Consider the following 57,671-nt stretch of genomic DNA (forward strand, 5'->3'; position numbering starts at 1 on the left):
ATGGACCGTCTCCCTTGGAGAAGATGGCTATGGCCTTTTTTAGAATATCACGCTCTAACTCCGCATCTTTAAGTCGCTTACGCAAAACCCTCAGTTCCTGTTCCTCGGGGCTTATCTTAGGATTGTCCGGGAGAACCTTATTACCATTGTAACGTGGGTTCCTGCGCCATTTACTAAGTAAACTGGGATCAATATCCAATTCGCCTGCAACTTCTGCTACTGAACCTTTAACAACGCTCAAATCGACCGCCATTATCTTAAATGAATCATCAAATTTTCTATGCATCTCTACAAATTTATAATTACTTATTAAATCTGTCTCGCATTAAAGGTAGCAACTCCAAAAATATCACTTTTCAAAAAGGGGCTCAAACTAAGGTTGAACTAGCCTTAACACAGCCTAAGACTAAGGTTGAACTAGGAATGAACTACCAAACAACTAAGGTTGAACTAACAACGAGCCTAGAACGAACTAAGGATAAGACAAGAACAAGACAAGAAACCCCCAAGCGTGAGACAAGGATAAGACAAGAAAGTCGTAATTCTACTTCAAAAAATATACCCGAAAGGTACTGCAAAGGTACGGGAAAGGTACTGAATAGTGGGGGTAAAGGTACTGGAGAGGTACTAGAGAGCTACCAAAGAGGTACTAAGGAGGTACTAACTGGTAGTAGGTCGGTGGTAGGTTATGATAGGGATGGTGGTGAGTCGCAAGTAGCTAGTTCGACTGATGATACATCTGTTATCGTAGATGACCTCCGTATGAATCGATTGATTCTAAGGTCTTTTCGTGCGATCTGTGAAGATTTTAGGGTCAAAGTGGAGTCTATGGTCGTCGGTGATAAAATAAAGCAGCAGAGAGGCTTAAAATGTGTTCTTTCTTTTTCCTTGATGAAAAAGGAAACAAAAAATCAAGGCGTTGAATGCTCGCCTAAGTTTCGAACCAGCCGTCTAAATCTCAAAACCGGAACGAAGTGGAGCTCAGCGCAGCTAAACTCGCTACACTCGAACAGTTTGAGATTTTATACGCCTCCTGATCCGAAATTCTTAACGGCTGCGCATCCAAAGGCCATGTCTACGCTTATTAGCTTGTTGCCTAAAGCATATAGCTTACAGCTTATAACTTTATTGTGTGTGTTGTTTAGTTTTCCCGACTTGCTGGGGGCTCGAGCTTTCGCTCAAACCCCGCATCGGGACAAGCGCCATGTGTTTACACAGGCGGTCGCTCAGGAGCAGTCGGGGTCTGTACTTCAGGGGGAGGTACGCTCGGCTGCCGATGGGGCGATTATCGAAGGGGCGACGGTCACGAATGGTAAAAAGACAGTACGCACAGATGCGAAAGGCGTATTTAGTATCACTGTAGATAAATCACATGGATCGTTAGTAATTAAATATATAGGTTTTAAAGAGCAAACTGTTGCTTATGATAATAATACTGCTTTTTTAAAGATACAGCTGCAGGGTGGCAGCAAAGAAATAGACGAAGTCGAAGTGGTTTCGACAGGGTATCAGCACATCAGGCCGGAACGCTTTGTAGGCGCCGCCTCTAAATTGGATAGTACCACCTTTCACAATCAGGCAGGAAAGGGGATCATTGAAAGACTAAAGGCAAATTTGCCTGGAGTGCTATTTTATAAAGAGGGTTCCGAATTGCCCGAGGTCCGTGGGTTAAGTACACTTTATGCAATTTCAGGTAATGATGCTCATCTTCCTTTAATAGTTGTAGACAACTTTCCAATGGATCATCGCTTCGATATGAACAGCATCAACCCCAATGATGTATTAGATATCTCCGTTCTGAAAGATGCCGCTGCCGCTTCGATCTGGGGAGCACGCGCAGGCAACGGAGTCATCGTGATAACCACTAAAAAGGGGAAATATAATCAGAAGATCAATATTTCTGCAAGCTCGAACATAGGAATCATGGAAAAACCTGATCTATATGCCTATGATCGCATTGAAATTGCTGATTTTATTGATATCGAACGCTTTTTATTTGATAAAGCCTTCTATACAAGTACGCTTAATAATACAACGACACGGCCTGTTGTTTCGCCCGTTGTAGAAATACTGAATCGATTAAAGCTAAATCAGATTGATCAAGCCACAGCCGATGCGCAGATCGATGCCCTCAAAAAGAATGATATCCGCAGGGACCTAGATCGTTACGTTTACCAAAATGCGATACAGCAACAGCATCATGTAGGCATGAATGGTGGGACGGCGAATGCAAACTACGCTTTGTCGTTTGGTTACAATCAGAACAAGTCAAATATACAGCATAGCACCGCTAGCAAAGATTATACGTTAAAAGCAAACTATGGATTCAAACCGCTAAAGAATCTTGAGGTAACTACAGGGGTGTTCTTTACCAGTGCCAAGAGTCCTAGTGCTGCTTTACCGATCTTTTCGTCTATACCTTATGAAGCACTGGCGGATGCGAATGGCAATCCATTACCTACCAGTTACCAATACCGCGTTAGCTATTTGGACACAGCTGGTAATGGCAAGCTACTGGACTGGCAATACCGCCCTCTGCATGAAATACGATTGTCGGACAATAACAGTCAGACCAAGTCAATCAATCTAGATGTAGGTGCGCGCTATCGCATTATCGATGGTCTAACAGGTAGTGCTCGCTACAATTACCGCACCCAGAACAGCTTTCAAAAAGAGCATAATACGCTAGAATCGTACTATACGCGAAATATAATCAATCGGTTCACTGCGATTACCAATGGAGTTGCCAAGAGCGAAATACCTATGGGGGCAATTTTGAATCTCTATGATTACGAAACAAAAAGCACGCAAATACGCGGACAACTGGACTATGCCAAAAACTGGAATAGCCATAGCCTATCGGCCATGCTAGTGGCCGAGAAATCTGAATCTGTAAGCAGCAGATGGGTCAATACTTTTCTTGGTTATGATGATGAATACGAAACTTATAAGAAAGACTTGAACTATAACGTAGCCTATCCAATATTTCAGCGTATAGCAGGTACGACGGGGAAACTCCCAGAGAGTAACAGCGTCTCTTCGGGAAACATTAGTCGTTTTGTATCTTTTTTAGCCAATGCATCCTATACCTATAAGAATCTATATACCTTATACGGGAGTGCCCGTAGGGATGGCACTAATTTCTTTGGCGCCACCACCAATAATAAGTGGAAGCCGATGTGGTCCATAGGAGCGAACTGGAATATAGCCAATGAAGAGTTTTTTCAATCTTCTTGGATTAACTCCCTAAAAGCTAGAAGTTCTTTTGGTTATATGGGGAATACGGTGCCGATTATGGGATTAATGACTATTCTATATTTACAAAATCCAGATGAATTTACTGGCTTAATCAATGCTAATATACAGACTCCTCCAAATCCAACGCTACGCTGGGAGGAAATTAAAACCATTAATACGGGTATAGACTTTTCGCTGTTTCATAATCGCCTGTCCGGTAGTATTGATTACTTTCACAAAAAATCAACAGACCTCATTGCCAATATGCCGATTGACCCAACTACGGGGATAGAAAAACAACAAATTAATTCCGCTAGTTTAAAGACGAATGGGACCGAGTTCAAATTGAATAGTAGGAATATACAAGGCTCTATCCAATGGAATACAGGCTTTGGCTTCTCTTATGTGAAAACCGTTGTAACTAAGTTTTCCGATAATGGTTACCGAGCAAGCGACTTTATAATTGGAGGTATTAATCCTGCAGAAGGACAAATTGCTTATGGTCTCTCTAGTTATAAATGGGGCGGCTTGGATCCATTGAACGGCGCGCCCCGTGGGTATCTGAATGGAGAGCTGTCGAAAGATTATCTAGCTATTGGGAATGACTCTGTTCAAAATCAAATCTTTCACGGTTCGTCAAGACCTTTATTTTATGGCTTTATCAACAATAGTGTCAGTTGGAAAAATATTAGCCTTTCTGCCAATATAGCCTATCAATTGGATTATTATTTCAGAGCCTCGACCATCCAGTATAGCGCCTTGTTCGGCGTAAACCGTGTTGGGCATATCGATTACTATAAGCGTTGGCAAAAGCCTGGCGATGAGCTGAGCACCACCGTGCCTGCCATGATCTACCCGGGAGACGGCAGGAGCGATTCTTTCTATGCCAATTCCGAAATCAATGTACATCGTGCCGACCATATTCGCTTGCGTGATTTACGACTGCAATACGTCGTTAATAAAGAGACATTGCCTGACTTTCCCGTTCAATCGATCCAGCTATTTCTGAATGCGAGCAATTTAAATATCATCCTGTGGCGAGCTAATAAACAGGGACTAGATCCTGATCTATCTTATCCGTCACAGTACGCGTCATATCCTTCTTCCAGAATTTGGACTATGGGTTTTAATATTCAATTTTAATCAATACTAAAATGAAAAAATTAATTCTGATTAGGCTTAGCCTGTTCACACTATCTTTTAGTGTTCTTTCTTGTCAAGAATTTTTAGATGAGAAGCCCGAGAAATACTTAACGGTCCCGACTAGTTTAAAAGACTTACAAGCGATAATGAATCATCGTAATCTGTTTTTTCAAAACAGCAGTACGCCCGAAGTTTTGGCGGACAATTATTATCTTGAACAAAATGTTTGGCTCGCTACTACCGAAACTGGTGGAAAGTTCTTCTATACTTGGGAACCAAACGTTCAATCTGAAAGATCGTGGAATGGACTTTATAAAAACATGGTGTATTATCCAAATGTGGTATTGGATCAATTAAGCAATTTTAAAGAGTCTTCTGAAAACAAGCTGCTTTATAATACGATTAGGGGAGAAGCACTATTCTATAGAGCATTTGGCTTTTACCAATTGGCACAATTGTACTGCAAACCCTACTCGGAAACGGCTAAGACGGATTTAGGTATTCCTTTGCGGACTACGGCTGCTATTGAAACGCCCTCCGTACGCGCGACGGTTCAGGAGACCTACGACAAGATTATTGATGATTTAGTATTAGCATTGGATCTTTTGCCTCAGAAATCCGATTTTCCGACAAAACCCAATAAGGCAGCCGTATATGGCTTGCTTTCCCGCTGTTACCTTACGATGCGTGACTATGAAAATGCGGGGAGGTTTGCCAATTTATGCTTAGAATTGCATTCGGAATTGATTGATTATAATACGGTCAAAACTAATCCCACACCCTTTAAGCGTTTCAATAAAGAGACTATCTATTATAGCTATTGTTCCAATACGTTAACTGTTTTGCATAGTCCAAGAGCACGTATTGATACCTTACTCTACCAATCCTATTCCGATAAAGACCTGAGAAAAAAGCTGTTTTTTAAAGCAATGACGGGAGCTAATGTAGGAAATTTTGAGTTTAGCGGTTGTTATGACAGTGAATATTTTCCCAATGGTGTTTTTATTGGCATCACTACCGGGGAGATGTATTTAAATAGAGCGGAATGTTATGCGCGGGAGGGTAAAAAAGACTTAGCCTTAGCGGACTTGAATACATTGATGAAAAAACGGTGGGATAATACCGTCCCATATCCTACAATTAGTGCTGGCACTGCCGATGAAGCCTTAGAAAAGATCCTTATAGAACGCCGAAAGGAATTGGTCTATCGTGGAATTCGCTGGTCTGATCTTCGCCGGTTTAATCTGGAAGGACGTAATATCAATCTAGAACGCAATGTAAATGGTCAAAAGTATCTGTTAACTCCGGATGATCCAAGATGGGTATTACTTATTCCGGATGATGCCATAAATCGTTCGGAAATGCCGCAGAATCCAAGAGATCAATAATAATCTAAACTACTGATAAAATGAAATATATACTGATAACATTTCTACTAATTCTGTTATGTCGTCAAGTCGATGCACAATATCAAGCTTTGAAAATCGGCGACAAGGTACCTGATTTTGAATTTCAGATTAAAAACTATAAAGCGCCTACGGCCAGAATGTCGGATTTTAAAGGAAAGTTGGTCTTCTTTGACTTTTGGAGTACCTATTGTAGTTCCTGTATTGCTGGTTTTCCGAAGATGGAAAAACTGCAGCAAGAATTCGGGGATAAAATTATTGTCATACTTGTCAATATGCGGGAAACGCAGGAAGAAGTCAATAACAGGCTAAAAGCTCGGAAAAGTACAGCTCCTGAGCTAAGCCGTATGCCCTCTATTATAGACGAACAGGCATTTGCACAGCTGTTTCCTCACCGCTATGCTGGGAACTATGTATGGATAGGTCCGGACGGCAAACTACGATTAAATAGCTATATTCCTTATAATATTCATCCGAAAAAAATCAGGGAGGTACTAGCAGGGAAAGAAATTACTTTTTTAGCCCCAGGAGAGCAGTATGGTTTAACAGAGCGCGCCCCAAGCCTGTTAAACATCGTTAATGATTCCAATCCAAATAATTTAGACATCTATTCTTTACTATGTCCGGTCAACTTAGACTATTATCCTATGGGTGGACAAAAATTAAATCAAAGGGACACTATTTTAAACACAGTTCGAAATACATTTATAAATGGAGGAGTCGCCGAATTATATAATTACGCATTGCAAGGAAACTTAAACGACGATTGGAAATCAAATGTATATGGCCCTAATCCGAATGTTTATCATAATATAAATCGGTTTCGCTTTTTGGTTAAAGACACATCTAAATATGATAACAGGTTAATCTCTAAAGATAAACGAACGGATGAATATGTAACGCGTAGCTTATATTGTTATGAACAAGTGCTGCCACAAACGGTAACGACTGAGCAAGCCCTGGGTTATATGAAAGAAGACCTAGATCGCTATTTTGGTATTCGCTATGGAAGTAAGGTTACTATAGAAGAACGCGAAATACCTTGTTATTATTTGAAGAAAACAAATAATGCAGCAAAGCTTTCGGAAGATGAAATAAAGAAAAAGTTGAGAGATTTGAAATACAAGGAATTTACGAATACTTGGAGCTATAACAGTTTGATGAGTTCTTATTTTAGAGCAATAGGGGATTACCCTTATATCTTTCTTGATGCTGATACGCCGATCAAATTCAGCGCTCTAGTGCCAAGGGACGACGAATGGAAAAAAGAAAGCAACCTGGAAGACTTTCAGCAGGTTTTGGAATTAAATAATTTAAAACTTGTTAAAGGAACAAAGAAAATAAATATGATCGTGGTTCGAGACTAGAGGAATACATAAAATCCCTCTTTGAGTATTAATCCAAAGAGGGTTTTTTGTACAATGAGACGATCTTTTATTTATTACCTTTCAGCTCTAAATAATAGTGTTACTGTCTTGCCATTGGAAGCGGTAATCGGGTCATTATGGACACCAGTATTATTCCAATTGGCCAATACGACTTCGCCTAATGCTGTGGGTAAACTGGTAATTGGATCTATAAAAAGAGGCTTATCATTACCATCCAGTTCAAAGTCCCCTTCTTCAAAACATATTCCACATAATGTTGCTTCAACACTAGGACAAGTTATGCTTGGCATAGCCGCTGCGTAGTTTGCCGGAGTTGTCGCCTGAGCATCCGTCGGATTATCCGAATCCGTATACTCAAAACAGGTCTCCGCCAGATTGACTTCGCCTTTTTTCAATACGGTAAAAGAGCTTACTACTAAAGCTAAAAATACGACCGCTAAAGCTGTTCCTAAGCCTGCGAATCTGTTGGTGGATTTGGCTTCCACTTGTTCCATGTTTTGATCTTGCTTTTCCATGATCTTGTCTGTTAAATTGTTTAAAAAATTGATTGTTTTTTGGATTACATGTTGTTTTTTCATGACTTTATAATTTACTGTTATTACTTTTTATTGAAAGTTGATATCTAAACCGATGCAGATATATGCCTGCAATTGCTAAGGCAATCAGCAGGCCATTGAACCAAAGATGCTGACTAGCGGACAGCGTATTGATAAAGCCGCCGCAATTGCAATAGCTAGAATGTAGCACATACGTGATATAATATAATGCGATTGTAAACGCTATCATAAGAAGGAGCGAGGCATAGAGTCCTATCAACCGTGTCCTCCCAAATAGCAGTAATGTCGCAACTAGAATTTCAGAGCCTATAACTACAGCTGCAATAGGCTTTGCATAATCTTTGAAATACGGATGTCGTGCCATACTCTGAACGAACGTTGGAAAATCAACCGATTTTTCAAAAGCGGTATAGACAAACACAAATAAGAACAGGTATGCGATGCCAGTTGATAGCTGTGTTTTAGTCATATGTATCTGTCCTGTGTTCATGTTTTTTTGTTTTTAACTCTTGTAACCTTCTTAACTTTTACCCCATTCCAATTCCATGTCGAATTTTTATTTCAACTAATTAAAAATCAGATATTTATATTTGTTTATTTAACTTATATGTTTTACCTTAGTTTTACCGATTATAAATTCATTGTCCTTTATATATAACTATCTTAAGAAGCCGAAACGTAATGTCTGAAAATCAATATGTTTTATAACTGATTGGTTTTCAATTGAATAATTTTTGTTAAAGAACGAGTGAAAACCAACATTATCAAACTAAAAATGGAATTATGGACAAAGACATATTTAAACTATTGATAGACGATCCAGATGAAGGGATGAAACAGATTGAGGTGCTTTTCGGAAAGAAAATAATAAAGCGTGTTAGTCAATTCATAAAGGATAACGAATTCTTAAAAGATGTAATACAGAATGTGTATCTCGATATTTTTCTGTGCCGTGAAAAAATAGTAACGAACAATAATCCACTGGGCTACATATTAAAAATGGCTAGGAACCATGCGATTAAAGCGTTGAAAAAGGAGCATATTGGATCAAAAGCCCCGTTGAAGGAACTGAAATACCATACAGCAGAGAATGAAGCGGATAAAAGCCTGATGCTCAATGAGGCTTTGGAACAGGTGCTCCTTAAAGCGGAAGAATTGACGGAGAGGGAAAGAAACCTAATGCACTGTATTGTAAAGGAAGGCCTCAATAACAGGGAAATTGAAGAAAAACTAGGCTTGACGGCCCAAGATGTCAGAAATGTTAAATATATAGCTTTTAAGAAGCTGCGCCATCATTTTGATGTGTTATCAAAGGATTGAAGTTAGGAGAAAATTAGTAAAAAAGAATCATCATGGGACAAAATACGCTATATATTAAAGAGTTGATTAAAAAGGACTTGTTGGATAGGTTAACAGCAGATGAGCGCATCATATTGGACGCTATCCGTAGACAATATGACCAAGAGGAGTACGACGATATGGAGGTCGAAGTCCTCAGCGCATTAGAAGAGTCATTACCGCTTGGCCCACTGGATGATTGGCATCCCGACATGGATAAAATAATTAAACGGGGCAGGGCTATTGAACGAAGGACTAGAAATACACGCTGGACAAAATATACGGCTGCGGCTGTTGCGCTGCTAGTGCTGACCGCTACTGCACTGAATTGGCTAGAATGGACAGCATTAGATCTTGATTTTGAATGGAGAAATAGAAACTTATTACAGCAGGCAAGTAAAAAGGATATTCCCTTTGGGGAGTCTTCCTGTTTGTTGTACGCCGGTGATTCCACCTGGATTGAAATAAATCGTGAATCCAAAGGTAAAATAACTCAGGTCGGAAACCTCCTGATCAGCAGAGCCGAGGATGGGGTGCTGCATATCAGCCAAGCCGTGGCTGAGGCGCAGGAAGCTCCAAAAATAGCTCAGATATACCTCTATACGAAGCCGCGGCAGCAATGTGTAGTCCAGCTGCACAATGGCGCCCGTTTACGGATAAATGCCCAGACATACCTGGAGTATCCTATAATGCAATCAGCAGATACGGCGTCTATAAGAGTTACCGGCGAGGCTTATGTCGAAGTTTACAACAAAAGTAATAAAGAGATGCTCCATATCGGAATCAACAAAGGTAAGATATTAACCAAACAGGCATCCTTTTATATACGGTCTAATGCTGACGAATCTAAGATAATGTTGCGCAACGGTATAGCTACCCTTTACGCGGAGAATAAAAATAAAGGCCTTCGCCTTAGCCAACGTGGGGATTTTGGCGCAATAACTAAGCTTCTATCGGCCCAAGAAAGTACTTCGGTAGACACCCTACTACTGGCTCGCAATCAAGACATAGAACAGGCTAAACAATGGACACATAAAGTCCGAAAGTACGATGATATGCCATTGACGGCTTTCATGCATGAAATGAGTCGCTGGGAAGGCTTTACGATCAAAAACTGGGATTGTATACCTAAGGATAAGCCGATTACGATTGCTATCCCTTATACCGGTGGTATGGATCTGATATGGGCTGCAATCCGGGAGAGGGGAGTGCCACTGTACCAAAAGAATACGTTGATCAGCTTTTGTGCCGAAGATATAGATCAGGATACTAAACTGGCAATAGCACCCGACAATTAAAACCGAAGAAAGGAGTGTGATGTATGAAAGGATATAAACATTTTTTAGATAGCGTCTTCTATAATACAGATATCAATGAGCTGGTGGAGCGACATAAATGCAGGGCTACCGGAAAGGTAAGGTTTAACAGTAAATCCGAAGCTACCTTTTTTGTGCATTGGCTGAAATGGAAATACAAAAAATGGTTAAAAAAACGGGCTAGAAATAAAAGAAATAGTGGGGGAAAAACGTCCAGACCTCGGTATGTGTATCACTGCGAATTTTGTGATGGATACCATATTACCAAAGAGCACCCTTACAGTTACCACAAGAGAACAGAGAAATATCAAAAGAAGTATTTTGGTTAAAAATGTGTCTCAGCACAATATTATATAATAAGTAGCGTTATTATACCAAACAGCAATATTAAAAAGTAACTCCTCAAGTAGGAGATCGTATTATAAAATAAATGCTTGATTACAATATCCGAAAAGAAAAGTCGGACGACTGATTCGAAAAAAGAAACATAGACACGGAAAAAAAGGAAATTGTTGAAAAAGTTAGAAAGGGTTCGGATTTTTCTGAACCCTTTTGCTTTTACGTGCGTTTAAAACACAAATAAGGCCCGCAAGAGTGCGGGCCAAGCTCGAAATAAAAAATAGATTATTTGCTTTGAATAAACTCAATAGCCTTTTCAAGTACTTCGTCTTTACCCGCGCGAATCCCCAAAACGGTTGGTTTTACTTCAATATCTGGTACTATACCTATCCGTTGGGTAGCTTTGCCGTCTGGATAATAGATGCCAATACCAGAGATAGCTGTTTGTAGTCCGCCAGGAAGTGATAAAGAAGATACATTGCCATCGGCACCAGCAGTAGTACTACCAATTATGGTGGTATTCACGCCTGCACGGAAAGCCATAGCGGTATACTCCGATTGACTGATGCTTTGTTCATTGACAAGAACGACAACAGGACCGCTGTAATGTTCGTCCTTGTTGGTAATAGCCAAACTTTCACTTAATGTAAAATATCCGGGATTGCTAATGTCACCTATGGTAAACTTGACAAACGGACTGCTTCCCGAAACAAAAAAGGAACCTAAAGTAAAAGGAACAAAGGAGGATGGATAGTTTCTGATATCAATGATGATACCTTTTGAATTCTTAAACGCTTTCTTTAGTTGTGGTATATCTTCTTGCTTGATCGTCTTCAAGGTAATATATCCGATATTGTTATCCAGCATCGTATAGGAGGCTGGTGGCGTTATTTTCGGTGAAACGAATGCTTTCAACTCGTTTGGAGTATATAGCTGTAGGGTTTTGGTATGCTGTATATTGTCGATAGAGCTATATACGATAGTGATGGTTGGCTTGTCCGAACGTAGTAGATCGTTGGACATCGCATAGAGTTGTGTAGTGCGATTGGAAGCAGGGTAATAAGGTAGACGCTCCTCGATTATCCGATCGATTGGTACATCGTTGATACGGTGAATGATATCGCCTACAGCGAGTCCGCTTTGTTGCCTAAGCTCTTCATTGAGAAATTCGCTAATGACCAGTTGTTCGCCAATAAACTGGGTACGCATAATAGGTCCATGCATCCCTTTCCATACTTGAATCTTGTCTGCTGCCCCACGCAGGTTGGCATGGGTGTCGTGTACTTCGGCAATCAGTTTAAGTGTAACCTTTTCATACGCTAGTTCGTCGGAAGCTTGGATAAAAAGGGGGAGATATTCGGTTAGCACGGTACTCCAGTTCTTGTCTGTAACATACTTGTAAGGAAAGAAATAATTGATGATATTCCAATATCTATACAACGAGAGCAATCTAAATCCATCATCCGGATAAGACAGGGCGGAGTAAGCCTCTTCTTTTTTAAATATTGGATTTCCGATCCCTTTGGTCAAATCTATGTAATAGTGATCGCTTGTATTACGGTTGGTATAGACATGTTTTAAAACATTTTTTAACTTATCATCTTGTGCGTCGACCCAGGCCATGTCGGCTTTTAGATAGGGGTTGGACGGGGGGGACGGACAATCTTTGCAGTCTAGAATAGGGCCTAGTGATTGTATCCAACTGACGAGTAGATCATCGCGATCTTTAGCGTTATTTGCCTTTAGGTATTTGGGTAAGAAACGAAAAAGTTCGTAATCCCAATTGTAATTTCCTTTTGCGATTTGGGGATGATGGTATTTCAAAAAGCCCCACAAACGCGCTAGAAGGGACAGGTCGTCGATTTGTTTGGCAGATAGCTCCGCCAAGGATATACCCGAGCCTTTGTCAAACTCCCGGTCTAGATCGGCTTTTGGGACTATTTTTTCGACTTCCTTTAGGGTTTGAATATCGTTGCCATCTATCGTGACCACAAATTCGTCGAACCAGGCCTGGCCTTTTCCGGACAATATTCCGCCCACATAGATGGCGTCAGCGTCTCCTGGATAAGGGAGCGTGGTTTCGTACATCTTCCAGTCGGTAGTACCTTTAACTGGGCGCTGTTGCATATTGTCAAAGGCAAGAGATTTGTCCTTCTTGTCAATGCGCAATAGGAGTCCAGCGTGACCGTCGGTTACGTTTTCGGTTTTTATGTATCCCTGTAGTTTGATTGTTTTGCCCGTATAATTGGCCGGTACGCGATAGACTATACTACCGAAAGAACCTCCCGCTTCTGTAGCGGTTATTTTCGCTGCAGATTTGCTTGTATGACCTGGAGAAATAGAATTTAATGTGTAATTACCCCATTTGAACCAGCCGTCTGGTAAATCTTGCTTATCCTTGATCGTTTCAAATCCAAGATTGTATTTTTCAATTTGTTGTGCATGGGCAGATATTTCCACTGCTAGAACTAATAAAAAACCGAATAGTATTCTCATATGTTTAATAAATAAATTGGAGCATCACTAAGTTAGTTTATTATGACTTATTTTTAAGCTTAAAAACAAAACTGTTTTTTTTGGTCAAAAACATGATGAAAACCTAGTAACTTTTCCATAAAAGGGAATTGGATTTTTTAGATCAATGGAAAATTGAGGTATCATATCCATATAGCGTTATTGAAATCGTTGGAGAAGTTTGGGCTTGTTCAGTGCAAGTCCATTAATGAATGAGATTGGTTAGTTAAGAAAATAATATTTTAAAAAAATGACACTGAAAACGGTATATCTTTGAGGGGTATCAAGTTTTCAAATAGAGCAAAATGTAGGAAGTCTGTAAAATCTTTTGAATTAACTGAACCAGATAATTATGTTTGTATTTTGTAACGATTAGAAAGATATGTCGATCAGTGAAATAGCGAAGCATCTAAAGGTTTCAAAGTCTACGGTTTCCATGGTTATTAACGGTAAATCTGAGCAGGCGCGAATTAGCAAAACCTTGGCAAAGCGGATAATGGATTATGTGGAGGAAATAGGTTATAAGCCCAATGCATTGGCTAAGAGTCTGGCAACGGGTAAATCGCATACAATTGGCCTTATTGTGGAAAACATTGGAGATTCTTTCTTTGGTCCTATAGCACTGTATATCGAAGAATATTTAAGACCCTATGGGTATCATGTACTTTATAGTAGTACATTAGGCGACGCGGATATTGCACATACTATCCTAAATGCGATGGTTGACAAACAAGTTGAAGGCTTGATTGTATCGCCGACCATTGGGCAAGAGAAACAGGTGCAACAGGTTTTGGATAGTAAAATCCCACTGGTTATTTTTGATAGACGTATACCGAAAATTCAGACCAATTATGTAGGTACGGACAATTATACCGCAAGCAAAAAAGCTGTAGAACATCTATTCAATAATGGGTTTTCAACTATAGGTATGATCACGATTGACTCTAAGCAGCCACAGATGCTCGACCGCCTCCGTGGCTATAAAGAAATTGTGAGCTCCCGAAATGAAGATTGTATAGTTTTGGAATTACCCTACATTCTGTCCCGTAATGAAAGAGACGAGAGGATAAAGGAATTTCTAGGCCAGAATAGACAATTGGATGCGTTATATTTCAGTACTAACTATTTATGTGTATCAACACTTAAAGCTATAAAATCGCTAACTAGAAATAAAACGTACGGTATGTTGGCTTTTGATGATCACGAACTATTTGAATTATTGAATCCTACAATATCTTGCATCCGACAGCCTTTAGAAAATATCGCTCGACAGGTTGTGGCTACTTTAATAGCGCAAATTAACGATCCAGAAATGCCCTTTTCGGACCATGTAATCTCCTCAGATCTCGTCATCAGACAAAGCTCCCAATAAAAAAATTTGGAAATTGAATTTTTATAGTATACCTTTACCTTAGTTGCAAAACCGGTTTTGCAACTAAAATAGTAATAACCACTATAAATCCTTTATGTCAAATTCTAAATTTTTTATCCATTTGGGAACGATATGCAGCTATATTGTTTGTGCCGCGCTTAGCGCGCCTGTGTCCTATGCTAATACAGCAAGAGGCAAGGAGATAAAGGCAACCAAATATGTACAGCAACAGTACAGAGGACAGGTTACGGATTTCCAAGGGGCATTCCTGCAAGGAGCTTCTGTAAGAAATGTAAGTACCAATGCTGTCACCGTAACCGATGCAAATGGCCTATTTACCATTTCCGGCAAAATAGGCGATGTGATGGAAGTCTCCTATACCGGATATCAGCGGTATAGCACGACTCTTGCGACAAACACATCCCTGACTATCCGTATGCAATCCAGTACACAAGATGTGGAAGAGGTTATTGTAATGGGGTATAATACATTGCGAGCATCTAATATATCGGGCGCGGTTAGCAGGGTCGATATGTCAGTTGCTGAAAAGCGGAGGGTACAGGATGTCGGTCAATTGCTTCAAGGGCAGGCCGCAGGTATTAATGTAACTCAATCTACTGGCCAGCCTGGGGATGCTATCGATATTCGTGTGCGTGGAGTAGGGACAATCGGCAATAACTCACCATTGTTTGTTATAGACGGTATACCCACCACAAATTTTAGTTTTATTAATCCGGCAGATATCGAATCTATGTCTGTACTGAAAGATGCTTCCGCAGCGTCTATATACGGATCAAGGGCAGCAGCAGGAGTAATACTGATTACCACTAAAAAGGGGAAGAGCGGTAAAACTAGATTTGATGTTAATGCTTACACCGGTATTCAAAAGGTAACAAATCTGCCTAAAATGATGAATACAAGTCAGTATCTCAATACTTTGGAACAAGCCTGGAATAATACAAACTCAACTGGAACGAACCCTTACATTGCTCAGAAACAGCGTACAGATCTATCCGATACCGATTGGTTAGACGAATTATTTGAAAATGGTAAGACCAATAGTTTTCAGATATCTGCGTCGGGGGGATCAGAGAAAGTGACCTATATGTTATCTACTGGGTATTATGACCAAGACGGTATTGTAATCTTTGATAACGACAGTTATAAACGATTAGAGTTACGGTCGAATGTATCTGCTAAGCTAACAGATCGTATTGAGGTTAAAACGAATATTCTCTTAAATCATCAGAATAAAATGGTGGTCTCTTCAAGAGGAGATGCGCCTGGTATTATAAGACATGCGCTGTTGAGACCTCCTGTGCTTGGGGTTTTAAAAGCTCCTAATGATCCGACTGCGTCCGAGAACAATCCATATACCGACCTGCCTTTTTATACTGGACCTAAGAATTTCCAGTCTGGTCTTTATGAATGGAGCCAGAATCCCATTGCTGCTGCTTATTTTTCGAATAATAATCAAAAGCAGTTTAAGCTATTTGGAAATGCAGAGGTCGCTGTCGATGTTTTGAAAGACAAATCTTTACGTTTTAGGTCTACTTTGGGATTAGAGCTTAACTTTAACCATAACAAAGCGTTCATGGCAAATTATGGTGACGATGAGCGCGTGGATCCTACCGTGGATATTGGTACGGGACGAATCAATAGACCTAATGGACTCAATGAAGATCGCGGAGAGGACTATACACTGACTTGGAACAATGTGTTGAATTATGATAAGACAATCGGTGATCATCAGATTAATGCGTTGGCTGGTACGGAATTTATCAATAACCAGAGTAGCTCTATCAATGCATCTAGACGCCGGTTTGAATATACCTTAGATAGATTTCAATATATGGACCTAGGGGCAACTGCACAGGATTTGTGGAATGGGGGGTATGCGCAGGAATGGGCACTGTTTTCTTTGTTTGGCTCTGCGACTTATTCGTATAAAAATAGATACAGTGTGACCGGAAATCTGCGAGCAGATGCATCGTCGAGATTTGGGTCGGATAATAAATGGGGGTATTTTCCTTCGGTGGCCTTAGGATGGACATTAAGTAATGAGGATTTCTTTCCGAAAAATGATATCGTGAACTTTGTTAAACTAAGGGGAAGTACCGGAAAACTGGGTAATCAGAATATTACCAATTATGCATATTTGACACTTTTTAGTAGAGAAGGAAATATTACGAGATATGGTAATCCAAAACTAAAATGGGAAACAACGCTGCAGGATAATCTCGGGTTAGATATGCGCTTGTTTAGTAATAAGCTAGAGTTGAATGTAGATGTATTCCACAAGAAAACAAAGGATATCCTGTTAGCCGTGAGTCTACCAACGTTTATTGGAAATGTAGATGCTACTTATGTTAATGCAGGACAGGTGGATAATAAGGGATTTGAGCTAAATCTGAAGTATCGTGATCGATTTGCCGAAGATGGGAACTTTACCATAGGAGGGAATGTAACCAATATTAAAAATAAGGTGGTGGCGTTACACGAGAATGTACCACGTATCATCGGCGAAGTATCAAGAGCAGAAATAGGACAGCCATTGGATGTGTACTACGGTTATCAAATGGAGGGGATTTATCAAACCCAATCCGAAATACAACAACATTTACATGGTGTAAATACACCGGGAAGTAAACCTGGAGATATTCGATTTAAAGACTTGAACGGAGATGGAATTATTAATGATGCCGATCGGACGTTTATCGGAAATCCGATCCCAAAATGGAGTTACGGGTTCTTCGCAGGATTGGATTATAAAGGCTTCGACCTCAACGTGTTCTTTCAAGGTGTAAAAGGGGTAGATCGTTACAATGATGGTATGCGGATTATTAACTTTGATTCGAGGCCTTTTAACTATACCACGCGTATGTTGGATGCCTGGGATGGAGAAGGAACTAGTAATACGTTGCCGAGAGTTGCATTTGAAGATACCGGAATTAGTAAATTCTCGACACTGTACGTGGAGGACGCATCTTATCTAAGATTGAAAAACGTAGAGTTGGGCTATTCGTTTGGTAAATGCCTGAATAAATGGGGGCTTAATAATGCGCGGGTTTATGTGTCGGCTCAAAATCTGTATACATGGACTAACTATACAGGGTTGGATCCAGAGACGACAGATCTGATTGATAAAGGTACGTATCCGCAATCCAAATCTATTCTGTTTGGTCTTAACTTTAATTTCTAAGTCATGAAAACTTTAACTTTATATACAATAGGTGCAACACTGTTATTGACCGGCTGCACCAAATGGCTGGATAAAGAGCCAATAGGCATTTTAACCCAAGAGCAGGTTCAGGTCGATCCGACAGAAGGAACCGTGGTTACGGGGATAGACAACGCTTATAGACCTTTGTCATACACATTAAATCTATTTGGAAATTGGGATTGGACTGGGGGGCTGGTGATCCGTCCTGATTTTCTATTGGAGGATATAGCTGCAGGCGATGCGACAAAAAAATGGGCTCCTGATGGTGATCAGGCCTGGATGGATGATGTGGCTAATTATAACTTTACTGCCGAAAACGGTGCCTTTGCAGGAATCTGGAAATTTAACTACGAGGGGATTTCTCGATGCAATATGGCGATATTCCAGTTGACCGATCCCGAGACTCGGGCCAAAATTAATATGCAAGAAGATAAGCGTAAGCAGCTCTTGGCTGAAGCTTCTTTTTTACGTGCTTTCTTCTATTTTGATTTGGTCAAATATTTCGGCGATGTACCTATGGTATTAAAGCCACTTAAAGATTTTAATGAAGCTTACGAAGTAGCTGTGAAGGTGCCTAAGGCACAAGTGTACGACCAAGTAAAAAGTGATCTCCAAGAAGCAATAAATGGATTTCCAAACGCAAAATACAGCAACCAAAGTGAGAAGTGGCGTGCATCGAAAGGTGCTGCGATAGCTTTGCTAGCGAAGGTAGCGCTGTTTAACGATAATTGGAAAGAAGTGATCACACAAGTAAATAGTTTGGATCAATTAGGTTTTTATGGGCTCAACGATCAATATTTTGATGCATTTGATGATACAAAGGCATATACTGAAAAGGAAAATATTTTTATTTATGATCATGAGCCGGGTAAGCAACCGATTCGCGGAAATGGATTTACAGCACTGATGGGATGGGGATTTATGGCTCCCAGTACAAATTTCTTGACCGAATTCGAGACAGGTGACCCCCGTAAAGATCTTACAGTTAATACAACAGATCAAGCGATATATAAATTGTTGGGTGCACAAAATGGTAACTATAAAGGAAATGATAATTCGCCAGTAAACCGAATTTATATCCGATATGCAGATGTTTTACTCTGGAAGGCTGAAGCCTTGATTAAGGATAACCAAATACGGGAGGGAGTAATCTTAATTAACAAAATACGTCAACGGGCGAGAGGCTCAAATAGCATGGTGTTGCCGGATCGTGATATAAATATTACGGATGCTAATCTAGCCATGCAGTGGCTACAACATGAACGTAGGGTAGAGCTCGGCCTGGAAAGCCATCGACTTTCGGATCTAAGACGTTGGAAAATTGCTAAAACAACATTGACTGCAATGGGCAAGCCATTTTTGGATCGGCATATACTGTTCCCAATTCCACAAGCTGAAGTAGATAAAACTGTAGGTAAAATAGCACAAAACGAAGGGTACTAATTTATTATGAAGAAAAAATCAATTTTAATCCTAGCCGCTACGTTAACACTGGTAGCTTGTCGTGACACTAAACAAGTACAACAAAGTACATCGATTGATTGGACACTAGGTGGATTTCATAGGCCCGAAGGAGTAAATCCAATCATATCCCCAGATTCTAATACCACATTTGTGGATCCTATGTCGGGAAATAGGATTAGATGGGAAGAAAACGATACCTTTAATCCAGGGGCAATTGTGAAAGACGATACCTTATTTGTGTTGTATCGCGCTGAAGATAAATTTGGGATAGGGATTGGCTTTAGAACATCTCGGTTGGGACTGGCTAGTAGTACAGATGGTGTTCATTTTGAAAGGGCCAAAGAACCTGTTTTGTATCCGGCTGAAGATAGTCAAAAGAAATATGAATGGCCTGGTGGACTAGAAGATCCTCGGGTAGCGGTAACCGAAGATGGTACATTTGTGGTATTTTACACGCAGTGGAACCGAGATACCCCACGTCTAGGGGTGGCTACATCAAAGGACTTAAGAACCTGGGAAAAGCATGGGCCTATATTCGCAAAATCGAAATATACAAAATTGATGGAGACTTCGCATAAGTCGGCATCTATATTGACGACTTTGAAGGATGACCGATTGGTAATCACGAAATTGAATGGGAAGTATTGGATGTATTGGGGCGAACATGGCGTAAAAGGTGCTACATCCGACAATCTTATTGATTGGGAACCCGTATTGGATAGTAATGGTGAACTTGCCAAATTTATAGAGACCAGACCAGGATATTTTGATAGTGCGCTTACAGAATGTGGACCTCCAGCACTCTTGACAGATAAGGGTATTCTGCTAATTTATAACGGTAAGAATCATGATGATAAGGCAATAGCGGACAGTCGTTTCACATTGGGTACTTACAGTGGGGGCCAAGTCCTGTTTGATAAAACCGATCCTACCAAGGTCTTGAAAAGACTGGATACACCTTTTATAAGGCCTATGGAAGATTTTGAAAAAAGTGGTCAATATGTCGATGGTACAGTCTTTTTACAGGGTCTGACCTACTATAAATCAAAGTGGTACCTATACTATGGCTGTGCGGACTCGAAGGTCGGAGTAGCTGTATACGACCCGAAAAGGCCTAGTCCATTTGATCCTCTACCTTAACAGAAACTTGTCTTATGAAAACTGATTTAATACTGTGCATAGATATAGGAGGGACACATATTACAACAGCTGTAATAGAAAGAGGTACTCTCATTTTAATTGAAGGTTCATTAATCCATAAGTATGTGGACAGTCAGGCGAGCAGAGATCATATTCTATGGCAATGGAATGAAGCGATAGAGATGTCAATGGATTCAATTGAGCAGAAAATAACAACTATGTTGGTATCTATTCCTGGGCCATTTGACTATAAAAAGGGGATATGCTTAATGGATGGTATGCATAAATATCAGTCTTTAATGCATATGGATGTGCGCCATTATCTATCCACAAATTTTCATATCCCTAAAGATGATATTTTTTTCTTCAATGATGCGCATGCCTTTTTACTGGGGGAGGTGTATTATCATAAGTGGGTTGGTAATAGGGTAGTTGGGTTGACATTGGGGACTGGGTTGGGGTCGGCATGGTATGATGGTATGGTTCCAAAGGATTTGAATTATGGGTCGGCGAGTTTTAGAGACGGGATTACCGAGGATTACATCTCGACCCGAGGAATAATAGACTTTCTAGCAACAAGAACCGACCTGAAATTTAACAATGTCAAAGAATTGGTAGAAGCAAGAGGAGCCGATGATAGTCGGAAGATCGCTTTTTCTTTCTTGACAACAGCGTTGGTAGAGTTCATATGTTTGTATATCAAACCTCTAAATCCAGATGCCATTGTGATAGGAGGAAGTATTGCTAAAGCACATGCTTTTTTTATGGAGGACGTAAGGAGAGCGGATACAATCCCTATTGTAATTGCTTCAATGGACGAAATGAATCTGTTTTATGGAATGATTACAGCTTTAGATATTAAATAGTTTATAAATTAATTAGAATCGACATGAATAATGTTTGGAAATATGCGTTGATCGCGTCTTTGGGAGGCTTTCTTTTTGGCTTTGAGACTGCTGTCATATCTGGTGCGGAACAAATCATACAACGACTCTGGTCTTTGGATGCATTTTGGCACGGTCTCACTGTGTCTATCTCATTGATAGGTACAATTATAGGCGCTCTTATTGCTGGGCGTATCTCGGAACGGTACGGTCGTAAGCCTGTATTGATTGCAATTGCTCTTTTGTATTTGCTGTCGGCCATAGGATGTGCGGTCTCTCCTTATTGGAGTTTCTTTTTGTTATTCCGCTTATTGGGAGGGTTGGCAGTCGGGATAAGTTCGGTAGTAGGGCCTGTTTACATATCAGAAATAGCGCCATCGAAAGATCGCGGTAAACTAACAGGTCTCTTTCAGATTATGATTGTAAGCGGTATTTTTATCGCCTACCTGACTAATTTTTTGTTTACCGGAATCGGCGGAGATGCGTGGCGCTACATGCTAGGTATTATGGCTGTACCAGCCGTATTATTTTATTTGTTGTTAAAAGGTATTCCTGAAAGCCCAAGATGGCTTGGCTTACACAAAGGACCGCAAGCTGCAGCGGAGGTGTTCACGCTTTTAGGGCAGGAATCATTTACGTCAACGGACGAAAAGAAGGTAAATGTAAAGGTTAGCCTATTTCAATCTAAGTATGCTAAACCTATACTTTTTGCAGTAATGTTGGCATTTTTTAACCAAATGACAGGTATTAATGCTATACTTTATTATGCACCACGTATATTTGAAATGGCAGGTTTCGATGCACAGCTAAGCTATATGCAACCTATTTTTATTGGTGGAACGAACGTGCTGTTTACATTAATAGGAATGAGTATTATTGATCGCATAGGTCGAAAGAAATTATTATTGTCAGGTGCTATTGGGATGTTTGTTTTTCTACTATTGACAGCATACGGTTTGAAAGGAGATAATTCTACAATGTTGTTATATTACATACTTGGTTTTATCGCTTCCTTTGCACTATCACAAGGAGCGGTAATCTGGGTATTCTTAGCTGAAATATTTCCCAATGAGGTGCGTGCACAGGGATCTTCGCTCGGAAGTACAACACATTGGGTGTTTGCAGCAATAATTTCCTGGATATTTCCCGTTATTGTGGAGAGTGTGCCACAAGGAGGGTTTTATGTCTTTATGTTCTACGCTACAATGGTGGTGTTATCTTTTATTTTTATTCTGTTTATACCTGAGACAAAGGGTAAATCTCTTGAAGATATTAAAGATGTTGTCCATGGATAGTATCTAAGAAGTAGAAACTTAAAAGCCGTATTTCTAGAGGAATACGGCTTTTGTTAAATACTAAAAAGGCCCGCACTCCTGCGGGCCCTGAAACAAAAATTACCCAGTTCCTATGGGTAGGTCGTTACCACTTTGCTGACTTTCCATCCATCTACGGTCTGAACCATTGTGATGTAGTCTACACGGGTGAATTTTTCAAATTGCATAGTAGCCTTTGCTACAGAAGTAGTACCTGCTTGATCCAAGATCTCGTATGTGGTCTTACAGTTGTATTTTAATCCTTTGTTGGCTTTTAAGAAAGCAAGATATTCTGATCTGCTGGATACTTGTTCGCTTGTCGCGTTGCGGTATTCAAAATCTGAAGTAAACAAGTGTTTATTGAATTCGGTATTGCCTATGGTGATAGCCTCTACATAGGTAAGGGCAATTTTTGTAGCATTCACATCTTTTAATGGATTGGCTGTTTCTGCGGCCGATGCATTCAATCCGAATGCTAAAATGAATAGGGTTGCGATGGTTGCGATAATCTTGTTCATGGTGTTGAGGTGTTTTAGTTGTTGTTATTTTTTATTGTCTTTAATCCTTTTGTTAGTAAGACGCTGATTCTTTTCCTGAGGTTGCGTCTGTTCTTTGTTTTGTTGTTGATTCAAAAGTAGGGCACAATCCGCAGGTACGAAATGGGCTTTCGACCAAATGATTTTATTTTTCGGTGAAATGGGAGATTATTTCGGCGAAAACAGAAGGTAGGTTATACCGTTGATACAAGAACAGTTCTTGCATTTTATTTGTTCATTTACTAAGTTTGGCACTTGATATGCACGCTATACTAATCCAAAGCTTATTCTTAAACAAATGAAGCTTCCTGTTATCAAAGAAGAAAATCTAGGTCAACTCATAAAAGAGGGGAACGGATTAGCTTTTGATATGGCTTTTAGACAGTACCGTGAACTCCTCTTTAGGCATGCCTATGGGATATTAAGGGATATGGATGAAACCGAAGATGTGGTACAGGAAGTGTATACCGACCTTTGGGAAAAAAGGGATCTTATACCAGATGGTATCGAGATCTCAGGCTACCTTTACCGCATGACCCGAAATAGGGTACTTAATAAATTGAAGCACGATAAGGTTATTGTCAAATACCTAGAACATGCCATATACCAACAGAAGATTGAAACGCAGTTGTCGGATCAGTGGGTGCTGGAAAAGGAACTGGCAACTATTATAGAAGCGGAAATTAAAAAATTGCCGCAACGTATGCAGGAGATTTTTTTGTTGAGTAGAAAGGAAGGGCTTAGCCATAAAGAAATTGCATCTCTTTTGCAGATAACTGAAGGAACTTCCAAACTTCAAGTATCAAAGGCTTTGAAAATCCTTAAAAATAATGTGTTGATAGCCATAGCTTTATTGGTTTTAGGTTAGTTTTTTTTAAAATTATATATATCCTCCGGTCGTCGAAGTTGTCTTATCTCTAATTAAGCAATTTTATCATTGACCATGGTACCTGAAGAAGTACAGAAATTAATAGACAAGTATAATAATGGAAATATCTCTGAAGAGGAGCTTTCTGTATTATTCCACTGGTACAATCGCCGGGCGCAGGATCCTGTTTCGATAGACGAAACGGATATGCAATTGCGATTGGACCGTATAGGGCAGCATCTGCCTGATACAGGTGCGCAAAAAATCTCTTTCATCAAACCTTGGTATAAGTGGGCAGCAGCGGCAGTACTATTGGCCGGCATAGGTTTATCGGTATTCCGCCTTCAACAGCAGCAGGATCCTGTTGAAGAAGCTTTCGTTGTAAGGGCGGATACAACCGCATCAGCACAGTTCATAACGGCCGATAACAGGTCTATTTCGATTAATACTATCGCTGTGGGAGATACCTTGGCCACCGAAGGACTGTTGCTTTATAAAACAGCGGATGGCTATATCGCCTATGAGTATCGGGAGGGGCAGCAGGATCTGAATAAAATGCATACGGTACGTACACCAATTGGTACGGAAAGTAAAATATTACTGCCAGATGGTACTAGGGTGTGGTTGAATGCGGCTTCTGAACTGACATTTGCCAAACAGCTGGGGGAGACTAATAGGACAGTGTTTCTAAAAGGTGAGGCTTATTTTGAGGTTAATAAACAGCATGTAGATGCGCATCGTCTTGCAACTTTCCAAGTGCATTCTGAAAAGCAGGTGGTCGAGGTGTTGGGTACCAAGTTCCAGATAAAGAGTTATGCTGATGAGGCTGTGGTGAGCACGAGTCTATACGAAGGGTCTGTCAAATTGCAGACATTGGATGCCTCAAACCGCACCGATAAAACGGTACTTCTTAAACCGGGGCAACAGGGATTGTTCAATCGCGATGAAAATGTTTTGGATTTCAAGAATATCAGCGAAGCAGAGCCGCAGACCTGGCGTGATGGCTACTTTAGCTTTCATGGAGAATCGCTGATGGACGTATGTCAGCAGTTGGCAAGATGGTATCCGGTACGCTTCGAGATTCCGGAAGGACTGCCTAAAGGGGAGTACCATGGTGATATACCGAAATCGTACTCTTTGAACGAAGTTCTGAATATCCTGATGCAGGATAAGATGAAGTATCGCTTATATAATAAGGACAATCAAATGGTTGTAAAACTAACACAATAAAAATAAATTAATCTAATCGTATTTTATGAAGCAGTTTACTTTTAGAAAAAACTGGAAATGGAGCCGTGTCCCGGCTGTAAAACAATTTGGGACAGCGCTCTTTTGTCTGTATCTCTTACAGAGCAATCCAGGATTTTCGCATGCGCAGACATTGAATGTTCAGGCCAAGCAGAAAAGTCTGAGCCAGATTTTTGAATCCTTAAAGAAAGATAGCGGTTATCATTTCTTTTGGGAAGGAGGTGATTTTTCGGGAACACGCGTAGATGTATCGGTCAAAGGTGATATCAATGAGGTGCTGGATGCGCTATTTGAAGGCTTGCCTTTAGATTATACTTTGCACAAGAAGACGGTAATCATTAAATCTAACCCGAATAAGACCCGTAAGGCTATTCAGCAGGAGGTTGTAGGGCGTATTATTGATGAAAAAGGAGAGGCTATTGCCGGAGCTATTATTAAATATAGTAGTTCGGGTAAGTATGCTACGGTGGTAACGGATTCTAAAGGCAGTTTTAAATTAACGACAGATAAGTTTCCGGTTCATTTGCAGATTAGCTACCTAGGGTATAAACCACAGGATTATGTTGTTGAGGCGGCTAATCAGCCTGTCTTGGTTCAGCTGCGCCTTGCTGAAACCCTGCTGGAGGATGTGGAGATTATACATACGGGGTACCAGAGCTTATTGAAAGAAAATAGTGCTGGAGCGACCAATACGATAGATAAAGAATATATCGAACGTCGAAATAATGTCAGTTTGGACAATCTCCTGGAAAATGCGGTGCCAGGATTGAATAGTTACAGAACACCTGATGGGAAATCTGATATGCGCGTGCGGGGAGGAAGTTCTTTGCGCAGTGAGGTAGCTCCACTAATGGTTGTAGATGGCTTTCCTTCGGCAATGATGCCTGATGTAAATGAGATCGAGAATATCACGGTATTAAAAGATGCTGCTGCAGCAGCGATTTGGGGAGCGAAGGCATCCAATGGTGTTATTGTGATTACCACGAAAAAGGGGAAATCAGGTACGCAGGTTATTCAATATTCGGGCAACTTGCGTGTGCAGATGCGCCCTGACTATTCGGCATTACAGCGTACTACAGCAGCCCAAGTGATCGATTATGAAAAAGAGCAGTACGACAAAGGATATATCATGGCCCCGATATTTGATGGTTCATCTACAGGATACTCACAGTCCATCGGTATTTTTAATGATTATGATCGTAAAGATATCGATTTGGCCGAGAGAGACAGACGTCTAGGTCTATTAGCAGGAATGGACAACCAGTCTCAGATCAACAATTTGCTATTGCGAAATGCAGTAAATCAAAAGCATTTCCTTTCGGTTTCGGGTGGATCGGATCGATTTGACTACTATAGTGCTGTTAATTTTGGTCATGACGTCGCTGGTACCAGAGAAACACAGAATAAGGACATATTGGTGACGAATCGTATGAATTATAAACTTGCTGATTTTGTAACGCTGCGTAGTAATATCGCAATGCAATATGATTGGGGCAAACAAGGTTACGGCTCACTGACGGAGGAAATTCGAAAATTACAACCTTATCAGATGCTGAAAGACGAAAACGGCGATCTGGTCTATAATTATTTTGGTTTTAATAAGGTAGAAAATGATCGTTTGATCGGCTTGGGCTATTTGGATAATGGGGTAAACCTTTTACGGGAAAATGAACTCGCAAACAATCGTTCTACTGATTTTGGTATAAGGACGATCATTGGTGCGGATTGGAAGCTAATGGACGGTTTGACCTTGTCCAATAATGTGGTGTATGAGCGTAGATCAGGCGGTCAACGTAATTTGTTTGACACTGAAACAAGCTTTACCCGTAAGTTGGTGAATCAATTTACGAGTTACGATAAGGCTAAGAATGCTTACGTAAGGAATATACCATTTGGCGATGTCCTAGATCTACAGAATTCGTCCTATAGAGAGATCGCAACGAGAAATCAATTGAACTATGTAAATACAATTCAAGACAAACACTATATCAACGCTTTGTTTGGATTCGATATTAGTAAAACAATTCGAGAAGGAAATATCCAGCGGTTATTGGGATTCAATGATGATCTCTATAGTTCACAAGATGTAGATGCAAAGGTTCTCGCAACTGGTGTCTTAGATTGGGAAGGAAAAAGACAGATATATAATACCGTATCTAATAATAGGGTGAATTATGCCGAAGGTAGAAAATATTCCTACTATTCAACTTTGGGTTATACCTACGATAGACGATACACGGTAACGGGAAGTTATAGAACGGATTTTTCAGATTTGTTCGGTGCTGAGGCAAAGTTAAAGAAAAGACCATTATGGAGTGTGGGGGGGAAATGGCTAGTGCATAATGAATCCTTCTTTAATGTAGACTTTATTTCGGAGCTGAATCTTCGGGTGACCACAGGGCTTACTGGTAACTTTGACGCTGGTAATACGACCACGACCTATCTTACAGCGACTCGGTTCTTTAATACGATAGCGGATGACTATGTGGCGCGGTTATCGACTCCTCCAAACAAGAAGTTAAGATGGGAAGGAACAAGAACGTTTAATACTGGTTTTGATCTTGGATTGTTACACAATAGGTTTACGCTATCGCTTGACTATTATGATAAATTCAGTTATGACTTATTGGGAAGCCAAGAGTTGGATCCAACGGTGGGATTGACAAATGCATCGATTAATGCGGCTGAGTTGTCTAATAAGGGAGTCGAGTTAGGTTTGTCCGCTGGTATCATCCGGAATAAGGATTTCAGCTGGAATACGCGTTTCAACTTTGCCTATAATAAGAGCAAGGTGCTTTACAATAAAATTACAGATTCTGCCCCGGAAATCAACAGAGTCAATAATACTGTGAAGTATCTCGAAGGGTATGAGCGCGAGTCGCTATGGAGCTATCGCTGGGCTGGCTTGGATGAAAAGGGGAGACCACAGACTTATAATGGAGATGGAGAAAAAGTTCGTGTGCCAGTCTTAGAATCCTTGGAATTGAATGGTACAAGCCGTCCGCGCTACAGTGGGGGCTGGAATAATGATTTTATGTATAAGGGATTCAACCTTTCGATTTTCACCGTATTTAACGCAGGACAGAAGGCACGCATGGAGATGCCTACGATGTATGGATTTGATTGGAATAGTTCGTATAACAATAAGATTGCTAACCGTTGGAGACAACCAGGAGATGAAAATAAAACCGATATCCCTGCGCTCGCTGATATGGCGGATTTGAGTGATAATTATACTCGGTTAGCAACAAAGTCTAGTAATTCGGTCTTTGATGCATCTTTCCTACGTATCCGTGAAATACAATTGGGCTATACGATCAAAGGTGGTGAGCTGTTGCACCGCTTACCGTTTAAGACGATACGAGCGGTAGCACAGATCAATAATGTCTATCTATGGAAAGCCAATAAGTCAGGAATTGATCCTGAAGCAGTCGTTGTAAACAGCCGCAATGAGCCTCAGTTCCTGTTGCCCGAATCAAAAGTGGTCACCTTTGGCTTGAACTTTACCCTTTAATTGAAAATCTGATGAAAAAAATATTTTTTGCACTATTAATAGCAGGCTCTTTGACAGGTTGCCAGGAATACCTGAATGTGCAACCAAAAGGACCATTTATCCCTAAGACGATGCAGGATTATGAAGAGCTGTCTTCAAATCCATCCTATAAAAGTAATAGTAATGCATACCTAGAGCGTCTTTCTGATGGTATCTTTATAGCTGATGCTAATGTAAAGTCAGGGATGAATAGTGCTTCGTCTAAAACATATATCTGGGCCGCAGAATATTATAAAAACACGGAGGCTGACGGGGCATGGAATGGAAATTATAATAATATTTATAATACAAACATTATTCTTCAGGAATTGGACGGTATTCCTGATGGTACTGTGGAGCGTAAGAATATCGTAAAGGGGAATGCACTATGTAATCGTGCTTATGCTTATTTGAATTTAGTGTTGCTGTATGCACCATATTACAATGAGGCTACTGCTGCAAAAGATTTGGCGGTGCCCTTGGTGACTACGCCTGATCTAGAAACAAAATCGAAGCGAGCTACGGTCAAAGAGGTTTACGATTTTATCTTATCTGATCTAACAGAGGCTTTACCTCTGTTGCCAGAGAAAGGAAAGAATGTGTATCGTAATAGTAAGGCAACTGCTCACGGCATTCTAGCCCGTTTGTACCTGAATATAGGTGACTATGACAAGGCCGCTGCCAACGCAGCTGAAGCGCTCAAGTATAATACAAATCTGTTTGATTATAATACGGTCTCGTTTCAGAATCCTTCCCGTCCATTTCTGGGCTGGGCAACTAGAGAGTTGCCTTACCAACACACGGAGATGTTGGGATATTTTACGACGTCGTTCGGTTCTGTTCTAACAAGTACGCACATATCTCCTGATTTGCTTGCAGTTGTGAATGAAAAAGATCTGCGTCTAAAATTTGGATGGAGCCCAAGTGACAGACAGGGAGTTCCTGTTAAAGAGCCTTATCCAATTTATATTAATACGGATTTGAACTATAATATAGCAGTACCCGAAATGATGCTGATTGTTGCCGAGGCAGATGCTCGTGCAAATCGGACAAGCCAGGCATTAGCCCAGTTGAACACCCTCCGCAAGAAGCGATTTGCTCCTGCGGACTATAAAGATTTAACTGCTGTCGATAAAGATGAAGCATTGAAACTGGTGATTAATGAGCGTAGAATAGAACTGTTTGGCAAAGGATTACGCTGGTTTGATATGAAGCGTCTGGATAAAGATCCGATGTTTGCAAAGACCTACACACGAGCTAATACCTACGAGGAGTTCAAATTGGAAAAAGGCTCTCCGAACTTTGTGAGTCAGATTCCAGCGAATGTGATGTTGCTCAACCCGAATATCTTACCTAACCCAAGGTAATACATATCAGAACCATGGAGTGGATATAGTGTAATCTCTCCATGGTTTTTCTCTTTAATACTTACATATATGCAAAAGAACTTAATACACAGCTTGTTTGTCGCTTTTCTTTTTTCCGTTGGCGGAGTATATGCGCAAAGCAATTTCAAGATCAAAGGTGAGGTGGTGACGGATAAACCTTTGACATGGGCCTACTTGTACAAAATGGAAAAAGGGAGGCAGTTATTGGACTCGGTACCGGTGAAGGATAACCAGTTTGAATTTGCCGGATCCATTGATAAAGCCTATTCGGCCAGCATCGCTGTAAAGGGGATACGACGTAGTGTTTCCTTTTATCTAGAACCAGCTTCATTCTACACACGTATCGAAGAGGATTGGAAGAAACCTAGTCCGGTTATCGGAGGCGTACAGAATGCTATTGCTAAAGGATATGAGGCCGAAAACAAACGTATACAGGATACAATGATGGTTTTGGGCGGCAAGTATGAACATGCCGATTCGGAAGGAAAGGTAAAGTTGAGCCTCCTGATGGAGGAGTGGAGCGAACAGCTGGATTCGACACGTTTTCGGTACATCGAGAACTATCCAAATTCCCTCGCTATAATCGATATCAATAAACCGTATTTCGCAGTATTAAATTATGTGAAGCTACAACGGATGAAGTCTCTGTTTGATCCTGCTCTAAATTACTCGTCTGCCTATCAAGAGCTGGATAAGTATTATGAACAGAAAAAATCGGAGTACTTGGTAGGGCAGAATGCGCCTGCCGTAAAGACGAAAACGGTAGATGGAAAATCGTTTGATCTCGCTGGCTTAAAAGGAAAGCTGGTACTACTCGATTTTTGGGCTTCATGGTGTGCGCCATGCCGCGTAGCAAATAGAAAACTCGTACCTACCTATGAAAAATATAAGCAGTACGGATTTGAAATCGTATCGGTATCGATGGATGACAAAGAAAATCTGTCGAAAGAGGCCATCAAGAAAGACGGCATCCCTTGGACGCAGGTTTCCGAACTACAAGGGATTAGAGGAAGTCCGATTGCTGCGGCTTATTCCGTAAGACAGTTGCCTACACTGTTTCTGATTGATGAAAAGGGAAAAGTCGTCCGCCAGAATATGGATCACGAAGAATTGTTAAAGTATTTAGAATCACGATATGGACAGTAAAAAGGTTATTTTGAAGAGTCTAGCAGTAATCTGTGGGCTTTCGTTTGCTCAGGCACAGGAAAAATCGGTAACAATAAGTGGTCGAATAGATGGGGTTGGAAATCAGGAGGTCCGGCTAATGGACCCGATAAAAGGGGAAGTGGCGAAGGTGTCTGCTCTACAGGACAGTTTTTCGTTCGACGCGATAATCAATGTAAGCGACCAACGCTTCTATACGTTGCATGTGCCATCGTTGGGCGATCTAGGACCATCGATGAAGCGCCCAGCAATCTATTTTATCGCCGGACCTGATCCTATCCGTATCAATGCAAAGATAATGGATGGTAGCTTGACCAATGAAAAGATAATAGGTTCGAAGGCTATGGATGATTTTAATGCCGCGCATAAAAGCCTATTGACTAATAAAGCTATCGAAGAGGTGGGAAAGGCTTATAATGACGCATTTCATGCATACAATACGGTATCACAAACGGAGGATAATCTGAAGGTGCTGAAGGAACAGGGACGCAAGCTGGATTCTTGTTATAGGTTGCAACGCGCTGAGATCATACAGCGAATAGCTGCTAACAATAATTCATTGACATGGGCTACGTTCGCATCACAATATGCCGCGCCCCAATCGAACAAAGAAGGATTGACCGAATTCTTATCCCAGTTTGGGGAGCAAGTTAAAAAGGAAAGTTATTATTTGCAGAATTTTCAAACTCATCTGAAGAGGTATAGTCAGACCGAAGTAGGACAGCTAGCACCGGATTTTGAGCTGGCTCAATTGGATGGCAAGACTGTAGCGTTGAAATCTTTTAAAGGTAAATATGTGTTGCTGGATTTTTGGGCTTCTTGGTGTGGCCCTTGTAGAAAGGAAATGCCTCATGTGAAAGCTGCATATAACCAGTTTAAGGATAAGAATTTTGAGGTATTCGCGGTATCTATAGATAGCAGTAAACCTGCATGGGAGAAAGCGATGAAGGAAGATGATATGCCTTTTGTGCATGTGTTAGACAGCAAAGAGGGACAGGGTAGTGCGAAGCTCTTGTATATGGTACAGGCCATACCGACTAACTTTCTAATTGATCCAAATGGAAAGATCGTGGCTAAAAATCTTCGTGGGGAGGAGCTTGCTAAATTTTTGGCTACAACGCTATAAGTAGAAGCAAAGTTAAAGATAAAAGACCTGTACTACCACAGGTCTTTTTTTTGTGCCTATGGCGGGGATGATTTCCTAAAAAGGCGGGAATTCGACTTTTACAATAAGATTATTTTCTGAAAAATAGTGTATGATTTAGATATAAATACATAGGTTTTCCGTTGGGATGAACTTTAGCTTTGAAGTACTAAAGGGATAACCATGGAAAAGAAGAAAATCATTCACCCAGATAGGGATTTAAGTTTTGTGACCGGAGCTTATTCCGACGGTGTGTTAGTTAATAACGTATTATTTGTCTCGGGACAGGCGAGCGTGGATTTTAAACGTTCGCAATTTGTACTGGGCACGATCGAAGAGGAGACGATACGTACCTTGGATAATATTAAAGCGATCATCCAAGCTGCGGGAGGGCAGATGGATGATGTGGTCAAATGTACGGTGCACCTGTCTGATATAGCCCATTTTGATCGTTTTAACGAGGTTTATGGGACATATTTTACGGGCGTGAGACCAGCAAGGACCACTGTGCAATCTGTTCTGGCGGAAGGAATTAAGGTAGAGATCGATTGTATTGTACAGTTAAGCTAATGGAAACAGAAAGACTTGGGAACCGTATCGCTGTAGTGGGGTTGGGGTTGATGGGGAGTAGCATAATTGTCTCCTTTCTGAAAGCGGGCTATGATGTTGTTGCGTTGACTCCATTGCTGGAGGAAATGGAAATCGGCGCGCAGCGTATTGAAGAACAGCTTGAGCTCTGTACTAAAATGGGGTTGCTGCCTCGTGAAAAAGATTCCTATGCAACATCTTATATCGTAACGCATGATTATACGCTCCTGCAAGGCTGTAGACTTGTGGTCGAATGTGTGATCGAGGTAGAGGCTATCAAGAAGGAAGTGTATGCTCGGATAGAACGGGAGGTGGATGCCAATACAATAATAGCGACCAATACCTCTGCAATACCAATAAGCCATCTACAGCAGTATCTGCAACAACCGAACCGCTTCATGGGGATACACTGGGCCGAACCGGCTTATGCTACACGATTTTTAGAAATTACCTGCGGTAAAGAGACGGATGTGGTATTGGCAGAGAAGATAAGAGATGAAGCGGAAAGTTGGGAGAAAGAACCGACGTTGCTGTATAAAGATATTCGCGGATTTATTACGAACAGATTGATGTATGCAGTATATCGCGAAGGTTTTAACCTGATCCATAAAGGACATGTTTCCATGTCTAGTTTGGATCGATGCTTTCAATATGATATCGGTGCCTGGATTACCATTATGGGGATTTTTAGAAGGATGGATTTTATGGGGCTCTCTGAATACGTCAATACCTATAATCATATATTTCCTAAACTAGGAAACCTAAAGAATGTCCCTCAACAGATGAAAGGGATATTGGAAGAAGGTGGCAGAGGAATTCACAATCTTAATGGACTGTACCCGCATACGGAGTCTTCTGCAGATAAACTGGAACAGGAATTTTCTCATTTTAACGAAGAGATATATCGCTTAGCTGATAAGTATAGAAAAAAATTAAACGATCTTAACCTATAAATTAATGCAAAAGAACGTCTATTTAAAATCAAAGGAACTACTGGATAGAGCAAGTAAAGTTCTTGCGTCTGGTGTGTCTTCCGAATTTAGAAAATACAACCATCCACACGCCCTGTTTTATAGCCATGGGAAGGGATCACGTATCTATGATGTAGATGGGAATGAATACATCGATTTTACATTAAGTCAGGGACCGTTAATACTCGGGCACTCGCATCCAGAGCTTCTGGATCAGATAACAAGATATAGTGCGGAAGGGCAATTGTATGCGGGGCAACATATACAGGAACTCGAGCTTGCTGAAACCTTGAATCGTCTTATTCCAGCGGCAGAGTTGATGCGGTTCTGCTTGGATGGATCTGAAGCGGTGCAGACTGCTATTCGGGTGGCTAGGGCAAAGACGGGTAAACAACTTTTTTTACGGTTTGAGGGCCATTATCACGGGTGGTTGGATAACGTAGCCTGGGGACTAGGGCATCCTATAGGTGCTGATCTTGGACAACGAAATGATCCGCAGGTATATCCTTGGAGCGAAGGGCTTTCGGAAGCAAGTAGGAAGGAGTTTCTTGTCATCCCATGGAATGATGAGAAGCTTTTAGAGGAAACGATAGAGCGGTATAAGGATCAGTTAGCTGCTGTGATCACGGAACCTATAATGTGCAATAATGGTTGTATTATGCCAAGAGAGGGTTATCTGGCTAAGATGAGATCTCTTACGGAGCGCTATGGAATTGCCTTTATTCTAGATGAAGTCATTACGGGCTTTCGTATGGGCTTGTCAGGTGCGCAGGGGTATTTTGGTATAGAACCAGATATGGCAATTTTTGCCAAGGCCATGGGATCTGGATATCCCATATCGGCTATTGTAGGTAAGAAATATTGGATGGAGGAAATCGCCGAAGGCCGTGTGATCCACGCCGGAACTATGAATGCATCAAATCCTACTGTGGCAGCTGCGCTAGCGACAATCTGTATACTGGAGCGAGAGACAGGTGTTTATGATCGCATATTTGCATTAGGGTTGAAACTCAAGTCGGGTTTAAAAATGTTAAATGAAAAACACAAGGAGAATATGCTGGTACAGGGGCCTGGCCCTATGCTGAATACTTCTTTCACAACGTTGAACGCAGTGCATGACTTTAGAGATGTTCTGCAGGCTGATAAGGGGAAGCTAAATCTGTTTGTGGCAAAACTTCATGATAAAGGGATACGGGTGATAGGTAGGGGATTGTGGTATATTTCGGCTGCGACGACAATGGAGGACGTTGATACGGCATTGAATGCTGTGGATGAGGTATTGTACGAAATTAAAGACAAGTAAACTATTATTTAAGATGCGCATAGCTCAGAATAGCCCTATTTTGGTAGTGGGACTAGGTCCTGTAGTGCTGGATTTTTATGAACAGCTGATGGCTGATGGTTTCGAGGTAGATGTAATGGCGTATCCGGGGACAATCGACCGAAAATATGACCTGATTTTTGCCTTTACAAAAGACAATCTGGAAGAGAAGGTCAAGTGGATCAGTAGTGTGGAATCTTTGGTTGCTGATGATGGTCTACTCTGTATTAATATTGATGGGATCAGTCTTGATGAAATACAACAATCGTTAAATAGCGAAGTAATTGGTGTCAATTTTTGTTATCCAGTATGTGCTTCGCCATTTATGGAGATAATAACTACAGCCAGAAACAAGCCGCAGGATATCGATGCACTATATGATTGGGCGGTAGGGCGATGGAATAAAGATCCCTATATCGTAAAGAAGGGAATCAGCATTAGAGCCTACATGGTGGCTGCAATGGCTAGAGAAGCTTTCTATCTTGTGGAGCAAGGCTATGCTAGTGTAGAGAGTATAGATCGCGCTTGCCGTAACGATGCTGGATATTATTTGCCTTTTACTGGCAACTACCTTTATATGGATCTCATGGGGACGGTAGCCTATGCCTTGGTTATGAAAGAACTGAATAGTGAGTTATCTAACTCCAGCACCGTACCTGACTGGTTTTCTGACAAAATCGAAAAGGGACAGGGCGGAATGAAAGATGGTTTGGGACTATATGCCTATAACGAGGGGGATGATGTCAAATGGAATGCAATAGTTCGAGAGTATTCCAAGGAGATTAATGAATTGATAACAAAATATAAGAAGGAGTATGCAGAGGGATAATCACAATCAGCGTTTTATCGTAGATGCACATTTGGATTTAGCAATGAACGCGATCGAATGGAATCGCGATCTGACTCAACCTATAGATACGATAAGGCAGAGGGAGTTGTTTAAGACGGATAAACCGGATCGGGGAAATGGTACGGTATGTCTGCCGGAGTTACGCAAAGGAAATATAGGGTTGGTGGTAGCGACTCAATTGTCCAGGGTCGCTCCTGTAGGATCTCGACTGCCAGGATGGAACTCTCCACAACAGGCCTGGGCCATGACACAGGCGCAATTGTGTTGGTATAAGGAAATGGAAAAGCTGGGAGAGATGAAAATGATTGGAAGTAAAGCAGAACTGGAAAGTCATTTGAACAGTTGGAACGATGGGAGTTCAAATGAAGGTAAAGCGATAGGTTATATATTAAGTTTGGAAGGTGCTGATTCTTTGGTTGATATAGATTATTTGCATGAAGCACATGCCTATGGCTTACGCGCCATAGGGCTCTCCCATTTTGGACCAGGGAGATACGCCCCGGGTACAAAGATGACGGGAAGATTGGAACCTGAAGCACATGTCTTATTAAAGGAAATGGGAGGGCTAAATATGATCCTCGATGTAACACATCTCACGGACGAAGGTTTCGATGAAGTAATAGATAGCTACGAGGGACCAATCTGGGCCTCACACCATAATGTTAGAAATATTGTGCCCAATCAGCGTCAGCTGGCGGATGAACAGATAAAAAAACTAATTGCTCGCGGGACCGTGATAGGGGGGATGCTGGACTGTTGGGCGATGGATGTACGGTTCATAGATACGGTATCGGATCCTTGGCAGTTGGATATTAAACTGGAGGCGCTCGTAGATCATTGGGATCATATCTGTCAGCTGGCGGGAAATGCGAAAAACATTGGTATCGGTTCTGATTTAGATGGTATATTTGGGACAGAGCAGTCACCATGGGACCTAAATAGTATTGCCGACCTACAGAAATTTGATGCTATTTTGAAGAATAGGGGATATTCAGATGAAGATATAGATGGTATCTTTAACGGTAACTGGCTGTCTTTTTTACGAAATAACTTAAGTTAAAAGCCGATGAGTATGTTATATGCAAATGCAAGTCAAATCGATATCACACCACCTTTAGGGACTGTTATCAATGGAGAATTTACATGTAGGTATGCGAATGCAATTGCAGATCCCCTGTATGCCAAAGCAATATACTTGCGTCAAGGTCGCGTTAAACTGTTGTTGATCGTGGTGGACATTTGTGTCATGAAGCGTGAGTTCCTCGATCCCATCAAAGCCGAAATAGAACGGCAGACCGGTATGCCTATCGCCAACCAGTTAATATCTAGTACACACGCTCATTCAACAGGTTCTGTTGCTGATCTGTTGCTAGCGCATGCTGACCTAGGGTATCGAAAGTTATTGTCAGAAAGGTTATTGGACTTGGCAACACTTGTCGTTGAAGATCCTAAGCCTGTTAAAATTGCTTTCGGACGTGTAAGCAAACCAGAGCATGTGACTTGCAGACGATATCATATGAAAGATTCGTATCAAGCAAATAACCCTGTTTCAGGCTTGACGGATCGTGTAAAAACTAATCCTTTTGGTGCTGAGGAGAATATCGTGGAAAGGAATTCTGAACCTGATGGTGAGCTCTGCTATCTCGGAATCCAGACAATATCCGGAACATGGATAGCATTGCTCGCAAATTACGGCCTGCACTATGTCGGAGACTGCCCTCGAAATACGATATCGGCTGACTATTTTGGGTATTTTGCTAAGGCAGTCGGACAGCTCTTGGGAACTACCGATGCCGTGATAGCTATGACTAATGGAACAAGTGGTGAGGTAAATATTTGGGATTTTATAGATGGGAACCGCTATCCTAAAGAAGACCACGCGAAAAGTAAATTTATAGCGGATGATCTGGCGAGCGCTGTGGTTGAGAGTTTGAAAGTTGCTGACTGGGAGTTAGATCCCGAATTGCACTGCGTGGCTTTAGATTTAATACTGCGTAAACGTCTTATCTCATCCGAACTGTTGGAAAGAGCAAATAAAATTGTGAAATCTACGGATTATGAACAGCTGAGCTATTCGGACGAAGATCTTTATGAAAAAGTCTATGCACGCGAACAGCTACTACTGGAAGATCATCCAGATTCTGTTCAATTTCCGATACAAAGTATTAGGATCGGCAAAACACAGATTGGTGCGTTAGGAGGAGAATTCTTTGCAGCCACGGGGCTCTCGCTTAAATCCATCTTTCCTCAGTACTTCACCATAACAATGGCCAACGATTACGTGGGATATGTACCCCCAGCCCATGAGTTTGAAAAAGGTGGGTATGAGACTTGGCGTGCAAGGTCTTCTTTTTTAACGGAGCAGGCTGAAGCGCAGATTAAGCAAAGTTTAATTGAGCTTCTAAACGAACAGCGTGATGTAAATAAACGCTAAAAATATAAGCAGACTGAAGTTACTGCGGTATTGGAACCTGATATTATTCTGTATCCAGATTTGGTAAAAAGGGAATATTAAGTTGACGTTGAAATATTGTACCAATTATGTATTGAAAAGTAGTAGTTAGCCCCTTAAAATCAAGCTACTTTTGGAGTGTTAGATTATATTAAATTATGAATGATCGAAGAGGTTTCTTAAAACAGGTAATAGCATTAGGTGGGGCCAGTCTACTAGCCAATGAAAATCTTATGGCGTCTATTCTGAATCAAAGTCAGGTGCATAGAAATGATAAAATATGGTGTAACCTAATTCATTTGAGTTTTAACTTATGGGAGGACCATGACCGCTTGAAAGATAGCCCAGACCCAACGATAAAAGCAAGGATTTTTGATGATACGTTGCGCTTGAGCGATCAATTATGGGAGGATAGTATCGCCAAAATGAAGCTGTATGGTATGAACATGGTCTTATTAGACTTAGGGGATGCGATCAAATACGAAAGCCATCCCGAAATAGCCGTGAAAAATGCCTGGTCGGTATCTAGGTTAAAAAAGGAGGTTAAACGATTGAAGGCAATGGGGATAGAGCCGATCCCGAAATTGAATTTCTCGGCTGGACACGATGCCTGGTTGGGCAAATATTCGCACATGCTTTCAACGGATACATACTATAAGGTATGCAAGGATTTGGTAGACGAGGTGGTCGAAATATTCGAAAACCCAAGGTTTTTCCATATAGGCTACGATGAAGAGGATTATCGTAATCAGGTGTTTTATGACTATGTGGTATTAAGACAAAATGATCTTTGGTGGAAGGACTTGTATTATTTTGTTGATATGCTTGGTAAACACAATGCCAGACCATGGATATGGTCTGACTATGCATGGGAATATCCTGAATCATTTTACAGTAAAATGCCTAAGGATGTAATCCAAAGTAATTGGTATTATAAAGATGACTTTTCGAATTTGAATGACATCGCCATAAAAACTTATATAAAATTGCAGGAAAATGGTTTTGATCAGATTCCGACAGCGGGGTACTACGAACATACGCCGGGAGTATATCGTGCGGAGAAAAGTGCTGAAGCGACAGTAAAATTCAGTCGTCAACATATCTCAGATAAACACCTGTTAGGCTTTATCCAGACTAATTGGCGTCCGACAATAGAAGTCTACCGTGCCGATATCTTGAAATCAATAGATCTCCTGGGGGAAAGTATGAAGATGTAGTTAAGGAATAAAATTGGTCTTTAGTTTATAGTTAGCATACGCCTAAATTCAGAAGGGGACATGCCTTTTAGTTTTTTAAACTGTCGGTTGAAGTTGGCTACACTATTGAATCCGCAGGAGTACGCCGCTTCTAGAATAGATTTGTCTTTTTCAGAAATCAATTTGCAGAAATGACCAATACGGACTTGGTTTACGTATTCAACAAATGTCATGCGGTATTGATCCTTAAAGAAGTTGCAAAACGTAGTGGTGGCCATATTGGCTTCGTCTGCCACTTCTTTTAAGGTGATATTCTTTTGGAAATTGCGTAAGATATAATCGTTTATACGAGTATAGCGGTTACTTTCTTTGTTATTACTGAAGGTAAAGTTAGGACTGGCCAGTGGCTCATAGTCTTTCATCGTGGAAATAATATCAAAAATTTCAAAAATAGAGCTAAGACGTTTCAACCCACTTTCTGGTACCATGCCATTCATGATGTGAGCAATCTGAATAGCAGATGAACCGCGAATATGTATTCCTCTTGACGATAGATTTAGAATATCGCTGAAAGTAGCGAATTCCGGAATATTAAAAATGTCTTGTCCAATAAAATCGGGTGTAAAGTGAATCACGCTTGCGTCTGCTACTACTTCGTCATTGCTCGTACTGTGTTTGTCATCGCTGACCCATACATGTGGAAGATTGGGACCCATCAATACGAGGTCGCCAGAGCTGTAATAGCCGATATGATCCCCTACTAGGCGCTTTCCTGAACTTTTGTTTACTAATACAAGTTCGAATTCTGGATGATAGTGCCAAGGGCAGGGGAAGTGTGTACCTTTTTCATTGAAAAAGACAAATGACTTGTCAAATTCTTTTGGTAGTCTAAATTCGACGGCTTTCATACTGCTTATATTTGTGGTTAGTGGTATCAAATTACAGTTTTACTGCGAAGATACCAAGTGATAAGTGTCTAAAATGAAAAATAGTATCAGTATTGGGTAATATTGATTAGGTCGGATTTGCTTTTAATAACTCCGTAAAATGTCTGAACATTCACCTTTATTTTTCTGTTGGTTTTTATGTAGATTTGTCGGCTAATCAGTTAATCTAGATTTTCTAAGGTTTCGGCATCAATGGAAGCTAATACAGTATATGTGAAGACGATCGATATAGGACAGGAGTCTGTTTTTGAGGCGATGTATTTGCGTTTTTATAGCCCGCTATGTTACTTTGCCAGTAAATATGTCATTGATAATAATGATGCTGAGGATCTCGTAGGTACGGTGTTTACCAAACTGTGGCGAGATAAAGGATACTATGATAGTTTCGATCATTTGCGCAACTTTTTGTATAAAGCGACGTATAACGCTTGTTTAAATCATTTGCGGGGTATCCAACGTAGTCTGCAACATAAAAAGCGCTTTGCCGAAGAGCTATCCGAAGTTGGAGAAGACTATTGGTCTGGGGTAATACGGGCCGAATTGATAACGAAGATATTCGACGCTATTGATCGTTTGCCACAGCATTATGCAAATGTACTCCGCTTGGCATTTGCTGAAGAACTGAAAAACGAAGAAATAGCTGAAAGATTGAATCTAAGTTTACAGACAGTAAAAAATTACAAATCCTCTGGTCTTGAAATGTTGAGAAAACGCATCTCTCCGATAGCGTTGTTTCTGCTTACCATTATGATGCCTTAATATTATTTTTTATTTTTTTACTTTTTCAAAGTACGTTACACTGCTACCGGTGTATATAGTGTTTGTGATAGAAATATTTTCTCATGGAGCCAGAAAAACTAGATAGAATAATAGATCTCTTATTTAAACAAAAAGTAGATAAACTGTCCCCATCCGAACAGGATGAGCTGGATCGCTGGAAGAAGGAAACTAGTGCTAACCTGAGACTGTCGGATCAACTGGGGGATGAAGTGCTGTTTGCCGAGGAACTGGCTTTATATAAGCAATTTGATGGAGAGAAAGCGTTGAATCGCTTTAAAGCTGATAACCTCATAGAAAGACATTCTGTATTTAAACGCCTTTGGAAATATACAGCAGCAGCAGCAGTCGTATTGATCGGTGTCACTGTGGGGATTCGGTATATAAACTTAGATAAGCAGGATATGAAGACATCTGAACAAGCTGTTATTGTGCCAGGAGGAAACAGGGCCGCTTTGGTGTTGGAAAATGGGGAACAGATACTACTTCATGAAAGCGAAGAAGGGATAGTCTTTGGCGATTCAGTGTATTATGAAGACGGGAAGGCTGTGGCTAAGGTTGCTCCTTCACAGTGGTTGACAGTAGTAACTCCAAGAGGTGGGACGTATAAAATGACGTTGGCCGATGGGACAAAAGTATGGCTTAATTCAGATTCGAAATTTAAATATCAACGTGGACAGGTAGGGGGAGAGAGAAAGGTGTTTTTGGATGGGGAGGCTTATTTTGAAGTAGCAAGTAAGCGCCGCTCTTCGGTGAGCAACCGAGATTATATCCCATTTCGGGTGATTAGTGGAATACAGGAGGTGGTGGTATTAGGTACGACTTTCAATGTAATGGGATACGCAGCAGACAATAGTGTAGAGACAACATTGCTAGAAGGAAAGGTGAATGTATATGGGATAGGTAATATGAAGGGACAATCTACACTTTTAGCTCCCGGACAGCAGTCGGTCTTGACTAGGAAAGGGCAACTATTGGTGAAGGAGGTAGATGTGGAGCCTTATGTGGCATGGAAGGATGGTAGATTTCAATTTGAAAGTCAAAAGCTAGTCGATATTATGAATACATTGGCTAGATGGTATGATATCGAGGTGGTATTTGATTCGGATAAGAAGAATGTTTTATTCACTGGATCGATGGATCGTAATGCTTCATTTAATGATATTCTGGAGAAAATAGGAGGCACAAAACAGGTAAGCTTCCGTATTGAGGGAAGGAGGGTAATCGTGATGTAAACGGATGGTACAAAAATGTGATAGGATCATCTGTAGTAGAAAATAAAGCGGAAGTGCTTGAGACCCCTTCCGCTTGTGTTTCGAGATGTTTCTTATCAAATTCAGATCTAACAAGAATTTTTAACCAAAACACAACCAAAGTTAATGAATTTAGAGAACTATTTGGTAGTGCGCAAGCTTATGGAGTACTACCATTTTATAAGTAAAGTAATGCGCATTACATTTTTGCTGCTAACGGTATTTCTAGTGCAGGTCTCTGCCAGAACGAATGCCCAGATTAATATCAATGAGAAGAACGCGTCTCTTCGAAAGATTATCAAACAGATTGCTAAACAGACTGGATACGATTTTGTATTTGCGGATAAAGATTTGGCAAAGGCCAGTCCTGTGAGCGTTAATCTGGAGAACGTCTCTTTGGATCTAGCGTTGAAACGTACTTTTGCGGGGCAACCCTTAACTTATCATATCGATGAGCGAACGGTAATCTTAAGTGGGATGCCTCAAGTGCCTGCTAGGACGGTTAATGCGACGGGCACTGCAGTGCCTATTCAAGAATATATAACGGTAAATGGAACCGTTCAAGGAACAGATGGAGTAAAGCTTCAGGGAGCTTCTATTAAAGCTTTGGATACGAAGGGGAATGAGATCAATCTTTATGCATCGAGTGATAGTAACGGTGATTTTGTGCTAAATAAGGTGCCTATTAGTGCGTTATTGGAATTTAGCTTTGTGGGCTATCAGAAGCGAATCCTAGCTGCGCGTACACAGATGGGGATAGTCAGCATGCAGGCTGTAACTGCACAAATTGAAGAGATCCAAGTAGTAAATACAGGATACCAGAGTCTGCCGAAGGAACGATCTACCGGGGCTTTCGATATAATTGATAAAAAGGTATTGGAAACACCACGTATATCACTGGCCAATAAATTGGTCGGCGCATCTGCAGGTTTGCAACCTTCTTTTGACGCAAATGGTAAAGCTTCTTTTGTGCTAAGGGGAAAAGGCACATTTGGCGGATCGGCTCCATTGCTAGTTGTTGATGGTTTTGCAATCAATGGTGGCTTTGAGTCCATCAATCCAAATGACGTGGAGTCTATTTCTATTCTTAAGGATGCAGCAGCAGCTTCCATATGGGGAGCTAGAGCTAATAATGGGGTGATCGTGGTGACGACTAAGAATGCAAAAAAGTCGGGTAAGTTGCGTATTGATTTTTCTAATCAATTGCAGGTCGGCAGTATGTATGATATCGATTACTTGCGTAATCAGGCTTCATCCGAGGAGACGGTAAATTATGAGCGGGCAACTTTTGGTAAGTACCAATATAAGACGATGATGGGGGGGATGCCTCCCGTAAATGTCAAGGAGGGAATAAGCCTGCCTTACTCACAGGCCCAGACGCTGTACAATCAATATTTTTATAAGGAAATAGACGAGAAGACCTATGAAGATGGTTTATACCGATTGTCGCAATTGGATAATACACAGCAGATTAAAAATCTACTTACTCAACGACCTATTACACAGCAATACAGTTTTTCGTTGGCCAGTCCATCGGAGCGAATGTCTAATTACGCATCCCTCTTGTATAATCAGGAACGGAGTGGTTTCGTCGGAAATAAAAACAGAAACATGCAGATGGATTACAGAGGGCAAGCTGCTATAGCCTCGTGGTTGGACTTCTCTTTGTCTAGTATGTTTCGTTATCAAGAAGCTGATAATTCTGGTGTATCGTCTGGAGATATAACCGAATTGCATCGCTATGATATGTTAATAGGTGAAAATGGTCAACCTACTAATATGAATTATCTAAGGTACTATCAACCTTTGTTGAACAGTTCGGTGCCGATGTCTTCATTCCCGTATAGCGATTGGAGTTATAATATTCTGAATGAAATGAAATCTAGAGAGTTAAAGTCTAGTGGCTTAAACTTACGTGTACAAGGAGGGCTGGATTTTAAATTGGGATATGGTATTCGTTTGGAAACAAAATTCATGTTTGAAAGGCTACAGTATGACAATCGTAATCTATATTATGAAGATTCTTATTTTGTGCGTAATCTCGTGAATACCTCCGCAGAATGGAATAAGACAACAGGGGCTATACGTACCAATATTCCAAAAGGGCAGGTATTAGATCAAAATACCAATGCTACTAATGCGTATAACTGGCGGAATCAATTGAATCTTAACCGCACTTTCGCTGAGATCCACGAAGTGAATGCATTGGTTGGAGCTGAGATTATTCAAAGAAATAATAAGCGCGTCAATATGGCGAGAACGTATGGCTATAGTGATGATCAGCTTACGGTTGGTATATTACCGAATGGGACTGGAAATGGATTGCAGCTAACTAATTGGTTGGGTAACCGCCTAACTATTCCATATACAAATGCATACGGCTATGCTATGGATCGCTATTTTTCCAGTTATGGGAATATGGCCTACACTTACGACCGTAAGTATACCTTGAGTGGCTCGTTTCGGATAGATGCATCTAATTTTATCAGTGATGAGCCAAAGTATCTCTATTCACCGTTCTGGTCAATAGGTGGTAGTTGGAATCTTAAGAATGAAAACTTCTTGCTTGATAATACACGCGTAAATGCGTTGAAATTAAGGTCTACATATGGGTATAATGGCTCATCGAATACAGAAACTTCATTTAAGCCATTGATACAGGTGAATGGGGTCAATGCGGAGTCAGGACATATGGAGGCTCAAATACATAGTTATGGTAATCCTACCCTGCGTTGGGAGCGTACAGGCACGCTCAACCTAGGCGTAGACTACGAACTTTTGAATGGGCGATTGTTTGGTAAATTGGATTACTACCGTAAGCATGGAAAAGATATCTTGGCTTATGTCTCCATTCCATTGATTAACGGGACGTATACCGCAAACTTTAATAGTGCAGAGATCCTGAACAACGGTATCGAATTGGAAATCGGATCGCGCTGGAAGAATGGTAACGGATTTTATTGGGAAGGTGTGCTAAATATGGCGTACAATCATAATGAGGTGAAGAAGTTACTTTTGGTAAGTCATCCTTACTGGCACCTATCTGGATCTGGCGGAACTACCTACGTGGAAGGCAGGCCAATGTCGGCGGTCTATTCGTTTCGTTACGCTGGGCCACACAACTTTGGAACAGAAGGGTCTCCACAGATAAGACCAGCTGTGTATCTCAAAGACGGAGAGGTGATGGATATTGTGAGTGGACAAACTCAACTTGATGGACTTGAATTTATGGCTTATCAGGGTGCTTCGGTAGCTCCATATACCCTAGGAATGCGTCACTCGTTTGGATATAGGGATTTTGATCTGTCTTTTTCCTTGATAGCCAAATTAGGACATATCTATAGGAAGACACCATTCAACCACCCTGGGAGAAATGGTCAGCCAAACTCGATGTTGAATACTGCGAGGACAGCAGAACCGGAGGGGATGTTGCCAGCATTGCCATACAACGAAAACGATGCGCTTTATTCTGTTTCTTATAGCTCGTATATGGATTATCTGACTACAAGTGCGAATCATCTTCGTATCAATGATATCACGTTAAGTTATAATCTTAAACAAGGTCTTTCAAGAGTAGTTAAACTTGAAAGGGCACAGCTGTTCGCACAGACAAATAATCTAACGATAAAGGGAAAGGGAGAGGACCCGGAATTCTTATATGGTAGGATGCGTTTGCTGCCAAGTTTTATGTTGGGTATTAAGGTTGGATTTTAAAGAATTAATGTAATGTATATTAGAAATATAGTTTTAGCATCGTTATTAGTATTCGGTGTTGTTTCTTGTGATAAGTATTTGGCCGAGCCTCCTTCAAAGAATAGAGGTGTTGAGATTAAGACAATTGACCAACTGGATGCATTATTGAATAAGGCTTCTTTTTCGAGGCTTCGTACGCAGATTGCGCCGGCGATTATGTATAGTTCAGATAGTTTCGAAATGACTCCGGAACATTACGCAAAGGGATTCCGTTTTGCAGGAACAGATATGGATATCATTCAGATGAGTGTATGGGAAATGCCTTTTACAGAGAATACGAATCATTTGACCAGTTACTGGGGCGCGGGCTATGAAGGAGTATATATGGCCAATCTGGTGTTGACTAATATAGATAAAGTATCCGGCACAGATAAGGAAAAAGCTAAAGTCAAAGCGCGCGCACACTTATTACGCGGTTATAGTTATTTCGAACTGGCACAGTACTATTGTCTACCCTATGGGGCAAAGACATGGAATGAATTGGGATTGCCTATTAAGCAGACAACAGGGTACGAGGAGGATGCACGACGTGTCACACTAAAAGAGACATATGATTTTATTGAAGCGGATATAAAGGACGCATTGTTGTTGGACGAGCCTCTGTTTTTGGATGGAAAACGTATGAGTTGGAAAGAAACTACAGCGACTGCGAATGCATTGGCAGCCCGGTTTTATCTAGCTACAGAGAACTATACTTTGGCAAAACAAGCCGCAGAAAAGGCTTTGTCTTTTGATGATTATATCCGTGATTACGGATCGGGAGAGATTACCCAAAAGGTTGATTTGTTTTCCGGTCAGTTGGTCGCATCAAATACGATCGTGGACAATTTTCACACCACATATTTGGCGGATTGGGATAGAGCGTATTATAACAGGACACCCCTGTATCTTTTTGAATCGTGCCTTCCCATTGTAAGTAGTAAACTGATGGCATTATATGGCAGCGGTCAGTATGATCTACGAAAGAAATTCTTCGTCTTGGAGGATATGAAAAACGTAGGGAGCATGAAGATTTTTATTGGCAATAATTTTGATCAGTCGGTGAAGGTACCAGGCTATTATCAGCATGGCAATTTTTATACAAATATTGCGCCCAACGTCGTTGAAATGCTAATGACGAAGATTGAAGCAATCGCTCGTACAGGTAATTATCAACAGGCGATGACAGAGCTAAATAAATTCAGACAGTTTAGATTTGATAAACAGACCCCCGAATCGATTGTACAGCTTGAAGCGAAGGACAAGAATGATGCGATACTGAAGATTCTTGAAGAGCGTCATAGGGAGTTTCCTTATACTGTTCGTTGGTTTGATCTACGTCGTATCAATTTTAATTCTGAAACCTTTGACGATGTCACGGTGACTAAAACTTTCTTCCCGGTAAAAGCTAGTGCTGTAGACTACAATGGTACCCCAGTCAAATATACCTTAGGACCCGAGTCTAGGGGATATGCTGTTGCTATTCCTTTGCAGGAAATAGTCGCTGCAAATGGGGGTATAGAACAAAATCGCTATTAAGATGGGGAAGGGATTTTTAATTGTGGCTTTCTACCTACTGGCATGTCTAAGCGGTAGCGTCTCGCAAGAAATGGTGGTTATTAAAGGGGAGGTATTGGGTGATACGGAAGGCTACAATAAGGTATATGTAATGGATGGTAAGGGAGAACGGGATTCGGCTGTAATTGTAAACGGTACATTTGAATTAAAACTCAAATTTCATCTTGGAATGGAGCCCTATTTGTTTATGGAAACCTATATGAGGCCAGGTAGGATGCAAGAACCTTTTTTACTAGTGATCGACAGACCGGGGACATTGTACCTTAAGAATATTGACACGGATAAACCGCTCCATAAGGTGAGAGTGCAGGGTATGCAGTCTATGATGGATTATCAGGTTTTTACCGACCGTTATTTTGCTGTACAGGATAGTTTGAGGCGGTTACAGATTGAAAACGCGTATAGTGCAGTGCAGCTGAAAGAGGTTCTGTCAAAAGAACTCAAAATGTATATGGGGCTGTATAATTCTTCTTTTGCGGCTATTTATGCTTTGGATAAGGTGAAAACAAGAATTGATGCCGGTGAATTGCAACATGTATACGGACAGTTGAGTCATGAACAGCAACATACAGAAAAAGGAAGGGCTATACGTGCATATATTGAGAATGCACTTTTTTCTAGCGTAGGAAGTGATATCAGTCTGTTGACATACACCGATACCGAAGGAAAGTTGAAGTCTCTTGCTGATCTAAAGGGAAAGTACGTTTTGATTGATTTTTGGGCGAGTTGGTGTGGACCCTGTGTTAAAGCCTTTCCTCATCTTAAAACACTTTACGAACGTTACAAAGGAGATAAGTTTGAGATAGTGGGAGTGTCGATAGATAAAAAGGAGTCGGAGTGGGTAAAAGCTTACGATAAATATCAATTGCCTTGGCTGAATGGTATTGACAAATCGGAGGAAATGCAAAAGAGATTGTTGATAACAGCGGTTCCTACTCTTTTTCTGCTTGATCCGGAAGGCAGAGTTGTTTTGAAAGAAATAGGTCTCAGTGAGAATGTGGATCAAACTCTGAAGACGATTTTCGAGAAATCGGAAAAACTGTAGGAGTAACAGGTATTTAAAGTAAAACTATGTTCGATTGAAAGAGCCGTGTTCCCTGAGGAGCACGGCTCTTTATTATTGAAGGAAGCGGCTTTTATCTCCCGATGTATACTTTTCCTGTAATTAATAGTGAAATTCGTTCATAAAAATATAATGTAATAGGGCTTGCCCTCTGTAATTATAATGTTTATTTTAGCTGTTTGTTGGAGGTGAAATATCCTGTTGTGTTAGATTTGTTTGTTAATTTAATTTTAACTTATATGAAATATATATGAAAAAAGTATTCTCCTTATTATTAGCCGGTATCACCTTGTTTACGGCTCCTGCCTTAGCCTGTACACGTGTTGTGTACAAGGGACCTAATGGCAACATCATTACTGCACGTAGTATGGATTGGAAAGATGACATCGCGGCCAACTTATGGGTTTTCCCACGTGGTCTAGAGCGTAATGGCGAAGTAGGTGCACAATCCATAAAATGGAAATCTAAATACGGTTCAGTTATTGCATCGGCATGGGATATAGCGACTACAGATGGTCTCAATGAAAAGGGGCTGGTAGCTAATGTACTTTGGTTGGTCGAATCTTCCTATCCTAAGTTTGATCCGGTAGGTTCAAAACATGGTTTAACTATATCGGCCTGGGCACAGTATGTATTAGACAATTATGCTACAGTACAAGAGGCTGTGGTAGATCTAGGGAGGGAATCTTTTGTAGTCGTTAGTGATTATATTCCTGGGACACAGAAATTCACGACGTTGCATTTGTCGCTATCGGATGCTACAGGTGACAATGCAATCCTAGAGTATATTAATGGCAAATTGATTATTCACCATAGTCCTAAGTACACGGTAATGACGAATTCACCTGTGTTTGAGGAGCAATTGGCCCTCAATAAGTACTGGGAAGGAATACCTGGGACAGTAATGCTACCAGGCACTAATCGTGCTGCTGATCGTTTCGTGCGTGCATCATACTACATCAATGCCATACCACAGACAGATGATACACGTACATCGGTAGCGAGTGTGTTTTCTGTAATACGTAATTGCTCTGTTCCATTCGGAATTAGTTCTGAAAAAGAACCTAATATATCATCGACCCGTTGGAGGTCTGTAGCGGATCAAAAGAATAAAGTATACTACTTTGAAACGGTGCTTACGCCAAATACATTTTGGGTAGACCTTAAAAAGTTCAATCTGGCGGAAGGTGCTAAGACAATGATGCTTGATTTAAAGGAATTTTCGACATTCAATGGTCTTTCAGACGCTAACTTTAAGGAAGCTAAACCATTTAAGTTTATGGGTATTTAACTGTAGCGGCGGGCTATATTCTACCATTCAAATACTAGCAAGAGGGATAGAAAGCTATATATCGCCATCTCGTTTTCGGATGGCGATTTTTTTGGATCTAAGTGGATGAGGAGAGCTACAAGATTCGCGTTTATGTTACGACGTAATTATATGGTGTGTAAAGACGAATTTATGCAGGTTTGGTGATTTCTAAGTCAAAATCAGTGAAAACGGATGTATAGGCGCTCGTATTGTATTACCTTTGCGACTTGATCAAAAAAAGAAAGTATACATGGCGAATAAAGAGAAAAGCAATTTCCTGTTCTTGGTCTATTTGGCGGGGTTGAGTGTTATAGGTTTTTTGGCGACCGATATGTACTTACCTGCATTTGATAAAATGCGTGCGGATCTTGATACGAGTAAAAATAGTATCAGTGCGAGCCTTACGCTATTTCTGGCTGGGTATGCGATAGCACAATTGCTGTGGGGACCCTTGGCTGATAAGATCGGTAAGCCTCGTTCGATCTTGATGGGGCTTGGAATATTTACAGCGGCTTCACTTTCGATTTACTTTACTTATGATGTAACGGTGCTACTAGCACTTCGTTTGGTACAGGCTATTGGGGTCTGTGCGGCGGCAGTGAGCTGGCAGGCACTAGTGATCGAACGCTATCCGGCAGAGCAGACAAATAAAGTGTTTGCGACTATCATGCCACTGGTAGCTTTGTCTCCGGCATTGGCTCCGCTGTTGGGGGTGTTTCTACTGGATCATTTTAACTGGCGATCTATCTTTATCGTGTTAGCTTTTATTGCTTTACCATTAATGATCTATACGCTTACGTTAGAATCGAAAACAACAGTAGGGCATGGCTCGGAACCGAAGAAAAAGGGTGAGTCGTATATACAGTTGCTGCAATCTAGGACCTATATCGGTAATGTGATGATCTATGCGGTCTGTTCGGGGGCATTCTTTGCTTGGTTGACAGGTTCGCCATTTTTTTTAAAAGAACTGGGGTATAATGAAGGACAGATCGGTTTCAGTTTTGTGCCACAGACGATTGCGTTTATGTTGGGCGGATATGGGTATAGGGCACTGTCGGACCGGATGGAAGGAAGACGTATTCTGCCTTTCTTGCTGGTTCTTTATTCGGTTGCGGTGATCGGTGTCTTGGCTATTACTCTGATTACAACGCCTACATTGGTTATGTTATTGATTCCTTTTTGCTTGATGGCCCTTGCAAACGGAGCTTGTTATCCAATTGTGGTGGCTCAGGCGATGAAGCTATTCCCGAATAGTCTTGGTAAAGCTTCGGCTTTGCAGAATGCTTTGCAGTTAGGAACTTGTTTTCTCGCCAGTGGTATTGTATCGCTATTTTCAAGTAACGCATTATTAACTACTGCTTTGGTGGTGGTAGGTACGATTCCTTTTGTAATTATAGGTTTTAGGTTGTCCAAGTAACTATAAGGTGTACCATAAAGGGCTTGAGGAAATACCTCAAGCCCTTTATGATTATAGAGGAATGTGTTATTTTTTTTCTGCAACGAGGGCATATACCATCGGGATTTTATCCGCTAGATGGTATATTCTATACTTCTTACGTTCAAATTCAACAGTTTTATTGAAACAATCGTAAGGGGAGTAGTCAAACTCGTCAAAAGATTTGAGTTCGAGGCCACTGTTCAATAAACTATTGAGAACTTCACCGAGTCCATGGTTCCAGCAGATATAGTCTTGGCTGATGGAGGCTTCCTTGTCGGCGTATGTGCCTGTTTCAGATTCGACAATAGCGCCGGAATTGAAGTATCTGTAGCCAATGCTTTCAAAATTATCATCAAACATCCATACGACTGGATGGAACTCTGCAAAAATAAGTTGTCCTCCAGGTTTTAGGAACTTCGAAATCACTTGGGCCCATTTGTCCAGATCCGGAAGCCAACCGATTACACCGTAACTAGTGTATACGATGTCGAATGTTTCATCAAGATGGTTGGGAAGATCATAGATATCACAGCAAATAAATCTGGTGTCGGTATGAAGTTTCTGTGCGATTTGACGCGCACTATCTATGGCTTTGTCGGATAGGTCGACCCCTGTAACGGTGGCACCTAATCGGCTCAACGAGATGCTATCCTGGCCAAAGTGACATTGTAGATGGAGTATGGATTTGCCTCGTACGTCTCCAAGTAACTTTAACTCGATATCATTGAGCGAGTTGTTTCCACTAAGGAAACCTTCCATGTCGTAAAAATCGGAATTTAGGTGTGTCTCGGTTCTGTTGTTCCAGGACTGGCGGTTTACCGCTACGTAATTTTGTTCTGTGCTCATTTTACCCTTTTTGATATTCTCATTGTCGCCCAATGCGACAACAGCGATACAATTTACAATTTATTGGGAAATAAAGTATAGTTGGCATGTGAAAAAACGAGAGGCGATCAGGGCGTATTGACAAAACTTTCGTCACTGAGGGTATGGAGAAACGAAATAATGGCTGCTTTCTCTTGTGGGGTCATTGGGATCCTACTCCCATTTTTCTTTAAAATCGGATCAAGGTTGTCGCTGTGTAGTACGCCCTTGTCAAAATAGTCTAAAACGGCTTGAAGGGTTTTAAATTGACCAAAACTGCCATAAGGCGCAGTGTAGGCGATATTACGTAAACTGGGGACACGAAAGCTCATGTAGTCGGCTGAGGTACCAGTGACCCGCGCTCGGCCAGCCTCGTCAGTGCTCGGGTTTAAAGGAAAACCTACATTTCGAAAGCTTTGGTCGGTAAATAACTCACCACTGTGGCAATTGGCGCATTTGCTGTTGAACAACCGGTAACCCCAGGCCTCGCTTTCACTAAACTGCTCTCCTTGGTTTTGTCTTACTCTGTCATATTTGCTATTGGCTGATATGAGGGTGTATTCGTATTGGGAAATGCTTTTATATATCCGGTCGGGGGTAATCTCCCGATCCCCAAATGCCTTTTGAAAGAGCCTGGGGTAATCTTTGTCCGTTTGGAGCTTCCTTATTACCTCCAAGATAGAAGAATTCATCTCTTCATGGGTAATAATGGGTACTAAGGGTTGTTTTTCCAATTCCCGCTTGTTGCCATCCCAATTGTAGTGTTTGATAAAAGCTAGATTTTGTATAGGTGGGGTGTTGCGCAGACCTACGCGGTCGTAAATTCCGATGGCTTGCTCCTGTTTGTCTGTAAAAGCATGAGCTTGTTGGTGGCAACTGCCACAAGATATGGTATTGTTGCCGCTGAGTTTTTTTTCATGAAATAGCTTCTTGCCCAGTTCTACACCGTATTGGGTAGGCGTGTTTCGGTATACAGCTTCATTAAAGGAAGGGAATCCTCTTGGGATATATAGCTGTATTTCTGGATTGTCGATAGCTGTTTTTTCTTCTGCGACTTCGCGCCTACAGGCTAAGGCCAACACAATCAAGGCTAAGGATAGGAGACCAATTGCTTTTTTCATGTACTAGAGTATAAAAGTGGGGCCGCAGCGTAATACGGCCCCATATAACGGATTTAGTTTTTGACACTGGTAATAGAAAATATGCCGGATTTGTCCGATTCTCCGTTGCCACCGAGATTGTTTACAAATTCGACCATTCCATCGGCAGTGTGGATACTGGGCGTAGCATTTCCAGCGCCTAATTTGATCGTTTTAGTCTTTCCGCTCAACAGCTTGTCAAAGTCGGCTCGGATGTTTATTATAGGCGAGCCTTTGCCGACAATAGCTGTTTCGGATAGGGAGAGTGTAATGTCTCGATAGGCATTGACACCGGGTATGTAGGTGGAAGGATCCTCCCTTTTGCCGTCTAAAGTACTGCCGGTATGTATAGAAAGTGCTTTCTTATCGGTATCATAGAACCCTTCGATCTTGGTAAAGCGGTATCCCGTACCCCATTCCCACATCATCTTAGTATCGTTAGCACCTGCTGTCGTATAAAACTTAGGAAAGCGTACCTCATCAAGGGTGTTTAATTCCTGTTTGACACCAAGTCCGAATTTTAGCTGTTTGTAATCCCCAGAAGGGATGTTGGATAATACATAGTCTAAAGTGGTAACTTTGGAATGATCGATCACGGTAGCGCCATTGTCTAGGTTATTGATATTATACGGCACTTCCTGGCCGTCGGTTTTAATCAATCTAATATTACTGATCACATACTTGAGTTCAGAAAATTGATGTGTCTGGTTTTCAGTAGAAGTATTGATTGTAGCAGTGGAAGAATTTTTGTCACCCAATACAATGGTTTTGTCTTTGAATGTATTGTCAAAATGAAGTGTTACATTATTGGCAGAAGGCTCACTCTTATCATTGGCAGAAGGGTCACTCTTATCGCAAGAGATTAGGGTTACGGAGAGTGCAGATGCAAATAGGATGTTTGTTAAATTTTTCATTGTGATTTACTTTAGTTTGATATTTAAAAATTGATTTTTGCAGAAGTGAATACATTTCTTCCCATTCGTGGAATATTGCCCCAATCGGCATAGGTGCTATAATAGGCGTTTAAGATATTCTCGGCACCGACTTGCAATGTGATTTTGAAGCTTCGGATAGGAAGAAGGTAATCAGCCGATAGGTTCCAGATGCGATAAGCAGGAGTTTTGTCTTCACCGTATTCCGGACTATAATGCCGTTGTACGGCGTCGCCTTGAAGTGAGGTCTGTACTCCAAATCGCTTGTGCATGTAATGTAGACTACTCTGGTAGCTCAATGGACGAATAAATGGTAGATTACCTCCCTTACCGTCAGTTGCCTTTGCATAGGTCAGGCTACCTTTCCAATGCAGATGAGTTAGAATATCATAGTGTCCACTTACAGCTAGATTGAAGATATTCGCGTGATCTATGGCGGTGTATCCTTTTACCCCCACTGATTGGTAGTTCATCGGGCTCCCCATGCTCAGTATCTTGCCTACGATATAGTCTTGAATATAGAAGTAATTGACTTTAGCCTGTAGGCTCATCCGATCTGTTTTATATCCAATGTTGGCATTGGTTTCGTACGATACTTCGTTTTTCAGGTTTGGATTACCGATATAATCGTATCGATCAAAGCTATTGTATATATAGTAACCATAGGCTTCTGATATAGAAGGAGCCCGGTGTCCGTACCCCGTACCAGCACTGATGTCGAACTGATTTATCTGGAGGTGATAGCTAGCATGTAAACCCGGTAATATCCGGGTCTTTTGTTGCGGAGCCCCAGGATGAAAGATCCAGTTGAACTCGGCATATTTGGAGTGGTTATAGTTGAGACCTAACGAACCTCCGATTATGACCTGACTGCGGTCTGACAGATTCCAGGAATTATTGTTGGACAAGCCGGCAAATCTTGTGGTAATCCAAGGCCAACTGTAGGCAAACATGGTACGCTGGCTGCGATCTTGCGGATACATGCGCATCTCGGCTATGGAGAGGTTGTCATAGGCGTTGAGCTGTATCTCTGAGGCGTAAGAGCCGCGTTTGAGTGCTATTTTAGAAAGTAGGCCATAGGTTGTGCTCCACCCCGGCATATCCATGTGTACGAGGTTCTCAGGCCGTGTGGTGTCGTCCATATAATGCTCGATGGCATTGAAATAAATCTTACTGTCCCAGAACTGTATCAGGCCATTGTCAAACAACTGTTTGTAGGATGCTGAGGTAATAATGGCACGTGATAACCAGAGGTCCATCGGGAGGGCAGGAAACCCTACGTCTTTGGCTTTGTCGTATATGGCATCTACACGTAAGGCAGAACGCTCACCTGTTTTGAATGCCAAGCCTAAAGAGCTGTTGAATTTGTTAAACTGGGAATGCTTTACTTCTTTATTATTACCATCATAATAGTTTTTGGCATTACGAAAGGAGACGCTACCATCAGCAGCAAACTTCTGAGTGGAATAGGAAAGGTCTGCTAGGTTAAAGAACTGTTTGTTGTTGAATTCGAACCCCGTCTGATAACTGCCATTTACCTTTTTTTGGTTTCCAAATGCGGTGTTCTTACGCTGAAGATCGATGCTACCAGCTACGGTAGCACCATGTAGGTTTCCTTCTTGTCCAGATTTTATAGTTATGGAAGAAAGGTTATTGGTCTCGATATAGGAGGTGATCGGGTCCATTTTATCGGTACAAGCTCCAAATACATGCATACCATCGATGGTAACGGAAGATCGCTCTGAACTCATATTGTTTAGCATAGGTTCCCAGGCGTAGGCACCACGCTTGATAAAGCTGATGCTTTGCGAGGAAGCTAAGAACTCATCTATTGTTACTGCTAGTTTTATGTCAGTTTTTATCTTTTTTCTTCCCTGGACACTTACTTTGACTTCTTCTAGCATTTTGCTGGTGTCACGCTTAGGGATGGTATCTTGGCCCATAACACTACTGATTGTTAACAACAGCACAAAAAGGACATTAATAGATTTCATATGTAAATAATTATTTTATGAGCTCGCAAGCTCGGTTTGACTTTTAATGGTCATATGGAATACTCATAGGTATTTCTGTTGGGTATTAAACTGAGTATTTCATAGATTTAGAATAATATATCAATATGTAGTTCGCTTTTGATTCCTTCAACACCTGGTGTAAAGTCATCGGGTACTACTGTGCCTTTGACAATACGTCCTTGTTGATTCAGTAGAATGAAGTTTAGGGTCCAATTGCCAGTCATAGTATAATTGACGACCCCGTGGTAGAGTCGATCGCTCCCTTGTATAAGGTCTTTATTATTGGGCGAGGAGTGGTTGCCCATGGATGGTTCGGGCATCCTGGGATCCAGCTCTAGGGTGTATCCCTCCACCTGACTGTAAGAATAGAGTGCCGGATTTGGTAAAACATCGGTATGAGTCACTTTAGGTCGGTTGTATTTGTATATGCCAGCTGTAAGTTCGTTTTCGGCTACTTTAGGTTTTTGAGGGGCTATAAGAGCGATAAAGTATTGCTCCCCATCGGATCCTATAAAGCTCTTCATATTCAGGTTTTTATTGTTTTGTTGACGTACCTGTATACTTTGTTGATTTGTGTGCTGCTGTATACCTGTCGTAAAACCAATATGAAGATTCCAGTTAAGCGTAGTGCTGCTTTCGTCTGTAAACACCACGTACCCTTCGAAATAGCCTTCATGAGCTTGGTTCACGAGCTGATAGCTATGGGGGCAGGAGCTAGGGGGCTGATTA

The 57,671-nt window shown here is 41.1% G+C and carries 43 protein-coding genes (1 of these 43 running past the window's edge); 32 read left to right on the plus strand and 11 right to left on the minus strand.

Annotation, left to right across the window (positions count from 1 at the left end; genetic code table 11):
- Positions 1-286: transposase (locus B5X76_RS17810; RefSeq protein ID WP_139375275.1), on the minus strand; the 286-nt coding region annotated here is incomplete at its 3' end.
- On the opposite strand from B5X76_RS17810, the gene B5X76_RS17815 reads away from it, so the two are divergent.
- From B5X76_RS17815 to B5X76_RS17825, 3 genes are read left to right on the plus strand one after another with little or no spacing between them, the layout of a single operon-like run.
- Complete coding sequence (locus B5X76_RS17815) at positions 262-4,380, plus strand: SusC/RagA family TonB-linked outer membrane protein (protein ID WP_079645259.1); 4,119 nt, start codon at positions 262-264, stop codon at positions 4,378-4,380. The two genes, B5X76_RS17810 and B5X76_RS17815, sit on opposite strands and share 25 nt — an antisense overlap.
- Positions 4,381-4,391: 11 nt before the next feature.
- Complete coding sequence (locus B5X76_RS17820; RefSeq protein ID WP_079645260.1) at positions 4,392-5,768, plus strand: RagB/SusD family nutrient uptake outer membrane protein; 1,377 nt, start codon at positions 4,392-4,394, stop codon at positions 5,766-5,768.
- 20 nt (positions 5,769-5,788) lie between these two features.
- Positions 5,789-7,153, plus strand: coding sequence for a TlpA family protein disulfide reductase (locus tag B5X76_RS17825; RefSeq protein WP_079645261.1), 1,365 nt, complete (start codon positions 5,789-5,791; stop codon positions 7,151-7,153).
- A 74-nt stretch (positions 7,154-7,227) separates the two neighbouring features.
- Here B5X76_RS17825 and B5X76_RS17830 read toward each other — a convergent pair whose 3' ends face one another.
- On the minus strand, positions 7,228-7,689 hold the full coding sequence (locus B5X76_RS17830) for a hypothetical protein (protein WP_139375377.1): 462 nt from the start codon (positions 7,687-7,689) through the stop codon (positions 7,228-7,230).
- Between the two features lie 67 nt (positions 7,690-7,756).
- Positions 7,757-8,221: a MauE/DoxX family redox-associated membrane protein gene (locus tag B5X76_RS17835; RefSeq protein ID WP_079645263.1), complete on the minus strand. Its 465-nt coding sequence runs from the start codon at positions 8,219-8,221 to the stop codon at positions 7,757-7,759.
- 293 nt (positions 8,222-8,514) lie between these two features.
- Between B5X76_RS17835 and B5X76_RS17840 the strand changes: the two genes are divergently transcribed.
- From B5X76_RS17840 to B5X76_RS17850, 3 genes are read left to right on the plus strand one after another with little or no spacing between them, the layout of a single operon-like run.
- Entirely contained in the window at positions 8,515-9,051 is a 537-nt protein-coding gene (locus B5X76_RS17840) for an RNA polymerase sigma factor (protein ID WP_079645265.1), read from the plus strand.
- A 32-nt stretch (positions 9,052-9,083) separates the two neighbouring features.
- Positions 9,084-10,367 (plus strand): FecR domain-containing protein, encoded by a 1,284-nt coding sequence (locus tag B5X76_RS17845; protein ID WP_079645266.1) that lies wholly within the window; start codon positions 9,084-9,086, stop codon positions 10,365-10,367.
- Positions 10,368-10,390: 23 nt separating this feature from the next.
- Positions 10,391-10,714, plus strand: a complete 324-nt coding sequence (locus B5X76_RS17850) for a hypothetical protein (protein ID WP_079645267.1) — start codon at positions 10,391-10,393, stop codon at positions 10,712-10,714.
- Between the two features lie 295 nt (positions 10,715-11,009).
- Here the strand turns inward: B5X76_RS17850 and B5X76_RS17855 are convergent, their stop codons facing one another.
- The gene (locus B5X76_RS17855; protein ID WP_079645268.1) at positions 11,010-13,220 is read right to left on the minus strand and encodes a S41 family peptidase; all 2,211 of its coding nucleotides are present in this window, start codon (positions 13,218-13,220) and stop codon (positions 11,010-11,012) included.
- Between the two features lie 400 nt (positions 13,221-13,620).
- Here B5X76_RS17855 and B5X76_RS17860 point away from each other — a divergent pair, with 400 nt between their 5' ends.
- The 6 genes from B5X76_RS17860 to B5X76_RS17885 all read left to right on the plus strand — a co-directional run bounded on the left by B5X76_RS17860 (position 13,621) and on the right by B5X76_RS17885 (position 22,616).
- The gene (locus B5X76_RS17860) at positions 13,621-14,610 is read left to right on the plus strand and encodes a LacI family DNA-binding transcriptional regulator (RefSeq protein ID WP_079645269.1); all 990 of its coding nucleotides are present in this window, start codon (positions 13,621-13,623) and stop codon (positions 14,608-14,610) included.
- 94 nt (positions 14,611-14,704) lie between these two features.
- Entirely contained in the window at positions 14,705-17,812 is a 3,108-nt protein-coding gene (locus B5X76_RS17865; RefSeq protein ID WP_079645270.1) for a SusC/RagA family TonB-linked outer membrane protein, read from the plus strand.
- 3 nt (positions 17,813-17,815) lie between these two features.
- Complete coding sequence (locus B5X76_RS17870; RefSeq protein WP_079645271.1) at positions 17,816-19,276, plus strand: RagB/SusD family nutrient uptake outer membrane protein; 1,461 nt, start codon at positions 17,816-17,818, stop codon at positions 19,274-19,276.
- Between the two features lie 6 nt (positions 19,277-19,282).
- Positions 19,283-20,437 (plus strand): glycoside hydrolase family 130 protein, encoded by a 1,155-nt coding sequence (locus tag B5X76_RS17875; protein ID WP_079645272.1) that lies wholly within the window; start codon positions 19,283-19,285, stop codon positions 20,435-20,437.
- A gap of 14 nt (positions 20,438-20,451) precedes the next feature.
- Positions 20,452-21,303: an ROK family protein gene (locus B5X76_RS17880; RefSeq protein ID WP_079645273.1), complete on the plus strand. Its 852-nt coding sequence runs from the start codon at positions 20,452-20,454 to the stop codon at positions 21,301-21,303.
- A 23-nt stretch (positions 21,304-21,326) separates the two neighbouring features.
- Entirely contained in the window at positions 21,327-22,616 is a 1,290-nt protein-coding gene (locus B5X76_RS17885) for a sugar porter family MFS transporter (RefSeq protein WP_079645274.1), read from the plus strand.
- Between the two features lie 110 nt (positions 22,617-22,726).
- On the opposite strand, the gene B5X76_RS17890 is transcribed toward B5X76_RS17885, so the two are convergent.
- Positions 22,727-23,152 (minus strand): nuclear transport factor 2 family protein, encoded by a 426-nt coding sequence (locus B5X76_RS17890; protein WP_079645275.1) that lies wholly within the window; start codon positions 23,150-23,152, stop codon positions 22,727-22,729.
- 316 nt (positions 23,153-23,468) lie between these two features.
- Between B5X76_RS17890 and B5X76_RS17895 the strand changes: the two genes are divergently transcribed.
- The 13 genes from B5X76_RS17895 to B5X76_RS17955 all read left to right on the plus strand — a co-directional run bounded on the left by B5X76_RS17895 (position 23,469) and on the right by B5X76_RS17955 (position 39,913).
- Positions 23,469-24,038, plus strand: coding sequence for an RNA polymerase sigma factor (locus B5X76_RS17895; RefSeq protein ID WP_079645276.1), 570 nt, complete (start codon positions 23,469-23,471; stop codon positions 24,036-24,038).
- A gap of 75 nt (positions 24,039-24,113) precedes the next feature.
- Complete coding sequence (locus B5X76_RS17900; RefSeq protein ID WP_079645277.1) at positions 24,114-25,268, plus strand: FecR family protein; 1,155 nt, start codon at positions 24,114-24,116, stop codon at positions 25,266-25,268.
- Between the two features lie 25 nt (positions 25,269-25,293).
- Positions 25,294-28,800, plus strand: a complete 3,507-nt coding sequence (locus tag B5X76_RS17905) for a SusC/RagA family TonB-linked outer membrane protein (protein ID WP_079645279.1) — start codon at positions 25,294-25,296, stop codon at positions 28,798-28,800.
- Positions 28,801-28,811: 11 nt separating this feature from the next.
- On the plus strand, positions 28,812-30,185 hold the full coding sequence (locus tag B5X76_RS17910; RefSeq protein WP_079645281.1) for a RagB/SusD family nutrient uptake outer membrane protein: 1,374 nt from the start codon (positions 28,812-28,814) through the stop codon (positions 30,183-30,185).
- Positions 30,186-30,254: 69 nt separating this feature from the next.
- Entirely contained in the window at positions 30,255-31,352 is a 1,098-nt protein-coding gene (locus B5X76_RS17915) for a TlpA disulfide reductase family protein (protein ID WP_079645283.1), read from the plus strand.
- Positions 31,342-32,496 carry a TlpA family protein disulfide reductase gene (locus B5X76_RS17920; RefSeq protein ID WP_079645284.1) on the plus strand — a complete coding sequence of 385 codons (1,155 nt, stop codon included), beginning with the start codon at positions 31,342-31,344 and terminating at the stop codon, positions 32,494-32,496. The genes B5X76_RS17915 and B5X76_RS17920 overlap by 11 nt, the downstream gene beginning before the upstream one ends.
- Before the next feature lie 201 nt (positions 32,497-32,697).
- The gene (locus B5X76_RS17925) at positions 32,698-33,084 is read left to right on the plus strand and encodes a RidA family protein (protein WP_079645285.1); all 387 of its coding nucleotides are present in this window, start codon (positions 32,698-32,700) and stop codon (positions 33,082-33,084) included.
- Positions 33,084-34,055: a 3-hydroxyacyl-CoA dehydrogenase family protein gene (locus tag B5X76_RS17930; protein WP_079645286.1), complete on the plus strand. Its 972-nt coding sequence runs from the start codon at positions 33,084-33,086 to the stop codon at positions 34,053-34,055. The genes B5X76_RS17925 and B5X76_RS17930 overlap by 1 nt, the downstream gene beginning before the upstream one ends.
- 4 nt (positions 34,056-34,059) lie before the next feature.
- Positions 34,060-35,376 (plus strand): aspartate aminotransferase family protein, encoded by a 1,317-nt coding sequence (locus tag B5X76_RS17935; protein ID WP_079645288.1) that lies wholly within the window; start codon positions 34,060-34,062, stop codon positions 35,374-35,376.
- A 13-nt stretch (positions 35,377-35,389) separates the two neighbouring features.
- Positions 35,390-36,223: a 3-hydroxyacyl-CoA dehydrogenase family protein gene (locus B5X76_RS17940; RefSeq protein WP_176141124.1), complete on the plus strand. Its 834-nt coding sequence runs from the start codon at positions 35,390-35,392 to the stop codon at positions 36,221-36,223.
- Positions 36,210-37,304, plus strand: a complete 1,095-nt coding sequence (locus B5X76_RS17945; protein ID WP_079645291.1) for a dipeptidase — start codon at positions 36,210-36,212, stop codon at positions 37,302-37,304. The genes B5X76_RS17940 and B5X76_RS17945 overlap by 14 nt, the downstream gene beginning before the upstream one ends.
- Before the next feature lie 6 nt (positions 37,305-37,310).
- Complete coding sequence (locus B5X76_RS17950; RefSeq protein WP_139375378.1) at positions 37,311-38,678, plus strand: hypothetical protein; 1,368 nt, start codon at positions 37,311-37,313, stop codon at positions 38,676-38,678.
- 176 nt (positions 38,679-38,854) lie between these two features.
- On the plus strand, positions 38,855-39,913 hold the full coding sequence (locus tag B5X76_RS17955; RefSeq protein ID WP_217699686.1) for a hypothetical protein: 1,059 nt from the start codon (positions 38,855-38,857) through the stop codon (positions 39,911-39,913).
- Positions 39,914-39,933: 20 nt separating this feature from the next.
- Here the strand turns inward: B5X76_RS17955 and B5X76_RS17960 are convergent, their stop codons facing one another.
- Positions 39,934-40,800, minus strand: a complete 867-nt coding sequence (locus B5X76_RS17960) for an AraC family transcriptional regulator (RefSeq protein WP_079645294.1) — start codon at positions 40,798-40,800, stop codon at positions 39,934-39,936.
- Positions 40,801-41,031: 231 nt separating this feature from the next.
- On the opposite strand from B5X76_RS17960, the gene B5X76_RS17965 reads away from it, so the two are divergent.
- The 7 genes from B5X76_RS17965 (at position 41,032) to punC (ending at position 51,971) form a co-directional block, all read left to right on the plus strand.
- The gene (locus B5X76_RS17965; protein WP_079645295.1) at positions 41,032-41,598 is read left to right on the plus strand and encodes an RNA polymerase sigma factor; all 567 of its coding nucleotides are present in this window, start codon (positions 41,032-41,034) and stop codon (positions 41,596-41,598) included.
- Between the two features lie 83 nt (positions 41,599-41,681).
- Positions 41,682-42,851, plus strand: coding sequence for a FecR family protein (locus B5X76_RS17970; RefSeq protein WP_079645296.1), 1,170 nt, complete (start codon positions 41,682-41,684; stop codon positions 42,849-42,851).
- 144 nt (positions 42,852-42,995) lie between these two features.
- Positions 42,996-46,583, plus strand: coding sequence for a SusC/RagA family TonB-linked outer membrane protein (locus B5X76_RS17975; protein ID WP_079645297.1), 3,588 nt, complete (start codon positions 42,996-42,998; stop codon positions 46,581-46,583).
- A 12-nt stretch (positions 46,584-46,595) separates the two neighbouring features.
- On the plus strand, positions 46,596-48,140 hold the full coding sequence (locus tag B5X76_RS17980; protein ID WP_079645298.1) for a RagB/SusD family nutrient uptake outer membrane protein: 1,545 nt from the start codon (positions 46,596-46,598) through the stop codon (positions 48,138-48,140).
- A gap of 1 nt (position 48,141) precedes the next feature.
- Positions 48,142-49,224 carry a TlpA disulfide reductase family protein gene (locus tag B5X76_RS17985; RefSeq protein WP_079645299.1) on the plus strand — a complete coding sequence of 361 codons (1,083 nt, stop codon included), beginning with the start codon at positions 48,142-48,144 and terminating at the stop codon, positions 49,222-49,224.
- A 268-nt stretch (positions 49,225-49,492) separates the two neighbouring features.
- Entirely contained in the window at positions 49,493-50,533 is a 1,041-nt protein-coding gene (locus B5X76_RS17990) for a linear amide C-N hydrolase (protein WP_079645300.1), read from the plus strand.
- Between the two features lie 271 nt (positions 50,534-50,804).
- Positions 50,805-51,971 carry a purine nucleoside transporter PunC gene (punC, locus tag B5X76_RS17995; RefSeq protein ID WP_079645301.1) on the plus strand — a complete coding sequence of 389 codons (1,167 nt, stop codon included), beginning with the start codon at positions 50,805-50,807 and terminating at the stop codon, positions 51,969-51,971.
- A 66-nt stretch (positions 51,972-52,037) separates the two neighbouring features.
- Here punC and B5X76_RS18000 read toward each other — a convergent pair whose 3' ends face one another.
- From B5X76_RS18000 to B5X76_RS18020, 5 genes are all read right to left on the minus strand, one after another.
- Entirely contained in the window at positions 52,038-52,838 is an 801-nt protein-coding gene (locus B5X76_RS18000; protein WP_079645358.1) for a class I SAM-dependent methyltransferase, read from the minus strand.
- Positions 52,839-52,945: 107 nt separating this feature from the next.
- Positions 52,946-53,977 (minus strand): cytochrome-c peroxidase, encoded by a 1,032-nt coding sequence (locus B5X76_RS18005; RefSeq protein WP_079645303.1) that lies wholly within the window; start codon positions 53,975-53,977, stop codon positions 52,946-52,948.
- A gap of 53 nt (positions 53,978-54,030) precedes the next feature.
- A complete protein-coding gene (locus tag B5X76_RS18010; protein WP_079645304.1) occupies positions 54,031-54,909 on the minus strand; it encodes an MbnP family protein in 879 nt (292 codons plus the stop codon).
- A gap of 23 nt (positions 54,910-54,932) precedes the next feature.
- Positions 54,933-56,921, minus strand: coding sequence for a TonB-dependent receptor plug domain-containing protein (locus B5X76_RS18015; RefSeq protein ID WP_079645306.1), 1,989 nt, complete (start codon positions 56,919-56,921; stop codon positions 54,933-54,935).
- Positions 56,922-57,028: 107 nt separating this feature from the next.
- Positions 57,029-57,671, minus strand: partial view of a hypothetical protein gene (locus B5X76_RS18020; protein WP_079645308.1) — the 3' portion only. It continues 275 nt past the right edge of the window; the window shows 643 of its 918 coding nt (coding positions 276-918); its start codon lies beyond the right edge, outside the window — the gene reads right to left on this strand; the stop codon is at positions 57,029-57,031.

The organism is Sphingobacterium nematocida (assembly GCF_900168125.1).
Lineage (GTDB): Bacteria > Bacteroidota > Bacteroidia > Sphingobacteriales > Sphingobacteriaceae > Sphingobacterium > Sphingobacterium nematocida.

Coding starts and splice junctions, on each gene's coding strand:
- B5X76_RS17815 (WP_079645259.1), top strand. CDS start 262: ATGAATCATCAAATTTTCTATGCATCTCTACAAATTTATAATTACTTA.
- B5X76_RS17820 (WP_079645260.1), top strand. CDS start 4,392: ATGAAAAAATTAATTCTGATTAGGCTTAGCCTGTTCACACTATCTTTT.
- B5X76_RS17825 (WP_079645261.1), top strand. CDS start 5,789: ATGAAATATATACTGATAACATTTCTACTAATTCTGTTATGTCGTCAA.
- B5X76_RS17830 (WP_139375377.1), bottom strand. CDS start 7,689: ATGGAAAAGCAAGATCAAAACATGGAACAAGTGGAAGCCAAATCCACC.
- B5X76_RS17835 (WP_079645263.1), bottom strand. CDS start 8,221: ATGAACACAGGACAGATACATATGACTAAAACACAGCTATCAACTGGC.
- B5X76_RS17840 (WP_079645265.1), top strand. CDS start 8,515: ATGGACAAAGACATATTTAAACTATTGATAGACGATCCAGATGAAGGG.
- B5X76_RS17845 (WP_079645266.1), top strand. CDS start 9,084: ATGGGACAAAATACGCTATATATTAAAGAGTTGATTAAAAAGGACTTG.
- B5X76_RS17850 (WP_079645267.1), top strand. CDS start 10,391: ATGAAAGGATATAAACATTTTTTAGATAGCGTCTTCTATAATACAGAT.
- B5X76_RS17855 (WP_079645268.1), bottom strand. CDS start 13,220: ATGAGAATACTATTCGGTTTTTTATTAGTTCTAGCAGTGGAAATATCT.
- B5X76_RS17860 (WP_079645269.1), top strand. CDS start 13,621: ATGTCGATCAGTGAAATAGCGAAGCATCTAAAGGTTTCAAAGTCTACG.
- B5X76_RS17865 (WP_079645270.1), top strand. CDS start 14,705: ATGTCAAATTCTAAATTTTTTATCCATTTGGGAACGATATGCAGCTAT.
- B5X76_RS17870 (WP_079645271.1), top strand. CDS start 17,816: ATGAAAACTTTAACTTTATATACAATAGGTGCAACACTGTTATTGACC.
- B5X76_RS17875 (WP_079645272.1), top strand. CDS start 19,283: ATGAAGAAAAAATCAATTTTAATCCTAGCCGCTACGTTAACACTGGTA.
- B5X76_RS17880 (WP_079645273.1), top strand. CDS start 20,452: ATGAAAACTGATTTAATACTGTGCATAGATATAGGAGGGACACATATT.
- B5X76_RS17885 (WP_079645274.1), top strand. CDS start 21,327: ATGAATAATGTTTGGAAATATGCGTTGATCGCGTCTTTGGGAGGCTTT.
- B5X76_RS17890 (WP_079645275.1), bottom strand. CDS start 23,152: ATGAACAAGATTATCGCAACCATCGCAACCCTATTCATTTTAGCATTC.
- B5X76_RS17895 (WP_079645276.1), top strand. CDS start 23,469: ATGAAGCTTCCTGTTATCAAAGAAGAAAATCTAGGTCAACTCATAAAA.
- B5X76_RS17900 (WP_079645277.1), top strand. CDS start 24,114: ATGGTACCTGAAGAAGTACAGAAATTAATAGACAAGTATAATAATGGA.
- B5X76_RS17905 (WP_079645279.1), top strand. CDS start 25,294: ATGAAGCAGTTTACTTTTAGAAAAAACTGGAAATGGAGCCGTGTCCCG.
- B5X76_RS17910 (WP_079645281.1), top strand. CDS start 28,812: ATGAAAAAAATATTTTTTGCACTATTAATAGCAGGCTCTTTGACAGGT.
- B5X76_RS17915 (WP_079645283.1), top strand. CDS start 30,255: ATGCAAAAGAACTTAATACACAGCTTGTTTGTCGCTTTTCTTTTTTCC.
- B5X76_RS17920 (WP_079645284.1), top strand. CDS start 31,342: ATGGACAGTAAAAAGGTTATTTTGAAGAGTCTAGCAGTAATCTGTGGG.
- B5X76_RS17925 (WP_079645285.1), top strand. CDS start 32,698: ATGGAAAAGAAGAAAATCATTCACCCAGATAGGGATTTAAGTTTTGTG.
- B5X76_RS17930 (WP_079645286.1), top strand. CDS start 33,084: ATGGAAACAGAAAGACTTGGGAACCGTATCGCTGTAGTGGGGTTGGGG.
- B5X76_RS17935 (WP_079645288.1), top strand. CDS start 34,060: ATGCAAAAGAACGTCTATTTAAAATCAAAGGAACTACTGGATAGAGCA.
- B5X76_RS17940 (WP_176141124.1), top strand. CDS start 35,390: ATGCGCATAGCTCAGAATAGCCCTATTTTGGTAGTGGGACTAGGTCCT.
- B5X76_RS17945 (WP_079645291.1), top strand. CDS start 36,210: ATGCAGAGGGATAATCACAATCAGCGTTTTATCGTAGATGCACATTTG.
- B5X76_RS17950 (WP_139375378.1), top strand. CDS start 37,311: ATGAGTATGTTATATGCAAATGCAAGTCAAATCGATATCACACCACCT.
- B5X76_RS17955 (WP_217699686.1), top strand. CDS start 38,855: ATGAATGATCGAAGAGGTTTCTTAAAACAGGTAATAGCATTAGGTGGG.
- B5X76_RS17960 (WP_079645294.1), bottom strand. CDS start 40,800: ATGAAAGCCGTCGAATTTAGACTACCAAAAGAATTTGACAAGTCATTT.
- B5X76_RS17965 (WP_079645295.1), top strand. CDS start 41,032: ATGGAAGCTAATACAGTATATGTGAAGACGATCGATATAGGACAGGAG.
- B5X76_RS17970 (WP_079645296.1), top strand. CDS start 41,682: ATGGAGCCAGAAAAACTAGATAGAATAATAGATCTCTTATTTAAACAA.
- B5X76_RS17975 (WP_079645297.1), top strand. CDS start 42,996: ATGAATTTAGAGAACTATTTGGTAGTGCGCAAGCTTATGGAGTACTAC.
- B5X76_RS17980 (WP_079645298.1), top strand. CDS start 46,596: ATGTATATTAGAAATATAGTTTTAGCATCGTTATTAGTATTCGGTGTT.
- B5X76_RS17985 (WP_079645299.1), top strand. CDS start 48,142: ATGGGGAAGGGATTTTTAATTGTGGCTTTCTACCTACTGGCATGTCTA.
- B5X76_RS17990 (WP_079645300.1), top strand. CDS start 49,493: ATGAAAAAAGTATTCTCCTTATTATTAGCCGGTATCACCTTGTTTACG.
- punC (WP_079645301.1), top strand. CDS start 50,805: ATGGCGAATAAAGAGAAAAGCAATTTCCTGTTCTTGGTCTATTTGGCG.
- B5X76_RS18000 (WP_079645358.1), bottom strand. CDS start 52,838: ATGAGCACAGAACAAAATTACGTAGCGGTAAACCGCCAGTCCTGGAAC.
- B5X76_RS18005 (WP_079645303.1), bottom strand. CDS start 53,977: ATGAAAAAAGCAATTGGTCTCCTATCCTTAGCCTTGATTGTGTTGGCC.
- B5X76_RS18010 (WP_079645304.1), bottom strand. CDS start 54,909: ATGAAAAATTTAACAAACATCCTATTTGCATCTGCACTCTCCGTAACC.
- B5X76_RS18015 (WP_079645306.1), bottom strand. CDS start 56,921: ATGAAATCTATTAATGTCCTTTTTGTGCTGTTGTTAACAATCAGTAGT.